The following is a 57,265-nucleotide window of genomic DNA, read 5'->3' as shown; positions in this document are numbered from 1 at the left end:
TGCAATCATTCAACAATCGGCAATTCGACGATGATCGTCGTCCCTTGTTCTGATTTAGAACGGACTGAAATCGTTCCGCCGTGTGATTCGATGATCTCTTTACAGATGGCGAGCCCAAGGCCGGTGCCTCCAATGTTGCGGCTCTGTTCATTCTGTACGCGATAAAACTTTTCGAATAGTCGCTCGGCGTCCTCTGCTGTCACCCCGATGCCCTCGTCTTCGATGGCGACGCGGATGACGTCCCCTTCACGCGATACGTTGACGGCAATATTCCCGCCGTCGGGTGAATACTTGATGGCGTTGTTCAAGATGTTCGAGAACACTTGGCGTAGTTGGGCTGGGTCCCCTGAGACGCGTATCTCCTCGTCACACTCGAAATGGAACGCGTGTAGCTCGGTCGACCCCGCATGAACCTCAAGGACGTCCGAGAGGAGCTCGAACAGACTCTCGACTTTAAAGTCTTGTTCGACTTTTCCCGCTTCCATCTTTTGAACGTCGAGCAGGTCGCTGACGAGCCGTTCAAGCCGTCTCGTCTCGCTGTTGATCATCCCCAGATAACGCTTGCGTTTCAGTTCATCGACGTGACGGTGCTCGAGGAGCTCCGTGAAGCCGAGGATGGATGTCAAAGGCGTCCGCAGTTCGTGAGATACGGTTGCGACCAATTCAGTTTTCAACCGATCGACCTCAATCTCTTTCGTGACGTCGCGCAACACAAAGATCACACCAACACGTTCGTCCTGCAGTTCGATTGGTTCGGCGTACATCCGTATGATACGTGTTCCCCCTTGCATAGAGTACGTAAACGTCTCATCGAATATTCCTTCGTGCTTCGCTCGATTTGTGAACCGGTTGAGACCTTCCTGATCGTCGATTTGATCCATGAACGGTCGGTAAAACTCTTCAATCGGATAGAGACTTTGGCGATCATCAAATGGGATTGGTTGTTCGTACAGATCAAACAACGCCGCATTGGCATACCTTTGCCCTGTGTCCGTCTTAACAAATACAATCGCGTCTCGCATCGTATGAACGATTCGTGCCGTCTTCTCTCGTTCCCGCTCCAATTCATCATGCTGCTTGATGAGCGAACTCGACATCGCGTTGAACGATCTCGAAAGTTGCCCTACCTCATTTTGAAGCGGATCGACCGGGACGAGCAATGCGTGCGGGTCGACTGCCAACCGTTCGCTGTTCGTGATGAGTGCCTGGAGCTGGTTCGTCAACCGGACGATGTACGGTTGCAGACTGATAAAGAGCGTAAACAGGGCTCCGAGCAAGATGATAAGCCAACTCCATTGGGCTTTGGCGAGCTGTTCAGATAACGATGCACGCAGTCCGATTTCTTGGAAGTCAAGTTCGGACCGATAATCGGTGAATATCGATTCCATGTCGACGATGCTCGCGCTCATATCGGCCGCGCTAGTTGACTTGAAGTTGAATCGTGTCTGGTCCGAGCTCGCGATTTGCGTCAGGAGCTGTCCGACGGTCTCCATCTGCAGGAACGGCTCATCGACTTCTCCGTTCGCCTTGGCAATCACGTAACGCTCGAGTCCGGGCATGACCCGGGACGTATAGACTGTAAAGAGGAGACGGGCTTCAGTCGCGAACGTCACTTCTTCTGCGCTCGCGGCGCTTTGTTCGAACCACGTCGTCTGTTCGTCGATCCGGCTTTGTGCCGCTCGTACTTCATCTAGCAGTGACGCCTCACCGAGCAGGACGTGCCCGCGCATCTCATACTGCATCGATTGCCACGTCTCGAACAAGTCGGTCGCGCGTGCGCGTTGTTCACTGATCCGCTCGAGTTCAACCATCGTCTCATCGATCGCCTGTTGCGTATAAAAATAAGTCCCGAGCGAGGGAACGGAAATTAAAACGATGAGAACGTAGAACACCGTTAGGACTTGCCGGCTAATCCGTTGTTCGATCCAGTGTTTCATACATGGCCTTCTTTCCGTATCAGTTATATTTTATTTATTTACGTTCGCTATTCACATAAGCCAGATTCGTGTATTATAATTAGACGTTAGACACTATTAATCTAAAAAATGTAGTTTTTTTCCTGACCTAGTAAGTATAGCAATGACTTCTCACAAGAAACTCACAAATAGCGAAGGGAACATGCTGATGACCCCTAAATATATCGGGCTGACGCTGTTGATTCTCCTCCTGGCATTGACAGGTGGGCTCACGTTCACACGTGGGCAATCGATTGACAGTACAGCTACCGTCATCCAAGGAACTGCCGACTTGAGCGCTTCCGAAGTGACTGACACAATCGTACGTCTTGACGGGACTTGGCGTTTTCAATCGAGCCTGCTCGACCAAGTCGACCGTCAGACGTATCGTAACGTCCCGTACGTGACCCCACATCAAGTGGCGACGTACGAAGTGGACGTCTCTCTCCCGCCTGGCCAGTACGCGTTACGCGTCCCGAGAAACCACCCGCATATCCGTCTCGCAATCGATGGTGAAGCGGTATCTCCCGTCTATTCGTCGACACCCGATTCACGGCATGCCTATCTCGTCTTACTCGATACGCACACGCCCGATTTTCGCTTGACGATGCAAGTGACCAGGTCGGATGAACGCACAACCGGTATCCAAGACAGTCTGCTCATCGGTCCGACGAGCAGTATCATAACCCTCCAAAATAAATTTTTTAGCTACGATTTTATCATTATTTTAATTTCGTTTTTAATTTTTTCATTCTATGCGATCGTCTTTATGTTCCACCGGAAAGAGTCACTCTATCTATATGGTGCCGCCTTCTTCTTCTTGATCGGCTTGTCGCTGTTGACACGTGATCAAATGATCATATTCGAATTCATCCCGGCCATGACCTACGTCGTTGCCCATAAGTTCAGCTTGATCACAGGACTCCTTAGCTTGACCATGCTGATCGGATTCGCACTCCGGCTCGAGCAAGTCCCGTTCAGCCGTTTCCTCTCCATCGCATCTTACCCACTCTACGCGTTCAGCTTGATCGCACTCATCATTCCGTACAGTGTACACGCGACGTTTGATTATGTTGCCTGGGTTTATGTACTCGTAATCGCCTTGTTTTGGACAGGACTCAATATCCATTGGCTATTCGAACGAAAAGACGATGGGTACCCGTTTGAATTTCTAATCTTTACGCTCGCCTTGGTCATCGGCTATATCGGCCAACTCATCTACGTGTTCATCACGCATCCGAACCAAGTGTTGTATTCGAACGTCCTGTCGCTCATCTACTTTTTACTCATGTTCATGTTGCTACCGGTTCATTTATCGACCGACAAAAAACAGAAGCGGGAAGTGCAGACGTTCGCCACACAAAGCGAGATCTCATTCTTCAACTCTCAAATCAAACCGCACTTTTTGTATAACACGTTCGGGAACGTGATCGCACTCTGCTACACGGCACCGAATGAAGCCGCACGCCTCCTTGGTCACTTGAGCACGTATGTCCGCTTCATTTTCGAGAACGGACGCACAGAGACAGATATTTCACTCCGGCAAGAACTCGCGGTGATCGATTCTTATTTGATGATCGAGCAGACGCGGTTCGACGGCGCCTTCACCATCATCAAAGAGATTGACGAGACCGTTCTCGACGCCCTCATTCCTCCACTCTTGATCCAACCGCTCGTTGAGAACGCGGTCCAGCATGGGTTGATGAAACAAGACGGCGTCAAACGTCTCATGCTATCCGTCCAAGACGCCGGTGATATGATCGATATCCGTATCGCGGATAACGGAGTCGGCTTTGACCCGAAGACAGTGCTTCACGAAGTGAGCGGTATCGGTATCCCGAACGTCAAGAGCCGAATCGGTTACCTTCCTGACGCCACGTTTAAATTGAATTCTGAACACGGGGTCGGCACGAACGTGCACATTCGGCTTCCGAAACGAGAGAGGATGACAGTAACACATGCGGACGATCCTGATTGAAGACGAGCCCCATATTTTGAGGATGATGGAACGATTCATCCAAGCAGAACCGAATTTGAAATGGATGGGCTCGTTCCACGACCCCGTCCAAGCACTCGAATTTTTAACGACGCAAGAAGTCGATCTCGTCTTTCTCGACGTCGAAATGCCAAAGATGAACGGAATCGACCTCGCCAAGCGCCTGCCTGAGACGACACAAGTCGTTTTCACGACGGCACACAGCCAATACGCGGTCGAGGCGTTCGGGTTACAGGCGACCCACTATCTCCTCAAACCGATCACCGAAGAAATGATTCACGACCTCGTCCCGCTCGTCTCGAAACGGTATACAGAAACGCTTCAGCCCAAGCATCATCGGACGTGTACGATCCAATGTTTCAACAATTTCTCCGTCAAGACGCACGAAGGCGACCTCGTCAAATGGCCGACCCAAAAGACCGAAGAACTTTTCGCCTACTTGATTTACCATCGCGACAAGGTCGTCAATAAATGGCTCATCGCCGAGATGCTCTATCCCGATATCGATGATCCGCAACGGGCACTCCATAACGTCTATAACCTCATCTATCGCTTAAAGAAGACGCTTGCTGATTTCGACTTGAACATCACGGTCCAAACAATCAACAATGGCTACTCGCTTCATTTAGAGGACGTTTGTTCATGTGACTACCACGACTGGTTGAACGCCGGTCAGACGGAAGCAAACACTCGCCTGTTCGTCGACAAAGATTACAAGTGGCACTAAAAAACTTCTTCCCGCTCGGGGAAGAAGTTTTTTTATCGTCCGATGTTTAGGGGAGCAAAAAACTAGTGTAAGGCTAGTCAACAAAAGGACGAACAAAAAAACTCGGTCCAGGCGTCCCGTCTTCTCTAGGAAGCGTAGACGCCGTGTACCGAGTTTTCCTCTTATTTCAATCGATCTAAGTTCTCAAGCATGATGCCTGTACCGTGCGCGACGCTAAGCGTCGGCTCGTCGGCGATCATGACTGGCAAACCGACTCGTTCAGCAACGAGCTGGTCGATGCCGTGAAGGAGCGATCCACCACCTGTCATGATGATGCCGCGGTCGATGATGTCGGCCGCGAGTTCTGGCGGCGTCTGCTCGAGGACGCGCTTCGTCGCTTCGACGATCTCGTTCGCCGACTCGGCCATCGCTTCACGGAGTTCTTCTGACGTGATCGTTACTGTACGCGGAAGCCCACGCACCATGTCTCGGCCTCGGATATCCATCGTCTCGTTGCGCCCACCCGGGAATACGGTCGCGATCTCTTTTTTGATCTGTTCGGCCGTACGCTCACCGATGATAAGCTTGTGCTTGTCTTTGATGGCACGGAGAATGTCCGTATCGAACCGGTCTCCGGCAATCTTGATCGTTTCACCGCAGACGATGTCGCCCATCGAGAGGATGGCGACGTCGGTCGTCCCGCCCCCGATATCGACGATCATATGTCCAGCTGGCTTCCAGATGTCCATGCCCGAACCGACAGCAGCTGCTTTTGGTTCCACGGCGAGGAAGACTTCTTTGGCGCCAGCTTTCTCAGCGGCCTCACGAATGGCTTTCGCCTCGACCGGTGTCACGTTGGCCGGTGTACAGATCAGCATTCGGATGCCACCGAAGAAGCCACGGACTTGAATCTTCTCGATGAAGTGGCGAAGCATCGCTTCTGTCGTCGCGAAGTCGGCGATGACCCCGTCACGGAGTGGACGGATGGCAACGATGTCGCCAGGCGTACGCCCGACCATCTGATACGCTTCCGAACCAACGGCGAGCACTTTCCCTGTCGAACGCTTGATGGCCACGACTGAAGGCTCGTCGAGGACGATGCCTCGGCCTTTCACGTGGATGACTACGTTTGCTGTTCCTAAATCAATCCCGATATCTTTTGAAAACATGGTGTGTAGGTTCCTCCGTTCGTTACTTCATTGAAAAGAGCGAGAAGAATCTCCTCGCTCCTATGAGTCTATTAATTAGTTGTTGACCAGTTCTTCAGCGATTTCGACAGTTCCTTCAATTCGCTCGATGTCGGCACCGAGTGCTTTAAGTTTCTTGTGGAAATCGACGTATCCGCGGTCGATATGGTATAAGTCACCGACACGAGTCTCCTCGTCGGCGATGAGTCCTGCGAGGACGAGCGCTGCCCCGGCACGAAGGTCTGTCGAAACGACTTCGGCACCTTGGAGGCGAACGCCACCTTTAATGATTGCTGAACGACCTTCAATCTTAATATCCGCGTTCATGCGACGGAATTCTTCGACATGCATGAAGCGGTTTTCAAACACAGTCTCCGTAATAACTGACGTGCCACCCGCTTTTAAAACGAGGGCCATCATTTGCGCTTGCATATCTGTCGGGAAGCCAGGGTGTGGCATCGTCTTCAAGTCGATTGGTTTCAATACTTCTGGTCCAATTACACGCATACCTTCCGTCGTCTCTTCGAACTTGACGCCCATCTCTTCCATCTTCGAGATAAGTGGACGTAGATGTTCGCGCTCAGCTCCGATGACTTCAATATCGCTGGCTGTGATCGCAGCAGCGACGAGGAACGTGCCGGCTTCGATACGGTCCGGGATGATCGAATGCTCAGCACCATGCAACTTGTCTACGCCTTCGATGCGGATCGTTTCCGTTCCAGCACCGCGGACGTGAGCGCCCATACCGTTCAAGAAGTTCGCGAGGTCGACGATTTCCGGTTCTTTCGCAACGTTCTCGATAACAGTCGTTCCTTCAGCGAGAACCGCCGCCATCATGATGTTTTCTGTCGCACCGACCGATGGGAAGTCAAGATAGATCTTCGCACCTTTCAAGCGACCTTCAACTGATGCTTCGACGAAACCGTTGCCGATCACTGTCTTCGCGCCCATTGCTTCAAATCCTTTTAAATGAAGATCGATCGGACGTGATCCAATCGAACATCCGCCTGGCATTGCGACACGCGCATGGCCAAGACGAGCAAGGAGAGGACCCATGACAAGGATCGAGGCACGCATTTTGCGAACGTACTCAAGCGGTGCCTCGTCTTTGATTGTGCCCGAGGCATCGACAGTGACTTCGTTGTTTGCTTCATCGAACGCGACCTCTGCACCGAGATGGCGAAGCACTTTATTAATCGTGTAAACATCAGCAAGACGTGGCACGTTTTGAAGTACCGATTTTCCTTCGCCTGCTAAAAGAGTGGCAACCAATGTTTTCAGTACGGCGTTTTTAGCTCCTTCAACACGCACAATACCTGACAATTTACGTCCTCCACGGACTACAATCAAATCCTTCATATCTCTCTTTGTCCTCCAGCTTCGTTGTTTTTTTATTTTATGCGTCGATATCCGTTTCCGGATGTGGTTATGTCGATTACTATGATGTTTTTTTTAACGTGACGCCTCATCAGAAAAAAATAAAAATAAAATCATAATCTGTCCTGATGATTGGTCGTCATGTCAGACGAGTTTATCCTACATGATATACATATAGGAGTCGTTACAACAGGATTACAGTTTGTTAATGATTTGGAAAATCGACTGTAATGGTACGAGCGCCTGAGCCAATCGGATATACTCCAAAAAGAACTGGGCGATCAGAGAACCGAAGACGACGGCCACGAGGACACGCAAGACAGCGGCTTGCGGACTTCTCACTTGGTTGAGCACGCTCTCCCACTTAACTGGCATGAGTGCCCACCAAGCGACGTAGATCGCTACGACATAGATGACGAGCGATAAGACGGTGTTTAACATCCTCGATTCCCCTTTTTTCAAAATTTTGTACCATTTTTAATCATAGCACGTTGCGACAGAGAAAAAAAGACTTAGCATGATGATGATCAATCGAATCGTCTCATCCTATCAGCTCACTCTCTTTACATAAACCGCATATAAAAGGGACGTCATCGGCGCATAGCCTTTACTACAGTAATTGACGTCCCACCAAATTTTCAAACATTATTCCTTTTTTTCGTCCTGTGCGAGCGCCCAGCGGATCGCTTCGATATAGTAACGAGACCAATCTAGCGCCGTCTCGTCGACTGGCACGGTTAACTGCTCATACGCCTTCACCGATTCGAGCAGTTCATGCAACTTGTTCGGCTTACCGAGAAGTGCCTCTTTGACAACCGGTTCGACTGGGAGCTCGGCGATCAGCGTTTGCATCGTCTCGTCCAAAATGACGTCGAGTGAAGAGAAAATCCCGGTGATGAACGCATCAAACGGAGCTACCCCCGGAATTGTCTCATCGGCAATCAACTCCATCATCTTCCCACGGATAACGCTTTGCTTGATCAATTCTTTCGATTCAGACGTCTGCATCTCCCGAAGCAACATCAAATACGACCAACGCCGCATCTCGTCAAGTCCGATGCGGGCAACGGCTTGTTCGATCGATTGAATCGTCGTACGGCCCTTTTGATAGACCGTGTTCACCGACCGGAGCATCTTGTAGGACAGATCGACACTTCGTTCAATTTGCCCGGCGATGCGGCGGAAGTTCGGTTCTAGTTTATCGAGCTCTTTCAGCACCTCGACGAGCGTATTACGGAGCGGATGGACTTCCGCCCCATGAATGACTGTCGGACGACTGAAGAAATAACCTTGGAACATTTTATAGCCAAGCTCTTTCGCGATATCATATTCAAGCTTCGTCTCTATCTTTTCCGCAAGAAATTCGATCCGGTGTCCGAGCGCATCGATCAAGCGTTTCTGTTGATCGACCGGTGTCGCCTGATAATCGATTTTAATAATATCCGCAAGCCCGATCAACGGGCGGTATTTCTCTTCGAAGACGAAATCGTCTAAGGCGATCGTATAACCTTTCCGCCGAAGTGATCGCAGGGCGGCAAGTACTTTCTCGGTCGGTTCGACGTGTTCAAGCACTTCGATGACGAGAGATTGCCGCGGCAATAATGAAGGCACTTCCCCTTCGATCAAGTTCTGTGGAAAGTTGATGAACGCCCGCGTCCCTTCGGTCAATTCCCGAAAATTAAAGACGAGGTAGGCGTTATGGATCACGTCGGCGGTCGCAAGCGCATCGTCGACGTGTTCGAACATATTTTTCTCGCTGCGGCGATACAACAGTTCGTAGCCGCAGACACGTAGTTTCTGGTCAAAGATCGGTTGACGCGCAACGTAAACTTTCATCCATCTATCTCCTTTTTGATAGTTCCCACCTATACTATCGGACGACCCGTTCCTGCATTCCACTATTTGGACACAAAAAAACATGGTTCTTTCCACCTACATATAATGAAGGAAGCTGGTTCAAACGTCTGATTCAAAATGGAGGAACAAAAAAATCCTCTCCCACTAAAAGTGAGAGAGGATGCTCATCATTCTTTAATATCGCGAATGCTCAAGCGGTTGACCGCTTTCTTGAGCGCTAACTCCGCACGTCGGAATTCAGTATCCGAAATCTTCGAATCTTGAAGGCGACGTTCGGCGCGGAATTTCGCCGCAGAGGCGCGGTCGTAGTCGATCTTATCCGCCATTTCGGCCGTTTCAGCTAAGATCGTCACCATATCGGGACGAACTTCCATGAAACCGCCGCTGAGTGCGATCAGCGTGCGTCCACCATCTTCGTGGCGCAGTTTAAGGACCGAGACGTCGAGTGGCGTCACCATCGGGATGTGTTTCGGCAAGATACCGAGTTCACCTGTCACCGATTTGGCGACGACCATTCGTGCCTCGCCCTCGTAAGCTGCACCATCCGGGGTGACGACGTTGACGTGAAGAGTATTCATCGTCTAGTTTCCCCCTTCCGTGTAGGTCTTAGACCAACGTCTTCGCTTTTTCGATGACGTCTTCGATTGGACCAACGAGACGGAATGCGTCTTCCGGGAGATCATCGTGTTTACCGTCGAGGATCTCTTTAAAGCCACGGACTGTCTCTTTAACTGGTACGTACGAACCTTGTTGGCCAGTGAACTGCTCAGCCACGTGGAAGTTTTGTGACAAGAAGAACTGAATCCGACGGGCACGGTGAACCGTGAGCTTATCGTCTTCAGACAACTCGTCCATACCGAGGATCGCGATGATATCTTGAAGCTCTTTGTAACGCTGAAGCGTCTGCTGGACGTTACGCGCGATTTCATAGTGCTCAGGTCCGACGATGTCAGGCGAGAGGGCACGTGAAGTCGATGCGAGCGGGTCAACGGCTGGGTAGATCCCCATCTCCGAGAGACGACGCTCAAGGTTGGTCGTTGCATCAAGGTGGGCGAACGTTGTCGCTGGAGCCGGGTCAGTATAGTCATCGGCTGGTACGTAAACCGCTTGGATCGATGTGACCGATCCTTTAGCTGTCGACGTGATCCGCTCTTGAAGCATACCCATTTCCGTCGCGAGTGTCGGCTGGTAACCTACGGCAGATGGCATCCGACCGAGAAGGGCCGATACTTCAGAACCTGCCTGTGTGAAACGGAAGATGTTATCGACGAAGAGAAGAACGTCTTGTCCTTGCTCATCGCGGAAGTATTCTGCCATCGTGAGACCCGTCAAGGCAACGCGTAGACGCGCGCCCGGCGGCTCGTTCATCTGACCGAATACCATCGCCGTCTGCTTGATAACGCCTGATTCCGTCATCTCGTGGAACAAGTCATTTCCTTCACGCGTACGCTCGCCGACTCCTGCGAATACAGAAATCCCGCTGTGCTCTTGCGCGATGTTGTTGATGAGTTCCTGGATGAGAACAGTTTTACCTACACCGGCACCACCGAAGAGGCCGATTTTACCACCTTTGATGTACGGTGCAAGAAGGTCGACGACTTTGATCCCTGTTTCCAAGATCTCAACATTTGTCGACAATTCATCAAACGTAGGTGCGAGACGGTGAATCGGTGCCCGACGTACAGTCGGTGAAACTTCTTTATCGTCGATTGGGTTACCGAGTACGTTGAAGACACGACCGAGCGTCTCTTCTCCGACTGGTACTGAAATCGGTGAACCTAAGTCAAGTACTTCCATGCCGCGGCGAACGCCGTCCGTTGAGTCCATCGCAATCGTACGGACCGTGTCATCCCCAAGGTGAATCGCCACCTCGAGCGTCAAGTCGACACTGACATCTTGCGCCGTCTCTGCCACGTACGTGACTTTGAGGGCGTTGTAGATGTTCGGTAAGTGGTTCTCGAACTTAACGTCGATAACTGGGCCCATGACTGCGACTACGCGGCCTTTTATGCCGTATTCGTTCATCGTGTTAGCCTCCTACAATCTAGAGGGCGTGCGCTTATTCAAGCGCAGCCGCACCTCCGACAATCTCTGTGATTTCTTGTGTGATCGCCGCTTGGCGCGCGCGGTTGAACTTGAGCTTGAGTCCGCGGATGAGATCATCCGCATTGTCTGTCGCGTTCGCCATCGCCGTCATCCGAGCCGCGTGCTCCGATACTTTCGCATCGAGAAGCGCGCCGTAGATGAGCCCTTCCGCGTAACGCGGGAGGAGCGCTGCTAAGATCGTTTCTTCTTCTGGTTCGTATTCATACATCACATTAGATGCGGTCTGTTCGATATCCCCAAGCGGAAGCAATCGATCCATCTTCACTTCTTGGCTGATGACAGAGATGAACGAGTTGAAGCAGAGCTTCAATTCATCGATCTCGCCTTCACTGAACGCGCCGACCGTCTGTTTGACGATCTCCGCGACTTCAATGAATGTTGGCTGGTCGTTAAGTCCTGTCATCGCACTGTACACCGGAATGTTACGTGTCTTGAAGAACTGAACGCCGACCTTCCCGATCACGTACAGACGGTACTCGTCTGTCGAATCGTGTTTGGCTTTCAACTCGCGGTACACGTCGCGAAGGACGCTGGCGTTGTATCCACCAGCAAGTCCGCGGTCCGACGTGATGACGATGTAGCCGGTCCGTTTGACGGGACGGACTTGAAGCATCGGGTGCGTTGCGCCTGAAGTACCGCCGGCAATCGACGAGATGACTTCTTGCAACTTGGTCATGTACGGCTTGAAGTTGGCGTTGCTCCCTTGAGCGCGGTTCAACTTCGAGGCCGACACCATGTTCATCGCTTTCGTGATTTGCTTCGTGCTTTGGGTCGAGGTGATCCGCATCTGGATCTCACGTAATGATGCCATTTCGATTCACCACCTTAATAGACGCTCGTCACCGGATTAAACCGATGGCGAGAATGTCTTTTTGAATTCCGCAATTGCATCGACCATCGCCTCGTCAGCAGGAAGGTTTCCTGTTTGACGGATTTCACGGCAGAGGTCCGCACGGTTTTGGTCGAGCCATGCGTTCATGTCTTTTTCGAAACGACGGATGTCTTCGACTGGGACGTCATCGAGATGACCTTTCGTGAGAGCGTAGATGATGAACACTTGCTTGTCGACCGAGAGCGGTGCGTTCAATTCTTGCTTCAAGACTTCAACCGTCCGTTGTCCACGGTTCAACTTCGCTTGTGTCGCTTTGTCGAGGTCTGACCCGAACTGGGCGAACGCCTCGAGCTCACGGTATGACGCGAGGTCAAGACGGAGCGTACCGGCAACTTTCTTCATCGCTTTCACTTGAGCCGCACCACCTACACGCGATACCGAGAGACCGGCGTTGATCGCGGGACGTACCCCTGAGAAGAAGAGGTCTGACTGAAGGAAGATTTGACCGTCTGTGATCGAGATAACGTTCGTCGGGATGTAAGCCGAGATATCCGACGCTTGTGTCTCGATGAACGGAAGAGCTGTCAGCGAGCCGCCACCGAGTTCGTCGTTCAACTTCGCCGCACGCTCAAGAAGGCGTGAGTGGAGGTAGAAGACGTCACCTGGGTAGGCTTCGCGGCCTGGAGGACGACGGAGAAGAAGCGAGAGCTCACGATAAGCTGCCGCTTGTTTCGAGAGATCATCATACACGACGAGGACGTGTCGTCCGCGGTCCATGAAGTACTCACCCATCGATACCCCTGCAAACGGCGCGAGGTAAAGAAGTGGGGCTGGCTGTGAAGCCGAAGCCGAAACGACGATTGTGTAATCGAGGGCACCATTTTTACGGAGCGTCTCAACTACGCCACGGACAGTTGATTCTTTCTGACCGATTGCGACGTAGATACAAACCATGTTTTCTTCTTTTTGGTTGATGATCGCATCGATTGCGACCGATGTCTTACCAGTTTGACGGTCACCGATGATGAGCTCACGCTGACCGCGACCGATTGGTACGAGGGCGTCAATCGCCTTGATCCCAGTTTGGAGCGGTTCGTGAACTGACTTACGGGCCATAACGCCGTAAGCTTTACGTTCGATCGGGTTGTATGTGTCCGTCACGATCGGTCCAAGACCGTCGATTGGTTGTCCGAGCGGGTTGACGACGCGTCCGAGGAGCGCATCACCGACTGGTACTTCCATGATGCGGCCCGTACGTTTAACTGAGTCGCCTTCTTTGATACCTTTGTAGTCGCCGAGGATGATAATCCCGACGTTGCCTTCTTCTAAGTTTTGCGCCAAGCCCATTATGCCGTTTGAGAACTCTACGAGTTCTCCTGCCATAACGTTATCGAGTCCGAATGCACGAGCGATACCGTCACCTACTTGAATGACTGTACCTGTCTCACTAACTTCGATTTCAGAACCGTACGAAGCGATTCGCTCTTTTAGCAGGGCGCTGATTTCTTCAGCTTTGATCGTCATTGAATTCACCCCTATTTCTTACGCATTCAACAATTCACGCTCAAGGCGTGTTAGTTTAGTTTCGATTGTGTCATCATACGTCGTGTAACCGATCTGGACACGAAGTCCACCGATAACCTGTTCATCGACGACGTTCTTCAATTGAAGCGTCTTGTTCATCTTCTGACCGAAGACGAGTTCGACTTCTTTCAACTCTGCTGCCGACAACGGGTAAGCACTTGTGACGAACCCTTCAGCGATGCCGCGGAAGTCGTTGATGTAATCTAAGACGTAACGCGGCAGCCCGCGAACTTCGCTCGCACGGTCGTTCTCGACCATGACGAGAAGTGTGTTAAGCACGATTTCTGTCATATCACCAAAGCTGTGTGTTAAAAGCTGTGCAAGCTCGCTGTCGCTGACTGCAGGATTCGTTAAGAGATCCGTCAGTTCAGGCGTCGCGTGGAGCACTTCATCGAGCAGACGCACTTCCGCTTCGACTTGGTCGAGCGTGCCTTGCTCCCGCGCTAAGTCGAAGAGCGCTTTGGCATAGCGTTTTGCTAACGATATGTTCATCAGTTAGCGCCTTTCGCTTTAGACAGGAAGTCTGTGACGAGGGCACGTTGTTTCACTTCGTCGCCCTTAAGGTCTGACTGAAGGACGTGGCGTGCTGCCGAGAGCGCCTGTGTGACGACTTCGGTTTGAAGCGACTGTTTCGCGAGCTCGCGCTCACGCTCGATCGCTTTTCCAGCCTCGATCTTGATTTTTTCGGCTTCCAAACGCGCCTGCTCCACCAAGCGTGCTTGTTCGGCTTCAGCTTGACGACGGCTTGAGTCAAGCATCTCTTTTGATTCTGTACGTGCGGCGCTTAAAGCGTCACGTTGTTCGACGACATATGTCTCCGCGTCTTTGCGGCTCTTTTCAGCAAGCTCGATTTCGTTCGCTACATACTCTTCACGCTGTCTCATCATTCCAAGGAGTGGTCCCCAAGCAAATTTCTTCAACAGGGCCAAGAGTACGAGGAATGTGAAAAGTGTAAAGATCATATCCAGGATGCGGAGGCCTTCGCCACCAGCACCAGCTGCAATCATCATCGTATCCATGCATACCCTCCTCTTGACTAAATAAGTGAGGGAGACTTGCTCCCTCGTTTGTTGTTCTCGTTAACTCGTAATCAAGAGTTGAGGAGAAGGAAACCGACAGCCACACCGATGATCGGGAGGGCCTCAACCAAACCGATACCGATGAACATCGTTTGACGAAGTTCGTTTTTAAGTTCTGGCTGACGTGCTTGTCCTTGTACTGTTCCGTATACGATGAGACCGTTACCGATACCAGCCGCGAGTGCTCCGAGACCGATAACGATTGCTGTTGCGAGAAGATTCATTTGTTCCATTGTGTATGTTCCTCCTAAAAGTAAGTAAATAGTTTTTTTGTTCAACGCTTTGGCGAGGCCAGCTTATCCGAATCAATGCTCGGCTGAAGCTTTATGCCCGATGTACACCATTGCAAGCGTCAGGAAAATGTAGGATTGGATAACCCCGATAAAGATTGAAAAACCTTGCCATAAAATCATCGGCAGGATTGCGAACACAGCACCGAGCGGGTTAAGTGCTCCTTGTGCGGTAATTGCGAGTCCCAAGATGATGGTAATCATGATTTCACCGGCAAAGATGTTACCGTAAAGACGCAGACCGAGCGTCAAGGTGTTCGCGAACTCCTCGATAAGCTTGATCGGCAATAAGAACCAGACCGGCTTCACGAATTCCGCCGAATAGTGCTTGAAACCGTGTAGCTTCACGCCGTAATAGTGTGACATTGCAACGACGAGTGTCGACAACGCCAATGTGACGTAAGGATCGGCCGTCGGTGAGTTGAACCATAGATAGTGACCGGAAATGACGTTGAACGGCAGACCCATCAAGTTCGAAATCAGAATGAACAAAATCAACGTCATTCCAAACCCGATAAAGCGGCCTCCTGTCTTCCAATCCATCGCACTCGAGATGATCCCGCGTACGAATTCCGCGAAGAATTCCATCAAGTTCTGCTTACCTGTCGGCTTCATGGCCAAGCGTCGTGTTCCCCAAACGGCGAACGCAAAGACGAGCAGTGATGCGATTAGCACCGTAATGACGTTCGTCCAGCTCCCATATAACGTATAGTCTCCAAGTTGTAGAGAATATGTGGGAAACTCATGACCCATTAGTATTCACCTCTTTTCCTGCTGAGCTGGGCAAGTGTGAACTCGCCAAATTGTATGATGTGGCCGGCGATTAGACCAGTTACCACCGCAATCAGCGATACTCGATCCTCATAGAAGAGACCGACTATCACGGCTAACGCACCGACTGCCATTCTTGAAACAGTCCCGTGCGATTTCGGGCGTCGTCCATGTTCGATCACGTCAAACATCCGAATGACGCTGCGATTCTGCATATGTAGAATGATCAGACTGGCGACCCCACCCAGGAACAAGCCGAGAAATACCGGTTTGTACACAGGGACGATGAGCGCTCCGACGAGGAGAATGGCGAACCATCCGACAAACCACTTCGTATAGCGTTTCATCAATTCTTGTTGTGCTTTTCTGTCTGCTTGCACTTGTTGTAGTTCCGTTTGCTCTAGCTTCATTCGTCCTCTCCTGTCATTAAACTTCGAAGGGTGAGTACGAGCGCGGTGATCCCGATAAACATTCCAAGAAACACCGACACATTCCAACCAAACGTGCCCCAAAATTCACGTCTCGCCCCATATTGGCCGACGAGATAACCGATGACGATTGGTCCGGCGAGCGCGGTCGAGATTTGTGAGGCGAGCGAGGCGTAGGATAGGTAACGATTGTCTTTTTTCGTCATCCTAGTTCCCCTTTCTAACCGGCAGCCAGCACTTCATCTTCTTCGATTTACACTCGCGTGACCATCAAAAGTCACACAAGTTCAGAGTAATAGAAATAGCATAATAAGTCAAACGATTTCACAATTATAAAAGCGCTTTAAACCGAGTCGTATCAAGGCTTTCACGCACTTCAGAAACTAAATTAAAATCGCTAAATTTTAAAGAAGTGTGAAGAAATGATGAAATAAAAATGTTGACTTTATAATATTTCACAAACCGAATCAGATGAGGAATAGTTCAGTTATACATCCGCGTATTGGAAAATACAACGTAAACCACCTCACGTTCACAAAAGGTTTTAAAACGGACGCTGATTTCGTATTGAAATCGTTTTCATTATCCTGTATCAGTATACCGATTATCTTTTTGCCGTGTCGAGCGATTCCTACAAATTTGTAGTGACGAATCTCACATCGTCATTTCTAAGCATGAATCGGCTGAAAACCCAACGCTATCAAGCCGGAATCGATGCCAACCTTTGTGGGGAGTCTGCGATTACGATGTAAGCGCCATCTATATTTGTGTCTATTTTGTGACTTTAAAACTGATAATCGCGTCTCTCTTGCCATGAGCAGCTCTTCGCACTGTTTAAACAGCAAGTAATATTCCCCCCTTTTGCAACCTGTTAAACACTTTTTCCAAAAATAATGTTTACAATCCTTCGACAACGGGCAAATAAGTTTATGTGAAAATAATTTTTGAAAAGAGTTGAGTCAATGATTGAGTTTAAAAATGTAGAGAAGACTTTCAAAAGTACGACTGTACTGAAGGAAATGAACTTGACGATTAACAAAGGCGAACTCGTCGTCTTTATCGGCCCGTCCGGCTGCGGTAAGACGACGTCGCTTAAAATGATCAACCGTTTGATCGAACCGACATCCGGGACGATCATCGTCAACGGTCAAGACACACGCAAGATGGACCCGATCGAACTGAGACGCCAAATGGGTTACGTCATTCAACAGACCGGCCTCTTTCCTCATATGACGATCCGCGAGAATATCCAATTGATCGCCGGACTCGAAGGACACGCCGAACAGGATATGGACGCCCGGACCGAGCACTTGCTCCGCATGGTCGGCCTCGACCCGGATCAATTCATCGATCGCTATCCGAGTGAACTGAGCGGCGGTCAACAGCAGCGCATCGGCTTCGCCCGCGCCCTCATGAACGACCCGGAAGTCATCTTGATGGACGAGCCGTTCAGCGCCCTCGACCCTGTGACACGGAATGACCTTCAAGAAGAACTGTTCAACCTGCAAGAGGAAGTCAAGAAAACGATTGTATTCGTCACCCACGATATGGATGAGGCGATCAAGCTGGCTGATCGTATTTGTATCATGCGTGACGGGGAAATCGTTCAGTTCGATACGCCGGAACAGATTCTCCGTAACCCGAAAGACGAGTATGTCGAAGCGTTCATCGGTAAAAATCGAATTTGGAACAGCCCTGAATATATTAAAGCGAAAGATATCATGATCACGGACCCTGTCTCGATCAGCGGCAAACGCACGGTGTTGCAAGCGATTGAAATCATGCGTTCACGCAAAGTCGACAGTCTCCTGATCACGGACCGCGATCGCGTCCTTCAAGGACTCATCAAATTGAAAGACGTCCACGGGATTCAAGATAAGACGAGACGACTCGAGGAAGTCATGAATGTGAACTACGCTTTCGTCTCGAGCGAGGACTCGCTCCTCGATATTTTAGACGTCATGAACACGAGCGACCAAGGCTATCTGCCGGTCGTGACCGGACCTATCCTTAACGGACTCATCACACGCAGCAGTTTGCTTTCCGTCCTCAGTGAGCAATTCATGCAAGAGGAGGAAACAATATGAATACGATTCAATCTTTTTTCAATTACGTCGCGGGCAACACCGACCAAATCGGTACGCTCTTGCTTGAACACTTGCAACTGACCGTCTTCGCCGTCTCGCTCGCAGTGCTGATCGGTGTCCCGCTCGGTATTTTGATTCTCCGGATGCCACGCCTCGCCAAACCGATCCTCGGTCTGACGAGCGTCGTTCAGGCTGTGCCAAGTCTTGCCTTGCTCGGTTTCCTCATCCCGTTCATCGGAATCGGTTCGACACCGGCCATCATCATGGTCGTCCTGTATTCACTGCTTCCGATCGTGAAGAACACGTACACGGGTCTGTCGAGCATTCCAGGTGACACGCTCGAATCTGCTAAAGGGATCGGCCTCACCGATCGCCAAATTTTAAGCAAGATCCAATTGCCGCTCGCCTTGCCGATCATCATGGCCGGGATTCGCATATCAGCCGTCACAGCTGTCGGTCTCATGACGATTTCAGCGTTCGTCGGAGCAGGTGGCCTCGGTTACCTCGTCTTCGCCGGTATCCAGACAGTCGACAACAACCAGATTTTAGCAGGTGCGATTCCGGCCGGTCTACTCGCACTCTTGATCGACTTCATCGTCAGCCGTATCGAGTATAAAGTCGCTCCGAACGGGATCGTCCTCGCTGACGGACGGATGAAGAAGAAAAAACACCGTCCCGCTAGAAAAGTGGCGAAACCGCTCATCGTGATCGCGACAGCGTTCGCCTTGCTCCTCGCCGGTTCGATTTACGCCTTCACCCGTGAAGACGATACGATTGTCATCGGCTCGAAAAACTATACGGAGCAAGCGATCCTCGGGAACATGGTTGCCGATTTGATCGAAGACAAGACCGATCTCGAGGTGAAGCGTCAACTTAACCTCGGCGGTACGCAAGTCGCATTCAGCGCACTCCGGACCGGTGAAATCGATGCCTATGTCGAGTACACCGGAACACTCTTCGTCGACGTCTTGAAGCAAGAAGTCGATAACGACCCGGACGCTGTCTACGAACAAGTCCGGTCGCAAATGCAAGAGCGGTTTGATATCCGGACACTCGACCCGATTGGATTTAACAATACGTTCGCTATCGCCGTCAAACAAGAAGACGCCGACAAGTATAACTTGAAGACCGTCTCTGACCTTGCCGCGGTGAGTGACGAGCTCGTCTTCGGCCCGACAATCGAATTCTCGAACCGGGAAGACGGCTATCTCGGGTTGAAAGAAGTGTATCCGTTCAACTTCGCAGACGTGAAACCGGTCGATGGCGGCCTTCGTTACACGGCGCTCATGAACGGCGAGAGCCAGGCAATCGATGGTTTCTCAACCGATGGCCTATTGAAGCGGTTCGAACTCGTCGTCCTCGAAGACGATCAACAGTTCTTCCCGCCTTACTACGCCGTCCCGATCGTCAATGAAGAGACGCTCACCGAGCATCCCGAGCTCGCAGACGTGTTGAACTTGCTCAACGGCAAAATCACGGACGAAATCATGCAAGAGTTGAACTACCTCGCCGACGTCGAAAAACAACGTCCCGAGAAAGTGGCTCACGACTTCCTCGTCTCTGAAGGTTTAATCGAAGAATAAAGACAGAAATCCCGCCCCTTGAAAAGGGCGGGATTTTGTCTGTCCGTTTGTTGACCACGTTGGTCGTTTTCGGCGCCTCGAATCGAACGACCTACATCGCTTTCCCCATCGAGACGCGGTTGCGTCCGCTTTGCTTCGCCTGATAGAGCGCTCGGTCAGCCGCTTCGATCAAATCAGACTTCTCGACGTCTAGTCCGGGGATGTGTGCTGCGACACCGATGCTGACACTCACTTTGCGGAGCGGCTGATACGCTTCATGCAAAATGTTCAGCTTAAGAACCGCTTGGCGAATCCGTTCAGCGACTTCTTTTGATTGACGGGCATGGTGCGGCCGAAGTAACACCGCGAACTCCTCGCCGCCGTAGCGGGCGACCATGCCATCTTCCCCGACTGCTTTATCCACGGCTTTTGCGACCCGTTCGAGACAGGCGTCCCCCGCCAAATGACCGTACGTATCGTTATACAGTTTGAACGCATCGATGTCGAGCAGGAGGAGCGCGACATCCGTACTTGATTCTTCCGTCTCATCCCAAAGTCGCTCGAGCTTTTCATCGAAGGCACGACGATTCCAAACGCCGGTCAAAGCGTCATGAAGCGACCGATGGATTAGCGCCTGCTTGCTGCGCTCGAGCCGGAACGTGTGCACGAATGCTAGCAACAAGAGGATGGCGATCGCGACGACGATGACGATCACCCACGTCGCCGAATTCGAGGCACTGACACTTCGCTGTGACGCCTCTTGAATGATTTTGTCGATGTCCTCCCGGATGTCGGCGTCAACGTCTCGAAATTGATTGATGTAATCAATCCCGCTATAGCGCCGCGCATTCGCTTCCACAATTTTGCCCGCATCGACGAGGGCAAGCTGTGACTCATAAAACAGCTCCATCTCATTGATGAGCGGAAGCGCCTCTCCTTGAATGATTTCCTGCATAATCGGATGGCGATGGTCAAGCTCGTGGATGACTTGGATCGTCTCAGCAAGAGCATACTTCGTCTCATTATATTGTCGGAGCGACAACATATCTTGATTATATGTATAGCCACGGACCGATAACTCTTGATCGAGCAGGAGCGCGAACAGTTCAGACGCCGCGTTCGCGATCGGGATCGCCTCTTCGACGATACGCTCGTTCTGCCGTTCGATGTTTTGGAAGGCGCTGTAGCTCCATAGACTCGTTAAAAACAGCGCTAATAACGCAATCAACAGATAGGCTTGCAAAAGTGACAGTTTTGGCCTCATGGTCGTTCTCTTCCTCATTTCAACAGATGACATTCGCTTCTGTCTTCACTATCGGTTGTTGCTTCGGTTTTCTCAACTATTATGGATTGGTTTTGACAGATTGAGTGCACAAAAAAGGAGGATCCGACTGGAGCCTCCTTCCGTTTTGCTTATTTTGTTCCGAACAAACGGTCACCTGCGTCACCGAGTCCTGGCACGATGTAGCCATGTTCGTTCAACTTCTCGTCGAGTGCGGCGAGATAGATTTCAACGTCTGGGTGCTCGGCTTGAACGCGTTCGACGCCTTCTGGCGCTGCGCAGAGACAAGCAAGCTTGATCGACTTCGCGCCGTGTTTTTTGAGGGCTGCGATCGCATCAGCTGCAGATCCGCCGGTCGCAAGCATCGGGTCGACGACGATGAAGTCACGCTCGGTAATATCTGTCGGCAACTTGAGATAGTATTCGTGTGGCTCGAGCGTCTCCGGGTCACGGTAAAGACCGATGTGACCGACTTTGACGTTCGGCATCATTTTGAGGAAGCCATCCACCATGCCGAGGCCTGCCCGTAAAATTGGGACGATTCCCAATTTCTTGCCGGCAATCATCTTTTGTGTCGATACCGAGACCGGTGTCTCAATCTCCACATCAGTAAGCGGAAGGTCGCGTGTAATTTCATATGCCATGAGTGAAGAAACCTCTTCTACGAGTTCGCGGAACTGCTTCGTCCCCGTCTCTACTTTGCGCATAATCGTCATCTTGTGCTGAATCAATGGGTGATCATAAACGTGTACTTTTCCCATTTTGCTTCACTCCTCTCTAAATCTCTCTCGAGCATTGTACCCCAACTTCTCTTAGAAAGGTAGGGTCAACTTCCGTTTTTGAAGAGGTCAGACGAAACCCCAAGGGCCAGTTTGACACCTTGGGGTTGATCTACCTTCTAGATTAGAATTTGAAGAAGTTCAAAAAGCCGGCTGTCTTGTGCTTTGCTTTTGCACACATGTTACCTTTGGCTTTTTCGTGCTTCACGAACTTGGCATGCTTAGCAGCATGTTTTTTCGCGTGCTTCTTCGCTTTCTTTTTGTCTTTTTTCAGTTCTTTTTCTGTTTTCTGCTTCGGCTCAGCTTGCTTCGAGTCTTTTGGCTCGACTGGCTTCGTTGTCGTGCTCGTCGATGCAGCAGGCTTCGTCGGCGCTGTTGTCGGTTTTGACGCAGTCGACGTCTCTGTCGCCGGTTTTGTTGCTTCCGGTTTTGGCGCAGTCGATGTTTCCGTCGCTGGTTTCGTTGCTACCGGTTTTGGTGCAGTCGATGTTTCCGTCGCTGGTTTCGTTGCTACCGGTTTTGGTGCAGTCGATGTTTCCGTCGCTGGCTTCGTCGCTTCCGGTTTTGTTGCACTCGATGTTTCCGTCGCCGGCTTCGTTGCTTCCGGTTTTGGCGCAGTCGATGTTTCCGTCGCTGGTTTCGTTGCTACCGGTTTTGTTGCTGTTGACGTCTCTGTCGTTGGTGCTACCACGACAGGTGCCGGAGTCGGTGCCGTGTCTTTCGTCCGTGTCACAAGACCTGCGTTCCAGTTCACATAAGCGTCTGCTTCGTGGAAGTGGATAAACTTCGAGTCAGCGGCAAGTTTGTGGCTCTCCGCACTTTGACGCGTCGAGATTGTGAGCGTTTTGACCGAATGTTTCGTGTCGACTGCTTGAAGTTTTTTGATCATGTTTTGCGACCAGGCGTCGCTTTTGATCGTGTCGGCGTTGAAGCTCTCCCACATGATGCCATCGACGTAAGGTGCTGTCGACGTTTCGAGTGTGTCAAAGCCCCAGTTTTGGACCATAGCGATGTTGCCGTAACGGGCACGCGCTTCTTTCAAGAAGTTGACGAGACCGTCACGTTGCTGCTTGAGCACGGTCGGGTTGTTCAAATGTTCGTTGTCGATATCGCCGACCGTATCCATGAACACGCCATCGATCCCTTTAGCGATGACTTGGTTTTGGATTTCCGTGAGCAAGAGCCCTTGGAAGTGCGGTGAAGCGATGTTCGTCAAGTAAGAATCCCATTCCGAGTAGTGGACACGTTGTCCGTTACGCGTGAAGAAATCACCTGACTGAAGTTTTGACATGAGACCGGTGTTCCACGTCGCGACTTCCATGACACTAATATAACCGAGTACTTTCGTACCGCGTGACTTGATCTGTTCAACTTGAGCTTTTGTATAATGAAGCGGCTCGATGATGACGAGATCATAGTTTTGCATATCTTTGATGATCGTTTCGGTCGGATGACCATAATACACTTGATAGTTCTTCACACCGTCGAGTGGGTTCATCGTTTGCGCCCCCGTTTTTGACATGTTCAGACTAACAATTAACAACACTACCGTTAGAGACATAATAATCTTTTTCAATTTCAATACCTATTCCTCTCCTGATGACTGACAAAACTTGGTGACGGACAATGATGGTTGAATTGAGATGTGTCTCTCCGTTCCCCCTTTTCTTCATAAATTGATGACGAGAAGGTTAGTGCTGTGTGTTTTATAGATGTATCGGATTCATGTATGTAATGTTGAACCTTCGCAAAAAAAATTATAGGATAGTTTTCCAGCAAAATATAGTGTCAATTTGACGACAAAAAAACCGCTTCATGACATAGTCTTGTCATAAAGCGGGTAATATATTTAGTTCAGCTATTATATCGAATCGATCGATTCAACAATTCCTCGAGCCGCATCAGGTCGATTGCGTACGTTTGTTTCGTCGTCAGGTCGATGAGGTGGACCCGTTGATCCCCAGGTTCGACCCAAACCTCGAAATGTTGCTCTTGTAAGTGTTCGTACAAGGAGAGTATCCCGTGTTGGACGGCTGCTTCTGACTTGTCTCCGCCTGTCACATGCGTCAGGAGTTCGAACAGCTCTTGCGTATTCGGTCCATCCAGATATGACGTCTTCCCCTTCGTCTCGTACGTGGCGAGCTTCGTCTTCACCGAACGAGCGGACGAACTCATCAGCTTCGTGGTCATCGGCCGTCTGACACTGCCCCACACTTCGATGACCGCATCATATCGTTTAGACAATGTGAGCGAGGTGGCGTCGCTTACGTCTCCAATCGGCTGTTCAGCAAGCACAACTCGTTTCAACAGTTGGCGTTTTGAATGATCGAGCGTGAACACATCAGTTGTCGAATCGGTATATACATACTTTCCGGTGAAGGCGCTTGAAAGAACGGTGCGTTCCCATGACGATTCCGTACCCATCTGTAGCGCGACCCTGCCATCCGCTAACTTCGTGAGGAAAGCGTATCCGTCATTCTTTCCGCTCTTGAATACGAACAGCCCCGGTTCAATCGTCCGGTCGAGCGTCCGGCCGTTCCGCATCACCTCATACGTCACGTACAACGAACCGCTGTCCGGTGTCTGGTAGCGGAATGTCGATCCCGGGACGATTGTTTCATGCGCTTGATTCAACCGGAACAAGTTGACGATTTTTGCGACATCGGGTTCCGGATAAAACGAGACCGCCTCTCCGACGTCGGTCTCGACTAGTTCACTCGAGACGAGCGATTCGAATTCGTTGACGGGGTCAATCCGGAACGTCCGCTCGATTTGTTCGTGGCTGTTCGCACAAGACAAATAACGGTCGTCACCGCTCACCCAATACTTAATCGTCTGACTGCCGAGCTCTGCATAAAGCGGATGGCGAAACGTCACTTCAGCCACCTCGCCCCGGCGTGACGGGAGCCGTTCCGTCGTTTGTTGTCGACAATAGGCCAGCAGTCGCTTCTCTGTTTCCGGTAAAATGTGTTCCTGCTCATCCTGATTCGTCACGTACGCTTCGAGCGGACGTAACGCGAGGGCGTTAATCTCTTCTTTCGAACCACAACCGCTGAGGCAACAGAGGGCGAGCAGGGCAGTCCAACTCAGTCTCATCACTCGTCTCCCCTCTCCCTACATCGTCGTTATATGTATTATGTTATGTTGGCATAAATTCCCTCTCCATCATATCATAAGATGCGAATCGATTATGTTTGCAGAAATATTACGAATCAAAAAAAACGGGTACCTCCAGCGGGCACCCGTTCGTTCATCAATTGTCGTCATCTTGATCGTCATCTCGACCGTCGTCACTATCATCGCTATCGTCTGCGCTGTCACGGTCATCATCACGTTCGATCTCTTTGACTTGCTCTTGCATGTTCAATTCAAGTTTGACGCGATCACCGGCTGTTGGCATCTCATCATCGATTTCATAGCGAGCGGCGAGTGGGTACGTCACTTGCTTCCCGTCACGCTCAATGACGACGTCTCGATCCGAGAGGCTGACGAAACTACCGTAAATGTCGAAGTCGTCGCTCTCCCGGTCGACTTCTTTCACTTCATTGTTTTGATTGAACTCGAGTTTGACACGGTCACCGGCTTTCGGGGTGTCATCATCGATCTCATGGCGTGCCGCAAGTGGGTACGTCGATTCTTTTCCGCTGAAGCTGATCGTCACGTCCTGATCTGACAAGCTGACGAGCGTCCCGTATAGTTCATAGCCGTCATCGTCGACCGAACGGACGGGCACGTCACTTGAAGATGAGTACGATTTGGAAGTAGCAGCTTCCTTCGCAGCGTCATCTTTCGCGTCGGCGGTTCCACTAGTGGCACTATCGATGGCGCGTGGGATGATGACCGTATCCGTCTTGTCGTTCGCGACATACAATCCGATCCCTGCGACAGCGAGTACGGCCAGGCCGACCCCTAAAATCCACCCAAGTAATTTCATGATGTTTCCTCCTCGTTCCATGTGCTGTTCCTTCTCTACACCTTCATCATAGAACGTTGACGTTAGAGCACCACGAGGATTTCATTAGAAAATGATGAGTGCCTGAGAAACTTTCCTCATTTGGTGACGAAGAATATGCTCCCGTCCGGCGCGTTCGCGTAACTCCCAACCTTCCAACCGTTCAAGTCGGCGACTTCTTTGGCGATGGCAAGCCCGAGACCGCTGCCGCTCCGGTCGCGCGCTTCATCAAGCCGATAGAACCGGTCGAACAACCGCGCACGCGCCTCCTCGGTCAGAGTTGTCCCATGGTCACGCACCTCAATCCGATTTGATGTCATCGTTACGCTCGTGTCGGTCGCGTACTTCAAGCTGTTATCGATGAAGATGACAATCAATCGCTGCAACGAGTCACGATGTCCAGCCCAACTCCCTGCCGCGTCGATCGGGACGTGTTTTCCGTGCGACCGTTCGAACCGTTCTTCAAGTTGGAGCGCGAGATCGCTCAAATCGATCTGTTCGACTTCGATGTCCTCTAAAGCGGCGAAGCGACTCAGTTCAAGCATCGGTTCAATCAAGTCCTCCCGCATCTGTCTCGACTCGGTCAAAATATGATCAATCGCCTCGTCGCGTACGACGGGGTCATGTTGACCCCAACGTCTGAGCAACTTGGCGTACCCTTCAATAACGGTGAGCGGGGTTTTGAGTTCATGTGAAACATCCGCGACGAAACGGCGTTGTTGCTCCATCGACCCTTCGACACGGGCAATCATCTGATTGAACCCTGTCGCGAGCGTCGACACCTCATCTTGATTCGGCCCGACGTCAATCGTCTCGAGCGTCCCTGATTCTGTGATCCGGCCCATCGTCGACTCGAGCCGCCGGAGCGGATCGAGTCCTTGGCGCACAATCCATAAACTTCCGACGAACGTCATCGCCACCGCAATCAAGAAAATGACGAGGAAAATCGTCGCGAGCGTCTGTAGCGTCTCACTTACCGCCGCGTCTTGAAAGGCGAAACCGAGACCGTTCGACGTGGCGATGACGAACCAGTCATCAATCAGTGCCGGCTCCCCAAAATTGATGGGAAAACTCAAACCTTCTGCTGCCTGCCCGCCGGTGATGCCCCAATCGCCATTGCTCTGTCGCTCGAGAACGACACTGTCCTCATGCAGCGACAGCACGGCCTGACGGTTCCGCTCATCCTCTTCGAGCAGACTGAGCGCTTGACGGAGCACGTCATAGCGGGCGTCGACGATTTGCTGACGCGAGACGACCCAGGCGACCCCGAACGACGTGATGAGTAAAAACAGCATGAACCCGGCCATCCCGAGGGCGATTTTCGTCCGTAATTTCATACTCACTCACCACGCTTCAGCATGTAGCCGACGCCTCGTACCGTCTGAATCCAAGAACCTCCGAGTTTCTTCCGTAAGTAACGCACGTATACGTCGACGACGTTCGTGTCCCCATAATAGTCGAAACCCCAGACGTGCTCGACGAGTTGGTCGCGCGTGAGCACGCGTTCCGGATGCTCGAGCAAATAGACGATCAAATCGAATTCACGACGAGTCAACTCGACTTTCTGTCCCTCGCACGTCACCTCATGCCGGTTAACGTCGACCGTGAGTCCCTCATAGGACAAAACACGTTCAGTCGCATCGACATGGACGTGCTGGCGCATCCGCAAAAATGCACGGATCCGGGCAAGCAGTTCCTCCATTTCGAACGGCTTTGTGATGTAATCATCCGCCCCAAGGTCGAGCCCGCTCACTTTATCGTACCGGTCGCCCCGCGCCGTCACCATCAAGACCGGGAGCAACGGTTGTTCTTCCTTCACCCGACGGACGACCTCGAGCCCGCTCATTTGCGGAAGCATCACGTCTAAAAGCATCAAGTCGATCCCCCCGGCGAGCGCTCGTTCAAGCCCGCTGCGTCCGTCGTGGGTGACCTCGACTTGATAGCCGGCGTGCATCAGTTCAAGTTCAAGCAGTCTGGCAATTTTAGCATCGTCTTCTACGACGAGGATTGTCGGCATATAGTTCATCCTTTCTTGAAAAAAAGCGCCGAGCAGTCCGCCCGACGCATCCTTATTCTGTTCCCGGATTCATCAGTCGAAAAACGGACGAACCGCTTCTGGAATCGCTTGTTCGACGCGAAGCTCGATCGAGTCGCTGAAGCGTTCAAACGAGGATTCGATTCCCTCCGCTTGGAACGACACGTCAGTCCCGAATTGAACGATTTGATCGAGCCAGGCGTTCCCGGTCAGCGTGAAAATTAAAAATCCTGCCACTCCTGCTGCCATCAATGTGAGCGCGAGCGCCCCGATGATTGCGCCTTTCATGAATCGGGCGACTTTACCTGTTGTACTGCGTTGCATGTGCCTCTCCCCCTACTTCTTTTTCTTTACTGTACGGGAGCGGGTTGAGAAACGTTGGTGAACCAGATTAGAATTTGATGAGAAAAAGGTTGCGGCATGGCCGCAACCTCATTCGTCTTCTAGTACCGATTTCGCAATCGGTGCCCAATATGTGCCTTCCATCGCGGCGACTTCGGCGAGCGTCGTCCGGTACGCTTCGTCCCCGGCCTTCTTCTCAGCGATGCCCTTCATCCACAGGACGTCTGTCTTGTAGCCCGATTCCGGGTACGTTTCGACGTACGCCGCATAGTCTGACACTTCTGCTTCTCCGAGCTTGTTGTCGACGAGGAGGCGATAGAAGCCGACGGCCTGTTCTTGCCCGGCTTTCGGCGTGCCTTCGAGGAGGGCGTCCGCCTCTTTATAACGTTTGTCTTGGACGAGCGTCTCGACATCCGCAAGCGGAATGACTTGTTGTGCCGGTGTCGCCGGCGCTTCCTCTTCGACCGGCGCTTCTTCCGTCTGCAACGCCTCGTTCGCTTCCTCGAGACGGGCGACTTCTTGCTCGAGCTCTTCTAGCCGTTTGGCGAGCGCCTCGTCCTCGGTCACCGTCTCGACCCGTGGCGCGTCTTCAGTCACCGGTACGGCGGGTGGAGTCGCTTCAGGCCAAAATGCGAGGGCGACAAGCGCCAACGCGACGACAGCCGGTAGTCCGAGCCACTTCTTGTCCCATTTAAAGGCGGTACGCCATGGCGAGAGGTCCGCATGCTGCATGACGGCTGGCGACAACGAACGAAAGCGGCGCTTGGCCGCCTTCTTGCCGTTCGCTTTCATTTCAAGCGCGAGTCCGAGCCGATGGAACGCCGCCGGCACTTTCATCCCGAGAAGCGGCACAATCCGTTCGCTCGCCTCGACGTAATAGCCGTGGTCAAGGAGCGTCATCACGACGCCAAACTCGTTCGCAACGAGACGGAACGTCGGGTCATGCTCTCCTTTTCGGATGAGCCATTCCGTCATATCGATGAGCGGCAGTTCTGCAAGTTCCCGTTCTGCTAGTGTCCGTGCGTCCATTCATCAGCCTCGTTCAGGATAGAGCGAGAATTTCGCCGTCAAGGCACGTACGTCTTCGTGCGCCTCGGCGAGCACTGCTTCATCTTCATGGTTTGTCAGGACACGACCGATCAGACGAGCGACTTCACGCATGTCGTCTTCTTTCAAACCGCGTGTCGTCATCGCTGCCGTCCCGAGACGGATCCCGCTCGTGACGAACGGTGACGCCGGGTCGAACGGGATCGTGTTCTTGTTGACCGTGATACCGGCTGCATCGAGCGCATGCTCGGCCGCTTTACCGGTAATATCGATGCCACGGAGGTCGACGAGGAGGAGATGGTTGTCCGTACCGCCCGATACGATGCGGAGCCCTTCTTCTTCTAAACCTTGCGCGAGCACTTGCGCGTTTTTGATGACTTGCGCCTGATAGTCTTTAAACTCCGGTTGGAGCGCCTCTCCGAACGCCACCGCTTTCGCGGCGATGACGTGCATGAGCGGGCCGCCTTGAATACCAGGGAAAATCGACTTATCGATCGCTTTGGCGAACTCTTCTTTACAAAGGATCATCCCGCCGCGCGGGCCGCGAAGCGTCTTGTGCGTCGTCGTCGTCACGAAGTGCGCGTGCTCGACCGGGTTCGGATGGAGTCCGGCCGCGACGAGTCCGGCGATGTGGGCCATATCGACCATGAGATAGGCGTCGACGCTGTCGGCGATTTCACGGAACTTGGCGAAATCGATCGTCCGCGGGTATGCTGACGCTCCGGCGACGATCAGTTTTGGTTTATGTTCTTTCGCGAGGGCTGCGACGACGTCATAGTCGATGTGTTCTGTGTCTTTGTCCACACCGTACTCGACGAAGTTGTACTGGACGCCCGAGAAGTTGACCGGACTTCCGTGCGTCAAATGGCCACCGTGCGACAAGTTCATGCCGAGCACCGTGTCGCCCGCTTCAAGCACCGTGAAGTAGACGGCCATGTTCGCTTGCGCACCCGAATGCGGCTGGACGTTGGCGTGTTCTGCACCGAACAGTTCCTTCGCCCGGTCGCGTGCCAAGTTTTCGGCCACGTCGACGAACTCACAACCACCGTAGTAACGGCGACCTGGGTAACCTTCGGCGTATTTGTTCGTGAGAACCCCGCCTTGCGCTTCCATGACCGCTTCTGAGACAAAGTTCTCCGAGGCGATTAGTTCGATGTTCTCCCGTTGACGGGCGAGCTCGTGTTGCATCGCTTCAAACAATTCCGCATCCTGCACTTTCAACTTCGTCGTGTTTACCATGTTGAAACCCCCTCTGAATGTCTAAAAATCAACAACCCCATCGTACCATATGCTCGTTTTTTTGGGTATCGTCATAATCGGGCTCAAAGTTGGGTATGGTATTGAAGAAGAACATTAGAGGAGGACAATTATGATTGAGACGAGACAAGTGACGATTACCCCGTTCGAGCGCGAGCGGACGGTCCGGATTTATACGCCTAACGACTACGAACTGACGGACAAGCGCTACCCGGTGCTCTACATGCACGACGGACAGAACGCGTTCGACGACGCGGACGCGAGCTACAATATGAGCTGGCGCGTCGGAGAGTATTTGGACGCCTCAAAGCGCGACTTGATCGTCGTCGCCATCGATAGCGCACCGGGTGAGATGAGACTCGACGAATACGGCCCTTGGGAAAATCCGTTCGTCGGGGAAGCACTCTATGGTCGAGAATTGACATTAGGCGGCCAAGGCTCGGCCTACATCGAATATATCGCCCAAGAGCTGAAGCCGATGATTGACGACGCGTATCGGACGAAACCAGACGAGACCGGGATGATCGGCAGCTCGATGGGTGGACTCATCTCGGTGTATGCCGCCTCCGTCTATCCGGACATCTTCAAACGTGTCGCTTCCTTGTCGTCAGCGTTCTGGTTCAACCAGACCGAACTCGAGCAGTTGATCGAGTCGAGTGATTTGAAAGGTATCGAGCGTCTATATATGGACGTCGGCCGTAAAGAAGTCGAGCAGCCGTCAGAGGATGGGCCGACGAACGAGATGTATCTCGAGTCGAGCGAGCGCGTCTACGCCTTACTACGCGACAAAGTCGACCACTTGCGCTTCGAAGTCATCGAAGAAGGTGTGCACAACGAACTCGCCTGGCGCGAACGTTTCCCGATGGTCGTATCGTATCTGTTCAGTGAAGACGTATAACGCAAAAGACAGCCGGTCGCTATGACCGGCTGTCTTTGTTATTTCGCTGGATAATGTGCCCGAGGGCCACCGATTAGTTTCGGTCTTGTGACGGCGAACGTGACGTACGCCTCGCCGAGCTGTTTCGCCGATAACCGGACCGGGATCGCGACCGGCTTCAAGTGCATGCCGATCAACGTCGATCCGATGTCGATCCCAGCGTCCGCTTGAATCGATTCGACGACGCACGGCGCGTTGAGGCGCTCATACGCTTTCTCCGCCATCGCCCCACCCGCTGAGCGGACCGGGACGACGGTCACTTCGGTCAGACCGAACTGCTTCTGCGTCCGACGCTCGACGGTGAGGGCACGGTTAATGTGCTCGCACCCTTGAAACGCCAGATGGACGCCCGTCTTGTCACGAAACGCGAGAAACGCTTCGATGAATTCCGACGCCACATCGATCGATCCGGCTTTCCCAATCGTCTTGCCGATGACTTCGCTCGTCGAACAGCCGATGATGAGGATCTTGTCCTCATCGAGCGGAAAGCGTTCGTGCAGCTCCAACAGCAGGTTCGAAAGTTCAGCTTTCATCACGGTCACTTCGTTTCGTAAGCGCTCATTTTGTCGACACGGTTCGAGTGACGTCCGCCCTCGAAATCTGTATCGAGCCACGTCGCCACCAAGTCAATCGCGAGCCCCGGTCCGACGACACGCTCGCCCATCGTCATGATGTTCGAGTCGTTGTGTTGACGTGTCGCCTTGGCGCTGAACGAGTCGTGAACGAGTGCTGCGCGGATCCCTTTAACTTTGTTCGCCGCAATGCCGATACCGATCCCTGTGCCGCAAATCAAGATGCCGCGGTCGAACTCGCCGGCAGCGACAGCCTCAGCGACCGGGATGGCTACGTCTGGATAATCGATCGACTCGGCCGAGTGTGTCCCGAAATCTTTATACTCGTGGCCAAGCTCTTCTAGTAATCCAATGATGTCTTTTTTTAAGTTGAATCCGCCGTGGTCGGCGCCGATTGCAATTTTCATGTGTTCATTCCCCCGTCTTCTTTGGTAGGCGTCTCGGTGGTTTCGTCACCTTTGACCCGTCATTCGTCAATTTTAACACAAGTCGATTGACGAGTGGTTCGAGTTCGTTTCGGACTTGGCGATAGACGTTCATCGAGCCTCCGAACGGGTCGTTAATGTCACGTTCGAGCCCGGTCACGAACTCATATAATGTGAACGTACGATCGGCCAAATCCGGATACGTATCCCGAATCTGTTCGCGGTGTGCCCGCGTCATCGTCAAAATGATGTCTGCCCAACGTCCGAGTACGTCGTCGAACGTCTGCGTCACGTGTTCGAGTTCAATCCCTCGTTCACGTAATACTTGAAGAGCGTTTTCTGAGGCATCAAACCCTTGCATCGTCCGAACTCCAGCCGAACGAATATCAAATTCGTCGCCTGTCACTTTCGAGCGGAGCAGGGCCATCGCCATCGGGCTTCGGCATGTGTTCCCACTACATATGAATAATACGCGTTTCATTGACATCGCGTGATCCTCCTCATGTCCTTAAGCCTCTTCCTCTAGACGGATGATCTTCCCGCCTGCCGCTTTATACAAGCGATTATATACGGCAAGAGCGACTCCCGTCGGTTCAATCCGATTCACGTAAATCTCTTCTACATCTGTCTCATCGAATTTGCGCAACGCCTCGTAAAGTCGCTGGGCCGCCATCTCCATCGTGTCACCGAGAGAAAGCGTGACGTCAGCCGGGGTCGTTGCTTCATCAAATACGAGCGCGCCGATCCGTTTGCCCGCCGCCTGCCGCATCGTGATGGCACGGACGAGATCATCGCGTCCGCCATCGACTAAATACAAAGGTGCAGTCGGGGCATAGTGGGTGTACTTCATTCCTGGTGATCTGGGCGCGGCCGCTTCATCGCTCAAATTCGCATCGAGCGCGACTGGCCCGATGACGGCCTCGATCGCTTCTTTCGTCACGCCACCGGGACGCAAAATCGTCACCGGTTCCGTCGTGCAGTCGATCACAGTCGACTCGACGCCGATGCCTGTCGGTCCCCCATCCATAATACCCGCGATCCGACCGGTCAAATCATCGGCCACGTGCTGTGCCGATGTCGGTGACGGTCGTCCTGAACGGTTCGCACTCGGCGCCGCGAGACCGAGACCGGACGTGCGGATGAGTTCGAGTGCGGCCGGATGGTCCGGCATGCGGAGGCCGATCGAGTCGAGCCCGGCCGTCACGAGTGACGACGCTCGACCGTTCGACGGTAAGATGATCGTCAAGGCACCGGGCCAAAACGCTTCCATCAAGCGTTTGGCTACCGGCGGGATGGCTTGCGCGAAATGTTCGGCCTGTTCGACCGTAGCCACGTGGACGATGAGCGGGTTGTCCGATGGTCTTCCTTTCGCCTCGAAAATCTTACGGATGGCGATATCGTTCGTCGCATCCCCGGCGAGGCCGTACACCGTCTCTGTCGGAATCGCGATCACCTCGCCCATCTTCAAGAGACGAACCCCTTCCTCAACTTCTGTTGGCTTGATCCATTTCGTTTCCATGCGCAATCCCTTCCCTCACGGCGTAGACAATTCGGTCTTTACCGTTTATATCTTTTAAAATACCCGTTTCTGCTTCAGGATAACGTTCGGACAGGTACGATTTCACAACTTGTCCTTGACTATACCCGATTTCAAACGCAATCAATTGCCAATCGGCACGTAGCACGCGTGTTGAGTCCGCGATGATTTTCCGGTAGAACTCGAGACCGTCCGCCCCCCCGAATAATGCGAGGTGCGGTTCGTATCCTGCGACCGTCTCATCGAGCAGTTCATCAGCTTCGATGTAAGGCGGATTTGAGACGAGCACCCGAATCGAATCGTCCGCGACCGGACCGAGACAATCCCCTTCATGAAACGTCACATCGGCACGAAGCACTTCCGCGTTACGTTTTGCCACTGCAATCGCTTCCCGGGAAATATCGACCGTTTGGACGCGGACACCGAGCTCGAGACTGAGCGTGATGGCGATGGCGCCACTGCCCGTGCCGACGTCGACGATCGCGTCGTCTTCAATCGGTCCGACGTGCTCAACGACCCATTCGATCAACTCTTCGGTCTCCGGTCGCGGGATAAGTACATCCCGATTCACAGCGAATGAACGACCGTAGAACGGGGCCTGGCCAATCAAATGTTGGACCGGCTCACCGACAAGCAGTCGTTCGAGCCCGGACTCGAACGCAGTTGTTTCGTCGTCCGAGAGTTCTTCGGATAACCGAACGATCAGACCCGTCCGGTCGACGCCGAGCACGTGCATGAGCCACCATTCGGCGGTCGACGGGTCACGCCCCGCGTCAATGAGCATGCGTTCCGCTTGTTTCAACCTTGCGGCAATCCGCATCACTCCATACCCTCCATCAAGCCGGCCTGATCTTCCATGACGAGCGCATCAATGATGTCTTCAAGCTCCCCGGCGAGCACCCGGTCAAGTTTTTGAAGCGTGAGGCCGATGCGGTGGTCGGTCACACGGCTTTGCGGGAAGTTATACGTCCGGATCCGCTCCGAACGGTCGCCCGTCCCGACGGCCGACTTCCGCTGCGCCGACAGTTCTTCGAGATGTTCGCGCTGCATCTTGTCGTACAGACGGGCCCGCAAGACTTTCATCGCCCGATCTTTGTTTTTATGCTGTGATTTCTCGTCTTGGCATGACACGACGAGTCCTGACGGGATGTGTGTCAACCGCACGGCCGACTGGGTCGTGTTGACCGATTGACCACCCGGCCCTGACGACGTGAACGTGTCGACGCGGACGTCTTTCATGTCGATGTGCACTTCGACGTCTTCCGCTTCCGGCAAGACCGCGACGGTTGCTGTCGACGTGTGGATCCGTCCGCCCGACTCCGTCGACGGGACGCGTTGCACACGGTGTGCCCCATTCTCGAATTTCAGTTTCGAGTAGGCACCGGCACCGTTGATCAAAAACGTCACTTCTTTAAAGCCGCCGAGTTCCGTATAGTTGGCGTCGATCAGCTCGGCTTTCCAGTTTTGACGCTCGGCGAATCGGGTGTACATCTTATACAAGTCGACCGCAAACAGTGCCGCCTCGTCACCACCGGCCGCCCCGCGAATCTCGACGATGACGTTCTTGTCGTCGTTCGGGTCTTTCGGGATGAGCAGGACGCGCAGCTTCGCTTCGAGCGCTTTCACAACTGGTTCGAGCAGCGCCATCTCTTCTTTCGCGAGTTCGCGCATATCGGACTCGAGCGTTCGGTCTTCTAACATCGCTTTCGCTTCTTTGTAGGCCGTACTCGTCTCTTTATAGCGTCGATACGCTTGTACCGTCTCCTCGAGTTGAGACTGTTCTTTTGAATATTGACGCAGTTTATTCGAGTCGCTGAGCACTTCCGGGTCAGCGAGTATCTCATTCAATTGCATATATCGTTCTTCTAAAACGCTTAAACGGTCAAACATCATGATCCGTCCTTTCTGTTCACCAAATCGTTCTCTTCATTATACCAAAAAACGAACCGAGCTAGCTCGGTTCGTCGACAAATTGAATACTTAGAGCGAACCAGCCAAATCCTCAATCCGCTACTGTATGACGGATCGGGCGTGGTTTGTTCGGGACGTCATGACAATGGCGGCAACGCGGTTCGTACGACTCAGCGGCACCGACTAAGATGACCGGGTCCTCAAAGCGAGCCGGTTCGCCGTTGATCAAGCGCTGCGTCCGAGACGCCGGGGCGCCGCACGACAGGCAGATCGCCTGCAGCTTCGTGACGAACTCGGCACGCGACAAGAGCTCCGGCATCATCGTGAACGGTTCGCCACGGAAGTCCATATCGAGTCCGGCGCAGATGACACGTTTGTCTTCTGACGCCAACTGCTCGATGACGTCGACGATCCCCTCGTCAAAGAACTGCACCTCGTCGATGGCGATGACTTGCGTCTCTTCGCGCACCGCATCGTACACATCTTGACTCGTTCGAGTCGGGACGGCCACGACCGAGTTGCCGCTATGGGAGACGACGTTCTCTTCGTGGTAGCGGTCATCGATGGCCGGCTTGAACACTTGGACCGGGATCTTCCCGTAGTGCGCCCGACGGACACGGCGGATCAATTCCTCCGACTTCCCAGAAAACATACTGCCACAAATCACTTCTATCCAACCGTAACGGTTCGTCACATGCATCATTCTACTTCGCCCTCTCCATCGTTAATCGCTTTCCGATTATAACCATCTTTCAGTCATAGGAAAAGGGTTGACTTCTAACAAAAATCGGAACGGCATCATCCCGTCCCGATTTCTCTTCACTCTTCCGCTTCTTCTTCTTTTTTATAATCGATCAAGTTCAATTTGCGCGCGAGCGGTCGAATCGTCAGCCCGTGCAACGTCACCGAGGTAAAGACGAGTCCGATCGTGAGCGGTAGCATCTGTGACGCATCCTCAATCCCGAGACCAGCCACTTCCTCCGCGAAAAAACCTGCGACCGTCATCGCGACGATGCCGCGTGGCGCGATCCAGCCGATGAACCCACGCTCCTTGAGCGGAAGCCCCACACCAAGCGTCGATACATAGATTGCCAGTGGTCGAACGAGAAACAAGATGCCGGCAATCGTCAACAGCAATGGCCACTGGAAGATATTCAATAGTTCTTCACGCGACAGCGACGCCGTCAGCAAGATGAATACGGATGAGATCAGCAAAATCGAGATGTCTTCCTTGAACGACTGCAGTTCCTCGATGATCTGTTCATCGCGAAGTTTCGTGTTCGCCATCGTCATCCCCATCGCCGTCACGGCAAGGAGACCGACTTCATGCATCATAAACTCGCTCAAAGAGAATAAGATCAAGACGGCCGTAAGCGTCACCGAAGCGCGTAAGTACCGCGGAATCTTCTCACCTACGAACCAGCCCATCAAGACGTGACCGAACACGTAACCGAGACCGATACCGACGAGACAAGCTCCCGCAAAGAGCAATTGTACCCACAAGTCCATGCCTTCATAGACGATGTAGCCGATTCGAATCACGAACAGGCCGAGCAACGCACCGACCGGGTCGACAATGATCCCTTCCCACTTTAAGATGGCACCGACCCGATCTTTCAGATGGGCTTGCCTGAGCAACGGGATGACGACCGTCGGGCCGGTGACGACGAATAGCGCTCCCATCGTCCAAGCGACGACCCAATGGAGACCGCCGACGTATTGAATCAACAGCGAAGCCCCAACGAACGACAACGTCACACCCGCTGTCACGATGCGGACGATCGAACGCCGGAATTGGTTGATCTCGCTGAAATGAAGCCCTAAACTACCTTCAAATAATATGATCGCGACCGCAAACGAGATGATCGGGCTGTACAAATTACCGAGCAACTCTCGCGGTTCAAACAAACCAAAGATCGGACCGGCCAACACGCCGGCAACCGTCATGATGATAATCGCCGGAATTTGGTAGCGCCACGCCAACCATTGCGAGACGATCCCGACGCCAACCAACAAGCTGATGCTAATCAATATATACTCCATGGAAGCCCCCTCATGTCAGTCTTCCGTCTCTTTACCCTCGCTTGGACAACAAAAAACCGCCAAGGGCAATCCCTAGGCGGTGTGCATACAACTTGACGATTAACGTTGGTACTTCTTGTTGAAGCGCTCGATACGACCGTCCGCAGATGCGAATTTCTGGCGACCTGTGTAGAACGGGTGCGAATCAGAAGATACATCGACACGGATGAGTGGGTATTCGTTACCATCTTCCATCGTGATCGTTTCGTTAGAGTAACGAGTCGAACCACTGATGAATTTAAACTCAGTCGTTGAGTCCATGAATACGACTTTACGGTATTCTGGGTGGATTCCTTGTTTCATTGCTTTTCAACTCCTTCTGCCCTAAGTATTCTTTCAACCTAGAGAAAGTTCACTAGAATATAATAGCACCCGGTTCACGGATTTACAAGTCCGTTTTCGTTTTTTTCACCGGGCGGCGACTCTTTTTCTTATCGGCCTCGAGCGCCGCAAAAAAGTCGAGATTTGTTTGCGTCTCACGCACACGACGCAAGAACTGATCGACGAAGTCCGGCGACTCGTTCATCGTGCGACGAATCGTCCAAAGTGAGTCGAGCTCGTCCTTGCCGAGGAGGAGTTCTTCTTTTCGCGTACCCGAACGACGGATATCGATGGCCGGGAAGATACGGCGTTCCGCGAGCTTCCGGTCGAGATGGAGCTCCATGTTGCCGGTCCCTTTGAACTCTTCATAGATGACGTCATCCATCCGCGAACCGGTATCGATGAGCGCCGTCCCGAGAATCGTCAAACTGCCGCCGTCCTCGATGTTCCGGGCCGCCCCGAAGAATTTCTTCGGTTTGTGGAACGCTGCCGGATCGATCCCGCCCGAGAGCGTACGCCCGCTCGGCGGGACGGACAGGTTATAGGCACGCGTCAACCGAGTGATCGAGTCGAGCAAGATGACGACGTCTTTCTTATGTTCGACGAGGCGCATCGCCCGCTCTAGCACGAGCTCCGAGATGCGAGTGTGATTCTCCGGTGTCTCGTCAAACGTCGAATAGGCGACGTCTGCACCCGGCACCGAACGTTGGATGTCCGTCACTTCTTCCGGACGTTCGTCGATCAATAGGATGATCAGTTCAACGTTCGGATGGTTCGTCGTGATGGAATTGGCGACTTCTTTCAATAGAGATGTCTTCCCGGCTTTCGGTGGGGCGACGATCAAACCACGTTGCCCGAAGCCGACCGGTGCGATCATATCCATGACACGGACCGATAGATGGTTCGGCTCCGTCTCGAGCACCATTTGCTTTTCCGGATAGATCGGCGTGAGCGCAGGGAAATAGTCGCGGTTCCGGGTCGAATCGGTCGTTTCCCCGTTGACCGCCTCGACGCTCAAGAGCCCTTGGAAACGTTCATTTTCTTTCGGTTTCCGGACTTTCCCGGTGACGAGATCCCCGTTCCGCAAACTAAAGCGGCGGATCTGTGAAGCGGCGATATAGATGTCTTCGGACGATTGGGAGTAGTTGATCGGTCGGAGGAAACCGAAGCCACCTTCATTTTGTGACTGCGGGTTCGGAGGGATGATCTCAAGGACACCTTCGAGGAAATAAAGGTCCTTCGATTCGGCTTGCGATTTTAAGATTCGGAACATGAGTTCACGTTTCCGTGCTTCCCGATATTGAGGCACATTCACTTCTTTTGCGATTTCATACAATTCTTTCAACGTCTTCGTCTCGAGTTCACGAAGCGTATAGTTTTTAGCTGGTTCTGTACTTTGCGTCATAAACGTCACCTGTCTTTCTTGTGATTCTATATTTGAAAAGTAATTGTAAAGTTCTTATTCATCTAATCACAATTCAATCATGCCGTCACTTTATATAAACGGCTACATATCAGTCTATTCCCTTGATTTTTAAAAGTTAACGTCCGGTACTCTTCCTTATGTAACAAAAAGGTCTCTATGCCTCCATATTGTTTCAAATATGTTACAAGAAAACTATTTTTGACTTGTGATTGAAAAATGCCATCGGTCTTACGCATGATATAGTTTATTTGCAGAGGAAACCGGGTAACAAACTCGACTTTTGCTCAACTATCGTAAACACACATCGATCATATACACTCACAGGGTTTTATTTTAAAAAACGGAGGGAATTATACTATGTTAAAGCGTTTCGCATCTATCATCGTCGCCGCCACTATCGCTTTCTCGGGTCTTGCATTCACAACAGGTGAACAAGCAGAAGCAGCTACTGGAACATTCGCTTACTCGAAAGTCAACGGCTTGAACATTCGGACATCAGCATCACTCAGCTCGTCAGTCGTTACGAAGATGAATAAAGGTCAACGCTATACATACCTCGGTAAAGTTGGCTCGTTCTACAAGATCAACTACAAAGGGACTCACCGTTACATCTCAGCGTCATCGACTTACACGTACTTGAAAGCAAACACAGCAACGGCTACTAAAGTGACAACGACTTCTTCTTCAAGCGCTCGTACGAAACTTGTCGCCGAGTCGAAGAAATACCTTGGCACACCGTACCGTTACGGCGGAACGACAACAGCTGGATTTGACTGCTCTGGTTACACAGGACATGTTTACAAGAAAGCGATCAACAAGTCAATCCCACGTGATTCACGCTCACAATACTCAAGCTCGAAAAAATTGTCGAAGTCAGCGATTCAAGCAGGCGACCTCGTGTTCTTCTCACATAACGGCGGCACGATCCAACACGTCGGTATGGCAATCAGCAAGACACAAATGATCAACTCAGAAACAGGCGGCGTTAAATACGCGAGCTTCACATCAGGTTACTGGGCACCACGTTACGTCGGTGCTGGAACGTACCTCTAATTCAATAAAACCTCAAACGACTCGGTTCAGCGGAACCGAGTCGTTTTTTATTTACGAACATTTTGCAAAACGGCTTCCGTGCTCGTCAACACCGAGAACGTCCCGTCTGTCTCAAGGACGACCGCCTCGACTTTATCGTGAGCGGTCCCGCTCGAGCGGATGGCTTGGAGCACTTCGATCTCGAGCACGCGTTCTTTACGCATCTCCGCTTCTAAGTAACTCCCCCGATAATATAGCATCGTCGGTGTCGATTTGATCAGCTCGTTCACTCGTTTTGACCGATTGGCCAGCTTCGCCATGACGTATTGCAACGCGACGAGCGTGGCAAAAGCGACGAGCCCATTCAGTAGCGGTGTCTGTCGGCTCGTGAGCGTCGTCGCTAAGATCGAACCGAGCGCAACGGTCACGATAAAATCGAATGCGTTCATTTTCGAGAGCGTCCGTTTTCCTGATACACGTAATATGAAAATGATCGAGAAGTAAGCCCCGATCCCTGTCAAGATGATTTGCACCATCGTTTTGAGTTGATCCATCGTCTCCCCCCTTTTCTGTTTTTGAACAATCACTTCGAAAGCGTACTCGTCGTTCATCATTTTTGTTTCAAGGCACCCCGCGCGTTCGTCGCCGCGAAGACGACCATGATGACACTCATCCCTCCAGCCACGGCAAGGCCGGCCGACAAAGCGCCCCAGTCAATCGTCGGTTGGGTCAACACGGCCCGCATGCCTTCGAAGATGTACGTCGTCGGATTGAACGTCGCCGCCACTTTGAGCCATTCCGCCTCGATCAACTCTTTCGGGACGAACGTCGTCGACAAGAAGATGAGCGGGAAGAAGAGAAGTGTCCCGGCCTGTGCGGCTTGGGCGTTCCGTGTCTTCAAGGCGACCCCGACCGAATACCCGGCAAAGGCGAGTCCGAATCCGAGCGCGAGCAGGACCGTGAACAAGAAGCCGACCACACCGACCGGAATCGATAACCCGAGTAAGAACGCGACGGCAAAGATAAGCAACGTTTGAACGAACAGTTGCAACATCCCGGCAATCATCGGTCCGAGCACGATGGCAGTCCGCGTCGAAGGTGTGAGCAGCAACCGGGCGAAATAGCCGCTCTCGATGTCACGCACTAACGCTTGGCCGGCACCCCCAGCCCCGCCGACAGCACCTGAGACGATCGATACCGGCAAGATGAAATTCAAGTAGTCGCCGCCGCCGAACTGCGGCAATGCGGCCACACTCGACAGCCCGCTCGTATAGACGAGCAAGAAAAAGACAGAAATCATCAAGTTCGGGATAAATGAAAATGGGTTGCGGATCGTCGTCATTAGACTCCGCTTTGTAAACAACCACGTTTCAGTCCACACTCGGCACACCTCCTTCGTACGATTCGCCCGTCACTTTCAAGAACACGTCGTCAAGTGACGGCTGTTTCACCGTGAGCCGCTCCGGCTGTAACGCCTGCTCATCGAGTTTCCGGACGACGTCGGTCAACGTGTAGTCGCGAAGTTCGAAGACGAGGCTCGGTCCGGTCGCGGCTTGTCCGAACAGTTCAGCGGCGGCTCGTGCTTCTGAATCGGTATGAAACACCAGAGAAATCGACTCGCCTCCGACGGTCTGCTTCAATTCTTCTGCTGTCCCTTCGACGACAATCTTACCGTGATGGATGATGGCGATGCGATCGGCCAGCTCGTCCGCCTCCTCTAAATATTGGGTCGTCAAAAAGATGGTCGTCCCGAACTCTTGATTGAGACGCCGTACCTCTTTCCAAATCTCGATTCGACTCGCCGGGTCAAGCCCGGTCGTCGGTTCATCTAAAAACAGTACGATCGGACGATGAACGAGCGTGAGCGCCAAATCAAGCCGACGCCGCATCCCGCCGGAATACGTGCCACTCTTTCGGTCAGCCGCATCCGCGAGTGAGACGACCGACAGCAGTTCCTCGGCCCGTGCTTCTGCTTCACGTTTCGTCATTTTGAACAGCCGTCCTTGAAGGACGAGCAATTCCCGGCCGGTCAACACTTTATCGATGCCCGTCTCCTGGAGGGCGACACCGATGGATAACCGGACGTCCTTCTCCCGCTTGACGACATCAAACCCGTTCACGCGCGCCGACCCGCTCGTCGGTCGAATGAGTGTCGTCAACATCTGTATAGCCGTCGATTTCCCGGCCCCGTTCGGACCAAGGAACGCAAAGATTTCTCCTTGTTTTACTGAAAACGATATTCCGTCGACGGCCGGAACATCCCCGAACGTCTTGACGAGTGACTCTACTTCGATCATCGACCCCACCTCCTGCCTTACTCATTCCCGTTCTATTCATATTTTAAATATGAAAGAACGCATCAAAAAAGCTGCAGAGAGAATCTGCAGCTCGAGAGAATTAAGGTTTCATGACCATTTTCGGTTTTTTCTTCAATGAATGAATCCCTTCGACGAAACGGACCGTACCCGATTTGGCGCGCATGACGACCGAGTGTGTCTGACCGCCCTGACCCGTGAATTGGACACCACGGAGCAGTTCACCGTCTGTCACACCCGTCGCCGCGAAGATACAATCCTCGCCTTTGACGAGATCGTCAAGAAGCAGGATGCGTCCCGTGTCAGCGATGCCCATATCTTGGCATCGTTTTTCCTGGGCCGCGTCTTCCGGCAACAACCGTCCCTGGAAGTCACCACCGAGGCACTTCATGGCGACGGCTGCGATGACGCCTTCCGGCGCCCCGCCCGAGCCTAGCAAGAGATCGACACCGGTTTTCGGGAACGCCGTGTTGATGGCCGCCGCGACATCGCCGTCCGGAATCAACTTGATACGAGCTCCCGTTGCCCGGACTCGTTGAATCATCTCTTCATGACGGTCACGGTGCAAAATCGTGACGACGACGTCTTCGACGTTCTTGCCCTTCGCCTTGGCGACGATCGCGATGTTTTCTTCGATCGAGTTGTCGAGGCTGATCAGTCCCGCCGCTTCTGGACCGACCGCAATCTTATCCATATACATGTCTGGCGCGTGAAGGAGATCACCTGCGTCCGCGACCGCGAGCACCGCGAGTGCGCCCCATGTTCCCGTCGCGACGATGCTCGTCCCTTCGAGCGGATCGACGGCAACGTCGAGGCGTGAGCCGTAACCGTTCCCGACTTTCTCGCCGATGTAGAGCATCGGTGCCTCGTCCATCTCACCTTCCCCGATGACGACGATCCCTTTCATCGGAATCGTATCGAACACTTCGCGCATCGCTGTTGTGGCTGCGTCGTCCGCTTGTTCTTTCAAGCCTTTCCCCATCCAGCGGGCCGAAGACAGCGCTGCCGCTTCTGTGACCCGGACCAATTCCATTGATAAACTACGTTCCACCCGAATTCTCCCCTTTGTTACTCGGACATCTCATCGACCCAGACGAGGGCGCCGAGTTGTTTTAGTTTGCCGACGAAGTCGACGTACGAGTCGTTCAGACGTTCCGCATAGAGAACCGTCGACTCTCCCGTTGCCTGCAAACCGGCCAAGACGAGTGCCGCGGCGCTCCGCGCATCGGCAGACTCCATCTCAGCGTTCGCAAGCGTCGTCCCGCCACGAATGACGGCCGACGAATCTTCAAGCGTGATTTGCGCGTTCATCCGCCGCATTTCGGCGATATGACGGAAACGTTGGACGTATAGCTTATCCGTCACGACGCTCGTCCCGTTCGCTTTCAACAAAGCGGCTGACATGATCGGTTGCAAATCGGTCGGATAACCCGAGTAGTGGAAGACGCGAATATCAATCGGCTCAAAAGCTTTCGCCCGAACCGTGATCGCTTCTTCCCCGACCTCGACTTCAGCACCGTAATCAACTAATTTTTGGATGACCCCTTCTAAATGGGTCGGAATAACGTTTCGAACCGTCACTTCCCCTGCAACCGCACCGTAAATCATAAACGTTCCGGCTTCAAGGCGGTCTGGGATCAGCGTATGTGTACAGCCGTGCAAGCGTTCGACCCCTTTAATTCGAATCTCATCGGTCCCGGCACCGATGACGTATGCACCCATCGATGTCAGCATCGTCGCGACGTCGACGACTTCCGGATCAGTCGCGGCATTTTCAATGACGGTCGTCCCTTCGGCAAGGACCGCGGCGAGCATCGCGCTCACCGTCGCCCCGAATGAGCGAAGGTCGAGGTAGATCCGATTGCCGGCCAACTTGTCGGCGTTGACGTGATAGAGACCCGACTCGTTCTCGACTTTGATGCCGAGACGTTCTAGCGCTTTTAAATGTAAATCGATCGGTCGTGGACCAATCGCATATCCCCCTGGTAATCCAACGGCCCCTTTCCCAAAACGAGCTGCGAACACACCAAGTAAGTAGACAGCGGCCCGGACTTTCCGAGTTTCTGAGCCGAGCAGCGGCATGGCGACGGCATCTTTTGCATGAAGCGTCATCCGCTCCCCGTCCCGCTCGATTATCACCCCGAGTTCTTGTAATAGGCTGAGCATCACTTCGACATCTTCGATGACGGGGACGTTCTCGATTGTCACCGGTTCTTCGGTAAGAAGTGCTGCGACGAGACAAGGCAAGGCACTCTGTTTGGCGCCACTAATGTCAACTGTTCCTTCAAGCTTCTGCTGTCCAACGATATGGAGAATTTCCACGATGATCAAACCTTTCTACGACGAACTTATTTGGATTGAGCGTTATTCCAATCCGCTAAGAACTGCTCAATCCCTTTGTCAGTGAGCGGATGATTCATCATCTGTTCGATGACTTTGTACGGTACCGTGGCGATATTAGCACCAAGCAGGGCTGCTTTCGTCACGTGGACCGGATGGCGAACGGACGCGGCGATGATTTCCGCATCGATGCCATGGATGGCAAAGATATTCGCAATCGTCTCGACGAGGTCGAGACCGTCGTGGCCGATATCATCAAGGCGACCGATGAACGGCGAGACGTATGACGCACCCGCCCGAGCTGCTAAGAGCGCTTGGTTGGCGTTAAAGATGAGCGTCACGTTCGTCTTGATACCGAGCTTCGAAAGCTCATTGACAGCGATCATACCGGCTGCTGTCATTGGCACCTTAACTGTAATATTCGGCGCGATCGCCGCGAGTTCCTTTCCTTCTTTGACCATACCCTCTGCGTCGAGTGCAATAACTTCCGCACTGACTGAAAGGTCCCCGACGACCTCACAAATCTCACGGAGCCGCGTATGGAAATCGACGCCTTCTTTCGCGACGAGCGACGGATTCGTCGTCACGCCCCCGATGACGCCCATTTGGTGGGCTTTCTTGATGTCTTCCACATTTGCCGTGTCAATGAAAAAACGCATGTACATGTCCTCCTCGAATCGGATTGTAATCGCTTACTCTCTTATTATGAGGAAATCGACACGGAATTGCTATACCCTTTACGTCAGCGCGGCGATGCCGAGCATCGAAGCGGCAAGCAAAATCATCCCGGCGAGTGTCCCGACGGCCCATGACTTCCTATAATTTTTTTCAACAAAAAAGCCAGTTCTCACGAGGAGAACCGACTGATGTGACAAGATTACGCTTGGTTGCTTGAACCAAACTCACGCATTTTACCAGAAACGACGTTGTAGATTGCTTCGATTCCAGGTCCGATGACTTTACGTGGGTCATATACTTTCGAGTCAGTGTTAAGCTTCTCACGTACCGCACGAGTCCATTCTTGTTGGCACTCTGTGTTGACGTTGATTTTGCTGTGACCGAGCTCGATTGCTTTTTTGATTTGGTGCTCAGGGATTCCTGAACCGCCGTGAAGAACGAGTGGCGTTTTAGTCGCTTCCGCGATTTCTTCCATCTCTTTGAAGCCGAGGTTTGGCTCGCCTGCGTATTCTCCGTGTACAGAACCGAGTGCCGCTGCAAGAGCGTCAACTTTCGCTTCTTTAACAACACGGACACACTCGTTAAGGTCAGCGTATTGTACGCCGCCGATGACGCCGTCTTCTTCGCCGCCGACTGTGCCGACTTCCGCTTCAACTGAAGCGCCTTTAGCGTGTGCATATTCAACGACTTGTTTCGTCATTTCGATGTTTTCTTCGATCGGGTGGTGTGAACCGTCGATCATAACAGACGTGAAACCAGCGTCGATCGCTGCTTTACACTTGTCGAATGAAGAACCGTGGTCGAGGTGGATTGCAACTGGAACAGTGATGTTGTAGTCGTGCATGAGACCTTCAGTCATTTTAACAACTGTTGTGAAGCCACCCATGTATTTTGCTGCACCTTCTGATACACCTAGGATAACTGGTGATTTCTCGTCTTCCGCAGCGCGAAGAATCGCTTGCGTCCACTCGAGGTTGTTGATGTTGAATTGGCCGACTGCATACTTGCCTTCGAATGCTTTGTTAAGCATTTCTGTCATTGATACTAATGGCATAATGATGTCCTCCTCTGTTCGCTGTTGTGCACTGTGGGAAAAGTGCCCCTGTGCAATTCGTTCCCATTATAACACACGTCAAAACTTGTGCCTATGCTATTCGCATATAGAAATGGCTCCGCGCAAGCGTTTACATATGTCATCTTCGTGACGATTCACTGAATGTCGAGCACTTCTTTCACTTTCTCGATCATGCCATAAATATCGAACGGCTTCTCGAACTGAGCCGTGATCCCAAGGCGGCGCACTTCTTCGATTGTCGATTTTTCCCCAAATGCGGTCATGATCATGACCGGTGTGCCGATGTCGTTGTTCCGCATGTTCCGTAACACTTCATGCCCGAACATGCGCGGCATGTTCATATCGAGCAGCACCAAATCGTAAGTACTTTGTTCTAGCTGTTCCCAAGCGCTCAAGCCGTCCTGGGCCGTGTCGACCTCGATACCGAGGTTTTTAAACACTTGGGCGAGCATCAAGCGAATTCCATCTTGATCGTCTGCGATTAACATGCGTGACATCCAGTTACCTTCTTTCCGTAGCTTCTATAGCTTTGTGCGATAATATAACCATACCAAAATCGTTTTCGTTTGGCGACGCGTCATTTTCTAAAAGATGGAAACGAGGCTCACGTCCCCGCCTCCCCCGCTTGCTCCATTTTCAATTCGAAGGGAACGTCTCGTTCGTCGGCGATTTCATACGACGTCACCGTCCCTTCATCTTTCACGTACAATTTCAAAAATTCACCTTCTGCGAGACGTGAGTCAGACGTGAATGTGAGCGAACGCTTTTTTCGTTCCTCATCATAGCCGATTGTCGTATACACATAGTCCGTCCCATCTCGCTCCGCCGTCTCCGCCTTCGGGATTTTCACATAATATGTATCCGCGAACAGACGGTCCAAATCGATGACCAACCATCCGGCAAAGACCGCGAGACAGACTGTGACGATGAGTACTCGGTTCCGTTGCATGTGCATCCCTCACTTCTATTGATCGCTATCTTCCAATACCATATATGAACGATTCCTAAACGCAACGCTTCTTGTTATACTCGACGTACAAGACATGATGGGAGACACGACATGAAGCATTTATTCGGATTTTTACTTTTTTTAGTGACGCTTGCCGGAGGTGTCGCCATCACGGCTGGGACGTTCGGAGAAGAGCCGTCCGCAGACGCGTATGAAGATGTTTATGAAGACGATATACCGCTCGCTACTTCAATAGATGCGGAATTAGAAGACGTGCCCGAGACGTTCAAACTCATCTCCGAGGTTTTCGACGAACCGATTTCAGCAGAAGACGTCGAGCGCATGCATCTACTCGTCTCCAATCCAGATTTAGACGAGGCGACCGTGCATCCGCTCGGTGAACTTGAAGTCACGTATGACGGACAGCCGACAACGCTCATCGTCGAAGCGGAAGTGTATCGCGAGGACGGAACGTATATTGTCTTCTATTTTTCGGGCGACGAGGAGATGGTCTTCGCAATCGATGATCGGATCACAGCGTACTATGAAGAATTAGGCATATGAAAAGGAACTTCGCTCGCTTGAGCGAAGTTCCTTTTGGTTTACGTTTAGTCGATCGTGACCGGGACGACGGCGAGGTCGATCTCTTTCTCGACTTCTTCCCGCTCCTCGGCAAGACGTGCATCCGACCATTTGAAGACATCGGCCATACAGCGCAAGACGCCGTCTTTATAGTCTCTGACGAAGTCGATGTCGAAGAACATCGCCCCTGTCCGACGGACGAGGAAGTCGATGGCACGGACGACAGACTCTTCTTCGATGCCGTACATCAACTGCGCGTAGACGATCTCAGGCAGGTCGTAAGCGTTCGTATCCATCCGCTCGACGACGCGATCGATGTTCGATCCGTAGAGACGGACTAACTGCTCCGCTTTCACGTCATCGAAACCAAGGTTTTTCAGCTCGTCTTTCTTCTTCGTCAAGAAGTCGTCAAAGCCGTTCGAACCGCCCACATGTCCACCCGACATCGGCATATGTTTCGTCCGTGAAGCGAGGAAGACGATGCCCTCTTCTTGTTTGAGTAGCTTCGCGACGAGATCGACGACCGTCTCAGACATCTTCCGGTAGCCTGTCAACTTACCACCGGCGATTGTGATCAGGCCGCTTTCCGATTGCCAAATCTCATCTTTCCGTGAAATCTCGGACGGGTCTTTGCCTTCCTCATAGATGAGCGGACGGATGCCGGCCCAGCTTGACTCGACGTCATCTTCCGTCAACGACACATCCGGGAACATATAATGGATTGCGCCCAAGATATAGTCGCGGTCTTCTGTCGTCATGCGCGGATGCGCCTTATCCTTATCGAAGAACGTGTCGGTCGTCCCGACGTACGCTTTGCCGTCACGCGGGATGGCGAACACCATTCGGCCATCTGGTGTATCGAAGTAAGTCGCTTGCTTGAGCGGGAACTTCGATTGATCGATGACGAGATGAATACCTTTCGTCAGACGAAGCATCTTGCCTTTATTCGAGCCGTCCTGCTCACGGAGCACGTCGACCCATGGACCGGTCGCGTTGATGACTTTTTTCGCATAAATTTCATACGTCTTCCCGTCGATTTGATCTTCGACGTTCACGCCGACGACTTTGCCTTGCTCATAAATGAGACCGGTCACTTTCGAGTAGTTTAAGAGGAGTGCGCCATGGTTCGCTGCTTCTTTCGCGACTTCGATCGTCATGCGCGCGTCGTCCGTCCGATACTCGACGTAATAACCACCACCGACGAGCCCATCTTTTTTGACGAGCGGTGACTTCTCGATCACCTCTTCCGGCGTCAACATCAACCGACGTTCCACGCGCTTGACGCCGGCCAAGAAGTCATACACCATCAACCCGAGTGCGGTCGAGAGCGGTCCGAACGTGCCGCCTTTATGCATCGGTAGAAGCATGCGCTCCGGCGTCGTGACGTGCGGTCCGTTCTCATAGACGATGGCGCGTTCTTTCCCGACCTCGGCGACGAGTGCGACTTCGAACTGTTTCAAATAGCGCAAGCCACCGTGGACAAGTTTCGTCGAGCGGCTCGATGTTCCAGCCGCGAAGTCTTGCATTTCAAGAACCGCCGTCTTCATTCCCCTTGAAGCGGCGTCGAGGGCGATTCCGGCACCGGTGATGCCCCCACCGACGACGAGGATGTCATGACGCTCACTCGTCAATTGTTCGTATCGCTTGGCACGTTCTTTTGCTGAGAAGTTTCTGATTTCCATCTTATTCCCTCCTATAATGAATCCGGTTCGTATAAACAAAGAGACCACAACAAAACAAGGCTTCGCCCTCTATGTCGTGGTCTCTCTGTAATCTCCAACCGGTTATCAACTTTTCTCCTGTATTATACCCTATTCTCTATTGTTCAACCATCGACCGGCTCACTAGACACGCAACCTGCCCGACCGAAAGCGTCACGCTCGCAATTTGAAATTCAGAAGACTAGACTTCAAAGTATCACTACGAAGGAGGAGTTTTCATGAAACGCATGTTACAATCTTTTCAATTTAAAAACGGCGTCGAGCTTCATAACCGGCTCGTCCTTGCGCCGATGACCCATTATTCGTCCGAGCCGACAGGTGAGGTTTCGGAGCACGAACTCGCCTACTATCGGAAGCGAGCGAAAAATGTCGGTCTCGCCATCACGGCGTGTGCCTATGTGACAGAAGACGGTAAAGGATTCCCGAACGCGTTTGGCGCGAGCGACGATCACTTCATCACCGGTCTCCGTCAACTCGCTGAAAGTTTGAAGGCGGAAGGTGCCAAAGCCATTCTGCAAATCTTCCACGCTGGGCGCATGTCTCCTCCAGAGCTCGTCCCGAACGAACAACCCGTGAGCGCAAGTGCGGTCGCACCCGTCCGTGAAGGTGCCGCCACACCGCGTGCCCTCGAGACAGAAGAAGTCGAGGCAATCATCGAAGCATTCGGTGAAGCGACACGCCGTGCCATCGAAGCCGGATTTGACGGCGTCGAGATTCACGGAGCGAACACGTACTTGATCCAGCAGTTCTTCTCACCGCACTCAAACCGCCGAGACGACCGCTTCGGAGGCGACGTACAGGCGCGTCTCACGTTCCCGCGTGAAGTCATCCGTTCTGTGAAAGCCGCGGCGAAAGACGCTGACGATTTCTTGATCGGCTATCGCTTCTCACCAGAAGAAGTCGAAGAGCCAGGTATCACGCTCGACGACACGGACGTATTGATCGACATGTTGCTCGAGGAAGGACTCGACTACCTCCACGCCTCGCTTTGGAACTTCAATATCGGTTCGATGCGCAACGAGAACGTGATGGAGCGCTCGATTGACCGGATCGCGAAACGCATCAACGGTGCCGTCCCGCTCATCGGAGTCGGACAACTTCAGCGCCCTGGTCAAGTCGAAGACGCTTTGAACGTCATCGACCTGGCCGCGCTCGGCCGTGAACTCATCATCGACCCTGACTGGCTTGAAAAAGTGCAAACGGATCGTGAAGATGAAATCGAAACGGCGCTCGACTTGAACAAGCAAGCCGAACTCGCTGTCCCGGCCCCACTTTGGAACGCTATCACGACACGTGCCGGCTGGTTCCCAATCAAAGACGAAGCAGTCAAATAAGCAAGCTGTCCGCAGACATAAGTCTGCGGATTTTTTATTGCGTTCGGAGACGAGACCGGACTGTGACACAAATAAGTCTCTTCAGACACAATTCCGTCACATTTATCATCTTTTTCACCACTCCTTTCGTGTTGACCTAACTTTCCAAGCATTCGCCCCATTCGTAAGCTAAGGACAGGAAGCGTTTCCTCATTGAGACCGCGGCTCGAGACCAATCATTCGTTCCGTCTGTCTGTTTGACCTTGTTTTGAAAGGGGCATATATATGACAAAAAAGCCGTTTGATCTCGATGTACACAACAAACAGCTTAATCAACATCACCAGCGCACAAAACAAGCGGCTGAAACGTATCGCAACAAAAGCAAAGAACTCGAACACCACCTCGAATCATCCACACGTTCCCGAGAAGAAGCACTCGCCAAAGAAATCGCCGAGCTGAAGCAGGCGACGATGCGAAACGCTCAACGAGACAAATGAACGATTCCCGATGGTACGATGAAAGAAGTGACTTGACCGGTGGAAAACAAAATCGAACGCCAATTTATGAACCACTTGCAGCGCGACAAAAACTTATTTGCTGACTTTCAGCTGCTCGATAACTTTTATGCGCTCGACCAACAGATTGTGAGTGCGCTCCGGAGCGCCCATCCGGTCCGGGCCGAGCAATTGCTTGAAACGTTGACGTTCGACCTTTTGAAACTTCCGGTCACGGATGAATATAGGAGTGTCCGCTTCTACTATCGCGGACTCGTCTATCACGTCATCCGCATGATTCCGGTCGACAACCCGAACGTCCAGACCGCGCTCACTTATACGAGTGCGCTCCTCATCTTGATCGACGAACTGACGACGACGCTCGACTTCATCTATGCCGTCCCGGTCATCGTCGATTCCTTGACGAAGATGATGGCTTTCTTGTCTCCACCCGTATCGACCAATCCGAACGTGACGACGATCATCCACTTGATCGAGGACCATCTGCAAGAACCGGCGTTATCGCTCCCTTGGATCGCCCAACGAATCGGTATGTCGAACAACTATCTGTCAGCCCTGTTCAAACAAGAAGTCGGGGAAAGTGTGCCAGAACGGATTCGCAGGCGACGGATCGATGCGTCGATCGCCGACCTGCTCGGTACGAATCTGCCGATTTGTGCCATCGGCGAAAAATACTGTTTTACCTCTTGCACGGCGTATATTACCACGTTCAAGACGTACAAGCAGATGACCCCGCTCCAATACCGCCAATTGTTTCTCACGTCTAAAAAGCGCGACGCCTCAACTTGAGACGTCGCGCTTTTGTTCGTCTTCCCATTCTTCCCGAAGCATGCCCATCCGAATCGAATCGTAACGCTCACCACGGACGACGCGGACGCGCCGCATCCGACCTTCGAGCTGCATGCCGATCTTTTCAGCGACGCGCACCATGCGCTCGTTCCCTGACCACGTCGTCAATCCGACCCGGACCGTCGAGAGCGTGTTAAACAGATGGTCGATCCAAAGTTTGAGCGCCCTCGTACCGACACCTTGATTCCAGCGGTCTGACTGATGAAGGATGATCCCGACTTCGAGCCATTCCTTCCCGGCGTCCTCATAATAGTAGGACACCGTACCGAATACCGTCCCATCGACTTCGACGACCCACATGTCGTCACGTCCGACGTGGCGGTCCGCCTCCTCCTGATACGCATCATAACTTTGCGCGCGATGTTCAAAATACGGTGCGTCCCACCGTTTCCATTCGGGCGCCGCTTCTTTGTAAATCAATTCCCATAACCGTCCCAAGTCGCGCGCCTCGATCGGTCGAATAACCAGTTTCTCATCTCGATACATAATCTCTCCCTCTCTGTATATGCTCTTCACTCATTCGAGACGTCAGTTCGAATTCCCTTTTCTACGTTTGCGCCAGACGAGCGCCAAGATGACGAGGATCAAGCTCGCCGTCACCGAGACGACCGCGAACGGGCTCGTACCGGTCACGAACAATTCACCGAGCGTGACCGAATAAGCTAATCCGAACGACGTGACGAGCTTCGCTCCGGCTGCGATCATCACGAAACGTCCGAACGGTACGCGGCTGAATCCGGCCGCCAAACAAATGACTTCGTCCGGTAAGATCGGGATGATGAACAAGACGAGCAAGACACCGAGACCGTACTTGCCGACATAACGGTCATACGTCGCGAGCTTATCCGCATCAATCAAGTGCATGACCCGCTCCCGTCCGAACCGCGCGAGCCCGTACATGACGAGGATGCCGAGCGTCGTCGCGACACTGCCGATCATGGCCGCGCGCAACGGACCGAGGGCGACACTGCCGATCGGGACGCTGATCGCTTCCGGGACCGGCAACGCGATCGGCTGCAGGAAACTGAAGGCGGCGAACACCCAGACCGCATGAGCCTCATAACGTTCGAGCAGACGATCGAGCCCATACGTATCGTATAAGATGAGACCGAATGAGACGTAATAGATCAAGACAAATAATAAAAACAACGTGAATGTCACTTTCAACATCTGCTTCAAATAGACGCTCGACCCTTCACGGATCGACCGCAACAGACCGATCGATAGAGCCAACAGGACAACCCCGGTCCATCCGAGTTGATACGGCAATAAGAGTGTCGGCAAGACGACGAACGGCAATATGCTCAACGCGACTAATGCGACCCCATACCCCCAGTAAATCATGTTTCGTTCCCCCATGTGACATCGCCCTCTCCCCGTTCTACTCTTAGTTTACCCGGATTTAGGTGAACATGTATCCATCCTAAGCTGTTGAAGCGGTCAGTCTTTTGCCCGAGAAAAAAGGCCACGACCGAAAACGGTCGTGACCTCTCCCTCACTCTGCGAGTGTTGCTTGGATGAAATCATGGAACAAGCGCTGCGGGCGCTCAGGACGCGAAATCAATTCTGGGTGGAACTGTGACGCGACGAACCACTTGTGTTCTGGAATCTCGATGATCTCGACGAGACGGCCGTCCGGGCTCGTCCCCGAGAACTTGAATCCTTCCGCTTCGAACGCTTCACGGTACTCGTTGTTGAACTCGTAGCGATGGCGATGACGCTCATAGACGAGCTCTTGGTTGTAAGCGGCGTGCGCTTTCGTGCCCGGCTCAAGTTTACAAGGGTAAAGGCCGAGGCGGAGCGTACCGCCGAGGTCCTCGATATCTTTTTGCTCAGGAAGAAGGTCGATAATCGGGTAGTTCGTCGTCGGATCGATCTCCGCCGAGTGGGCGCCGTCTAACTTCAAGACGTTACGGGCAAACTCAACCGTCGCGAGTTGCATCCCGAGACAGATCCCGAAGAACGGGACGTTGTTCTCACGCGCATAACGCGTCGCTTCAATCTTCCCTTCAATCCCACGCTCGCCGAAGCCGCCCGGGACGAGAATACCGTCGGCGTCGCCGAGAAGCGCATCGACGTTTTCAGCCGTCACCTCTTCTGCGTTGACCCAGTCGATGTCGATGTCGGCGTTGAACGCGTAACCGGCATGTTTGAGCGATTCGGCGACCGAGATATAGGCGTCGCGGAGTTCGACGTATTTTCCGACGAGCGCGATCTTCACTTTCTTCTCGAGGTGCGTGACCGTATGGACAAGGTTTTTCCAAGCCGTCATGTCAGCCGGTGGCGTGTTGAAGCCGAAGTAGTCGTTGACGAGCTGGTCCATGCCTTGTTTTTGAAGGTTGAGCGGCACTTCATACAACGTCGACGCGTCTTGTGCCTCGATGACCGCTTCTTTGCGCGTGTCACAGAAGAGGGCAATCTTTTCACGCATGTCTTCCGGGATATCATACTCGGTACGGAGCACGATGATATCCGGCTGGATTCCGTAACTGCGGAGCTCTTTGACGCTGTGTTGTGTCGGTTTCGTCTTCATCTCGCCAGCTGCGCGAAGGTATGGGACGAGCGTACAGTGAACATACATGACGTTCTCTTTGCCGATGTCGTTCTTCACTTGTCGAATGGCCTCAATGAACGGAAGCGACTCGATGTCCCCGACTGTTCCACCAATCTCTGTGATGACGACGTCCGCGTTCGTCTCGCGGCCGGCACGGAAGACGCGGTCTTTAATCTCGTTCGTGATATGCGGGATGACTTGGACCGTCCCCCCGTTATAGTCACCGCGACGTTCTTTTTTCAATACCGTCGAGTAGATGCGCCCCGACGTCACGTTCGCGTTTTGCGACAAGTTGATGTCGATGAAACGCTCGTAATGTCCGAGGTCAAGATCGGTCTCGGCGCCGTCGTCCGTGACGAACACCTCACCGTGCTGGTATGGGCTCATCGTCCCTGGGTCGATATTGATATATGGGTCAAACTTTTGAATCGTTACGTTCAAACCTCGGTTTTTAAGCAGACGTGCGAGTGAAGCGGCTGTGATCCCTTTACCGAGTGAAGATACTACCCCACCTGTTACGAAAATATACTTTGTCATCATCATTCTCCTCTCTTGAATGCCCACATCGGGAAACGAAAAACAAAAAAAGCAAAAGTGCCCCCACTGACATGGGGGACACTTTTGCTGCATCGTACGTGCTAAACTAGCCCATGACTAATTTACGTCAGAGACGATGCAGTCGTCAAGTTATTATTTTTTTCTTGGTCACGTGTGCCAAAAAAGAAAAAGAGACACGCCTAGCCGGGACAAATGCCCGGCTTTTTGCGGTCTCTTATAAGTCGTCCTCGTCTTCAAGGTCGAGGTCGTCGTCTAAGTCGTCGTCCTTGAACTCGTCAAGGTCTGGTACTTTTTCAGTTTCATCATCCGCATCAAATTCAGATGCATCGAAATCTTCACCTTTAGCAAAGACGTCAAGGTCGTCTTCGATGTCGACGATGCCTTCGTCCGTCTCATCGAGATCTTCCTCAAACTCGTCGAGCTCGCCGCGTTGGCGTGCCTCGATGACGAGATCTTCGTCTGACTTATCGAACGGATACCAAACACGAAGCGCCCAACGGTTAGCTCCCAAGTTGACGAATAGTCCGTCGATGTTCATGTCCGTGTAGAGTTGCGCGATTTTCTCGAGCTCTTCCTCTTCACTTGTGAACGTATAGTTTTGTCTGATCTGCTCGCGGATTTCATCAAATGAAACTGGTTGCTCCCCAGTCTTTTGAAGAATTTCGTAAACAAAATCGATCAACGATTTATTCATTAAAGGACACTCCTTTTCCGTCACTAGTTAAACATCACTCCTCATTATAAACAAAACCGATATAAAAAAGCTAGAGGAAATTATTTCGGTTCCGCTTGATTTTTATTGACGCGTTGCCAATAGATTGTAATCAATCCAACGTTAAACAACCAAGTCAGACCGAGTACCCCCATCATCCAGCCGCGAGGAATTTGAAACGACAGCTCGGCATTGACTGTCTGTCCAACGTAGAGACCATAGCTTAATATTCCGACCATCAAAGCGGAATAGGCGACGACCATGCCAAATCGTTTCCATAGTTGAAGCAGTAACGAAGCAAACTCTTTGTTGTCTCCATAGTATTCATATAAGTAGACGTGCCCGGCAC

The 57,265-nt window shown here is 52.4% G+C and carries 60 protein-coding genes (1 of these 60 cut by a window edge); 10 read left to right on the top strand and 50 right to left on the bottom strand.

What is annotated here, in order from left to right; all coding sequences use genetic code 11:
• Positions 1 to 5: 5 nt before the first annotated feature.
• Complete coding sequence (locus KNP77_RS04920; protein ID WP_214888971.1) at positions 6 to 1,937, bottom strand: sensor histidine kinase; 1,932 nt, start codon at positions 1,935 to 1,937, stop codon at positions 6 to 8.
• A 187-nt stretch (positions 1,938 to 2,124) separates the two neighbouring features.
• Between KNP77_RS04920 and KNP77_RS04915 the strand changes: the two genes are divergently transcribed.
• Complete coding sequence (locus tag KNP77_RS04915) at positions 2,125 to 3,933, top strand: sensor histidine kinase (protein WP_214888970.1); 1,809 nt, start codon at positions 2,125 to 2,127, stop codon at positions 3,931 to 3,933.
• On the top strand, positions 3,914 to 4,678 hold the full coding sequence (locus tag KNP77_RS04910) for a response regulator (protein ID WP_214888951.1): 765 nt from the start codon (positions 3,914 to 3,916) through the stop codon (positions 4,676 to 4,678). The genes KNP77_RS04915 and KNP77_RS04910 overlap by 20 nt, the downstream gene beginning before the upstream one ends.
• 161 nt (positions 4,679 to 4,839) lie before the next feature.
• On the opposite strand, the gene mreB is transcribed toward KNP77_RS04910, so the two are convergent.
• The 14 genes from mreB to KNP77_RS04840 form a co-directional block, all read right to left on the bottom strand.
• Entirely contained in the window at positions 4,840 to 5,826 is a 987-nt protein-coding gene (gene mreB / locus KNP77_RS04905) for a rod shape-determining protein MreB (protein WP_214888948.1), read from the bottom strand.
• Between the two features lie 75 nt (positions 5,827 to 5,901).
• On the bottom strand, positions 5,902 to 7,203 hold the full coding sequence (murA, locus tag KNP77_RS04900; protein ID WP_131464584.1) for a UDP-N-acetylglucosamine 1-carboxyvinyltransferase: 1,302 nt from the start codon (positions 7,201 to 7,203) through the stop codon (positions 5,902 to 5,904).
• 213 nt (positions 7,204 to 7,416) lie between these two features.
• Positions 7,417 to 7,662, bottom strand: coding sequence for a DUF1146 family protein (locus KNP77_RS04895; protein ID WP_131459001.1), 246 nt, complete (start codon positions 7,660 to 7,662; stop codon positions 7,417 to 7,419).
• A 204-nt stretch (positions 7,663 to 7,866) separates the two neighbouring features.
• On the bottom strand, positions 7,867 to 9,057 hold the full coding sequence (locus KNP77_RS04890) for an EAL and HDOD domain-containing protein (RefSeq protein WP_251138921.1): 1,191 nt from the start codon (positions 9,055 to 9,057) through the stop codon (positions 7,867 to 7,869).
• Between the two features lie 188 nt (positions 9,058 to 9,245).
• Positions 9,246 to 9,656: a F0F1 ATP synthase subunit epsilon gene (locus KNP77_RS04885; RefSeq protein ID WP_016510237.1), complete on the bottom strand. Its 411-nt coding sequence runs from the start codon at positions 9,654 to 9,656 to the stop codon at positions 9,246 to 9,248.
• 28 nt (positions 9,657 to 9,684) lie between these two features.
• Complete coding sequence (gene atpD, locus KNP77_RS04880; protein WP_131464586.1) at positions 9,685 to 11,103, bottom strand: F0F1 ATP synthase subunit beta; 1,419 nt, start codon at positions 11,101 to 11,103, stop codon at positions 9,685 to 9,687.
• A gap of 34 nt (positions 11,104 to 11,137) precedes the next feature.
• On the bottom strand, positions 11,138 to 11,995 hold the full coding sequence (gene atpG, locus KNP77_RS04875) for an ATP synthase F1 subunit gamma (RefSeq protein ID WP_070328176.1): 858 nt from the start codon (positions 11,993 to 11,995) through the stop codon (positions 11,138 to 11,140).
• A gap of 36 nt (positions 11,996 to 12,031) precedes the next feature.
• Positions 12,032 to 13,540 (bottom strand): F0F1 ATP synthase subunit alpha, encoded by a 1,509-nt coding sequence (gene atpA / locus KNP77_RS04870; RefSeq protein WP_070328177.1) that lies wholly within the window; start codon positions 13,538 to 13,540, stop codon positions 12,032 to 12,034.
• An 18-nt stretch (positions 13,541 to 13,558) separates the two neighbouring features.
• Complete coding sequence (locus KNP77_RS04865; protein ID WP_070328178.1) at positions 13,559 to 14,092, bottom strand: F0F1 ATP synthase subunit delta; 534 nt, start codon at positions 14,090 to 14,092, stop codon at positions 13,559 to 13,561.
• Positions 14,092 to 14,619, bottom strand: coding sequence for a F0F1 ATP synthase subunit B (gene atpF / locus KNP77_RS04860; RefSeq protein ID WP_016510248.1), 528 nt, complete (start codon positions 14,617 to 14,619; stop codon positions 14,092 to 14,094). Before atpF ends, KNP77_RS04865 begins: the two co-directional genes overlap by 1 nt.
• Positions 14,620 to 14,690: 71 nt before the next feature.
• Entirely contained in the window at positions 14,691 to 14,903 is a 213-nt protein-coding gene (gene atpE / locus KNP77_RS04855; RefSeq protein ID WP_035386543.1) for a F0F1 ATP synthase subunit C, read from the bottom strand.
• Between the two features lie 81 nt (positions 14,904 to 14,984).
• Positions 14,985 to 15,722, bottom strand: a complete 738-nt coding sequence (atpB, locus tag KNP77_RS04850) for a F0F1 ATP synthase subunit A (protein WP_016510243.1) — start codon at positions 15,720 to 15,722, stop codon at positions 14,985 to 14,987.
• Entirely contained in the window at positions 15,722 to 16,150 is a 429-nt protein-coding gene (locus tag KNP77_RS04845; protein WP_070328179.1) for an ATP synthase subunit I, read from the bottom strand. Before KNP77_RS04845 ends, atpB begins: the two co-directional genes overlap by 1 nt.
• Positions 16,147 to 16,374, bottom strand: coding sequence for a hypothetical protein (locus KNP77_RS04840; protein WP_071398354.1), 228 nt, complete (start codon positions 16,372 to 16,374; stop codon positions 16,147 to 16,149). The genes KNP77_RS04845 and KNP77_RS04840 overlap by 4 nt, the downstream gene beginning before the upstream one ends.
• A gap of 756 nt (positions 16,375 to 17,130) precedes the next feature.
• On the opposite strand from KNP77_RS04840, the gene KNP77_RS04835 reads away from it, so the two are divergent.
• Together KNP77_RS04835 and KNP77_RS04830 are read left to right on the top strand one after the other, a co-directional pair.
• A complete protein-coding gene (locus KNP77_RS04835; RefSeq protein WP_131464588.1) occupies positions 17,131 to 18,255 on the top strand; it encodes an ABC transporter ATP-binding protein in 1,125 nt (374 codons plus the stop codon).
• On the top strand, positions 18,252 to 19,838 hold the full coding sequence (locus KNP77_RS04830; RefSeq protein ID WP_131464590.1) for an ABC transporter permease/substrate-binding protein: 1,587 nt from the start codon (positions 18,252 to 18,254) through the stop codon (positions 19,836 to 19,838). Before KNP77_RS04835 ends, KNP77_RS04830 begins: the two co-directional genes overlap by 4 nt.
• 91 nt (positions 19,839 to 19,929) lie before the next feature.
• Here KNP77_RS04830 and KNP77_RS04825 read toward each other — a convergent pair whose 3' ends face one another.
• The 10 genes from KNP77_RS04825 to glyA all read right to left on the bottom strand — a co-directional run bounded on the left by KNP77_RS04825 (position 19,930) and on the right by glyA (position 30,493).
• Positions 19,930 to 21,081 carry a GGDEF domain-containing protein gene (locus KNP77_RS04825; RefSeq protein WP_251138920.1) on the bottom strand — a complete coding sequence of 384 codons (1,152 nt, stop codon included), beginning with the start codon at positions 21,079 to 21,081 and terminating at the stop codon, positions 19,930 to 19,932.
• A gap of 149 nt (positions 21,082 to 21,230) precedes the next feature.
• Positions 21,231 to 21,860, bottom strand: coding sequence for a uracil phosphoribosyltransferase (gene upp, locus KNP77_RS04820; RefSeq protein ID WP_035386536.1), 630 nt, complete (start codon positions 21,858 to 21,860; stop codon positions 21,231 to 21,233).
• 142 nt (positions 21,861 to 22,002) lie between these two features.
• Complete coding sequence (locus KNP77_RS04815) at positions 22,003 to 23,400, bottom strand: glycoside hydrolase family 191 protein (RefSeq protein ID WP_214888945.1); 1,398 nt, start codon at positions 23,398 to 23,400, stop codon at positions 22,003 to 22,005.
• A 332-nt stretch (positions 23,401 to 23,732) separates the two neighbouring features.
• Positions 23,733 to 24,974: a hypothetical protein gene (locus KNP77_RS04810; protein ID WP_214888935.1), complete on the bottom strand. Its 1,242-nt coding sequence runs from the start codon at positions 24,972 to 24,974 to the stop codon at positions 23,733 to 23,735.
• A gap of 157 nt (positions 24,975 to 25,131) precedes the next feature.
• Positions 25,132 to 25,812 carry a hypothetical protein gene (locus KNP77_RS04805; protein ID WP_251138919.1) on the bottom strand — a complete coding sequence of 227 codons (681 nt, stop codon included), beginning with the start codon at positions 25,810 to 25,812 and terminating at the stop codon, positions 25,132 to 25,134.
• A 116-nt stretch (positions 25,813 to 25,928) separates the two neighbouring features.
• A complete protein-coding gene (locus KNP77_RS04800; protein WP_214889011.1) occupies positions 25,929 to 27,167 on the bottom strand; it encodes a sensor histidine kinase in 1,239 nt (412 codons plus the stop codon).
• A 2-nt stretch (positions 27,168 to 27,169) separates the two neighbouring features.
• Positions 27,170 to 27,847, bottom strand: coding sequence for a response regulator transcription factor (locus KNP77_RS04795; RefSeq protein ID WP_070328189.1), 678 nt, complete (start codon positions 27,845 to 27,847; stop codon positions 27,170 to 27,172).
• A gap of 72 nt (positions 27,848 to 27,919) precedes the next feature.
• A complete protein-coding gene (locus tag KNP77_RS04790) occupies positions 27,920 to 28,189 on the bottom strand; it encodes a hypothetical protein (RefSeq protein ID WP_131464600.1) in 270 nt (89 codons plus the stop codon).
• Positions 28,190 to 28,297: 108 nt separating this feature from the next.
• Positions 28,298 to 29,236, bottom strand: a complete 939-nt coding sequence (locus KNP77_RS04785; protein WP_131464602.1) for a hypothetical protein — start codon at positions 29,234 to 29,236, stop codon at positions 28,298 to 28,300.
• 3 nt (positions 29,237 to 29,239) lie between these two features.
• Positions 29,240 to 30,493 carry a serine hydroxymethyltransferase gene (glyA, locus tag KNP77_RS04780; protein WP_070328192.1) on the bottom strand — a complete coding sequence of 418 codons (1,254 nt, stop codon included), beginning with the start codon at positions 30,491 to 30,493 and terminating at the stop codon, positions 29,240 to 29,242.
• A 130-nt stretch (positions 30,494 to 30,623) separates the two neighbouring features.
• Between glyA and KNP77_RS04775 the strand changes: the two genes are divergently transcribed.
• Positions 30,624 to 31,409, top strand: a complete 786-nt coding sequence (locus KNP77_RS04775) for an alpha/beta hydrolase (RefSeq protein ID WP_131464604.1) — start codon at positions 30,624 to 30,626, stop codon at positions 31,407 to 31,409.
• Between the two features lie 38 nt (positions 31,410 to 31,447).
• Here KNP77_RS04775 and KNP77_RS04770 read toward each other — a convergent pair whose 3' ends face one another.
• The 10 genes from KNP77_RS04770 to rho form a co-directional block, all read right to left on the bottom strand.
• Complete coding sequence (locus KNP77_RS04770; protein ID WP_370252014.1) at positions 31,448 to 31,990, bottom strand: TIGR01440 family protein; 543 nt, start codon at positions 31,988 to 31,990, stop codon at positions 31,448 to 31,450.
• Positions 31,987 to 32,427, bottom strand: a complete 441-nt coding sequence (gene rpiB, locus KNP77_RS04765) for a ribose 5-phosphate isomerase B (RefSeq protein ID WP_070328195.1) — start codon at positions 32,425 to 32,427, stop codon at positions 31,987 to 31,989. The genes KNP77_RS04770 and rpiB overlap by 4 nt, the downstream gene beginning before the upstream one ends.
• Before the next feature lie 4 nt (positions 32,428 to 32,431).
• Entirely contained in the window at positions 32,432 to 32,932 is a 501-nt protein-coding gene (locus KNP77_RS04760) for a low molecular weight protein arginine phosphatase (protein WP_083274052.1), read from the bottom strand.
• Positions 32,933 to 32,953: 21 nt separating this feature from the next.
• Positions 32,954 to 33,964, bottom strand: a complete 1,011-nt coding sequence (locus tag KNP77_RS04755) for an L-threonylcarbamoyladenylate synthase (RefSeq protein WP_131443800.1) — start codon at positions 33,962 to 33,964, stop codon at positions 32,954 to 32,956.
• Positions 33,930 to 34,802, bottom strand: coding sequence for a peptide chain release factor N(5)-glutamine methyltransferase (prmC, locus tag KNP77_RS04750; protein WP_214889009.1), 873 nt, complete (start codon positions 34,800 to 34,802; stop codon positions 33,930 to 33,932). The genes KNP77_RS04755 and prmC overlap by 35 nt, the downstream gene beginning before the upstream one ends.
• On the bottom strand, positions 34,802 to 35,872 hold the full coding sequence (prfA, locus tag KNP77_RS04745) for a peptide chain release factor 1 (RefSeq protein ID WP_214888929.1): 1,071 nt from the start codon (positions 35,870 to 35,872) through the stop codon (positions 34,802 to 34,804). The genes prmC and prfA overlap by 1 nt, the downstream gene beginning before the upstream one ends.
• Positions 35,873 to 35,984: 112 nt before the next feature.
• Complete coding sequence (locus KNP77_RS04740) at positions 35,985 to 36,596, bottom strand: thymidine kinase (protein WP_070328199.1); 612 nt, start codon at positions 36,594 to 36,596, stop codon at positions 35,985 to 35,987.
• A gap of 116 nt (positions 36,597 to 36,712) precedes the next feature.
• Positions 36,713 to 37,936 (bottom strand): cation:proton antiporter, encoded by a 1,224-nt coding sequence (locus KNP77_RS04735; protein WP_070328200.1) that lies wholly within the window; start codon positions 37,934 to 37,936, stop codon positions 36,713 to 36,715.
• 99 nt (positions 37,937 to 38,035) lie between these two features.
• A complete protein-coding gene (locus tag KNP77_RS04730) occupies positions 38,036 to 38,278 on the bottom strand; it encodes a type B 50S ribosomal protein L31 (protein WP_021066109.1) in 243 nt (80 codons plus the stop codon).
• 82 nt (positions 38,279 to 38,360) lie between these two features.
• Positions 38,361 to 39,701, bottom strand: a complete 1,341-nt coding sequence (gene rho, locus KNP77_RS04725; RefSeq protein WP_070328201.1) for a transcription termination factor Rho — start codon at positions 39,699 to 39,701, stop codon at positions 38,361 to 38,363.
• Between the two features lie 378 nt (positions 39,702 to 40,079).
• Here rho and KNP77_RS04720 point away from each other — a divergent pair, with 378 nt between their 5' ends.
• Complete coding sequence (locus tag KNP77_RS04720; protein WP_070328202.1) at positions 40,080 to 40,775, top strand: C40 family peptidase; 696 nt, start codon at positions 40,080 to 40,082, stop codon at positions 40,773 to 40,775.
• Between the two features lie 47 nt (positions 40,776 to 40,822).
• Here the strand turns inward: KNP77_RS04720 and KNP77_RS04715 are convergent, their stop codons facing one another.
• The 9 genes from KNP77_RS04715 to KNP77_RS04675 form a co-directional block, all read right to left on the bottom strand.
• Complete coding sequence (locus tag KNP77_RS04715; protein ID WP_070328203.1) at positions 40,823 to 41,308, bottom strand: DUF421 domain-containing protein; 486 nt, start codon at positions 41,306 to 41,308, stop codon at positions 40,823 to 40,825.
• 56 nt (positions 41,309 to 41,364) lie between these two features.
• Positions 41,365 to 42,135: an ABC transporter permease gene (locus KNP77_RS04710; RefSeq protein ID WP_070328204.1), complete on the bottom strand. Its 771-nt coding sequence runs from the start codon at positions 42,133 to 42,135 to the stop codon at positions 41,365 to 41,367.
• A complete protein-coding gene (locus KNP77_RS04705; RefSeq protein ID WP_131490243.1) occupies positions 42,125 to 43,051 on the bottom strand; it encodes an ATP-binding cassette domain-containing protein in 927 nt (308 codons plus the stop codon). Before KNP77_RS04705 ends, KNP77_RS04710 begins: the two co-directional genes overlap by 11 nt.
• Positions 43,052 to 43,151: 100 nt before the next feature.
• Complete coding sequence (gene glpX, locus KNP77_RS04700; protein ID WP_070328206.1) at positions 43,152 to 44,120, bottom strand: class II fructose-bisphosphatase; 969 nt, start codon at positions 44,118 to 44,120, stop codon at positions 43,152 to 43,154.
• Positions 44,121 to 44,137: 17 nt separating this feature from the next.
• Positions 44,138 to 45,391 carry a UDP-N-acetylglucosamine 1-carboxyvinyltransferase gene (gene murA / locus KNP77_RS04695; protein ID WP_214888926.1) on the bottom strand — a complete coding sequence of 418 codons (1,254 nt, stop codon included), beginning with the start codon at positions 45,389 to 45,391 and terminating at the stop codon, positions 44,138 to 44,140.
• A 26-nt stretch (positions 45,392 to 45,417) separates the two neighbouring features.
• Positions 45,418 to 46,068, bottom strand: coding sequence for a fructose-6-phosphate aldolase (gene fsa, locus KNP77_RS04690; protein ID WP_214888923.1), 651 nt, complete (start codon positions 46,066 to 46,068; stop codon positions 45,418 to 45,420).
• Between the two features lie 218 nt (positions 46,069 to 46,286).
• Positions 46,287 to 47,141, bottom strand: a complete 855-nt coding sequence (gene fba / locus KNP77_RS04685; RefSeq protein ID WP_071398380.1) for a class II fructose-1,6-bisphosphate aldolase — start codon at positions 47,139 to 47,141, stop codon at positions 46,287 to 46,289.
• A 155-nt stretch (positions 47,142 to 47,296) separates the two neighbouring features.
• The gene (locus KNP77_RS04680) at positions 47,297 to 47,659 is read right to left on the bottom strand and encodes a response regulator (RefSeq protein ID WP_251138917.1); all 363 of its coding nucleotides are present in this window, start codon (positions 47,657 to 47,659) and stop codon (positions 47,297 to 47,299) included.
• Positions 47,660 to 47,766: 107 nt separating this feature from the next.
• Positions 47,767 to 48,111, bottom strand: a complete 345-nt coding sequence (locus KNP77_RS04675; protein ID WP_214888920.1) for a YxeA family protein — start codon at positions 48,109 to 48,111, stop codon at positions 47,767 to 47,769.
• 111 nt (positions 48,112 to 48,222) lie between these two features.
• Between KNP77_RS04675 and KNP77_RS04670 the strand changes: the two genes are divergently transcribed.
• Positions 48,223 to 48,675 (top strand): hypothetical protein, encoded by a 453-nt coding sequence (locus KNP77_RS04670; protein WP_131468501.1) that lies wholly within the window; start codon positions 48,223 to 48,225, stop codon positions 48,673 to 48,675.
• Positions 48,676 to 48,719: 44 nt separating this feature from the next.
• Here the strand turns inward: KNP77_RS04670 and KNP77_RS04665 are convergent, their stop codons facing one another.
• Positions 48,720 to 50,375, bottom strand: a complete 1,656-nt coding sequence (locus tag KNP77_RS04665) for a glycerol-3-phosphate dehydrogenase/oxidase (RefSeq protein ID WP_214888917.1) — start codon at positions 50,373 to 50,375, stop codon at positions 48,720 to 48,722.
• 257 nt (positions 50,376 to 50,632) lie between these two features.
• Between KNP77_RS04665 and KNP77_RS04660 the strand changes: the two genes are divergently transcribed.
• The 3 genes from KNP77_RS04660 to KNP77_RS16125 all read left to right on the top strand — a co-directional run bounded on the left by KNP77_RS04660 (position 50,633) and on the right by KNP77_RS16125 (position 53,032).
• Complete coding sequence (locus KNP77_RS04660; protein WP_070328214.1) at positions 50,633 to 51,748, top strand: NADH-dependent flavin oxidoreductase; 1,116 nt, start codon at positions 50,633 to 50,635, stop codon at positions 51,746 to 51,748.
• Between the two features lie 264 nt (positions 51,749 to 52,012).
• The gene (locus tag KNP77_RS04655; protein WP_070328215.1) at positions 52,013 to 52,225 is read left to right on the top strand and encodes a hypothetical protein; all 213 of its coding nucleotides are present in this window, start codon (positions 52,013 to 52,015) and stop codon (positions 52,223 to 52,225) included.
• Between the two features lie 39 nt (positions 52,226 to 52,264).
• The gene (locus tag KNP77_RS16125) at positions 52,265 to 53,032 is read left to right on the top strand and encodes a helix-turn-helix transcriptional regulator (RefSeq protein ID WP_070328216.1); all 768 of its coding nucleotides are present in this window, start codon (positions 52,265 to 52,267) and stop codon (positions 53,030 to 53,032) included.
• On the opposite strand, the gene KNP77_RS04645 is transcribed toward KNP77_RS16125, so the two are convergent.
• The 5 genes from KNP77_RS04645 to KNP77_RS04625 all read right to left on the bottom strand — a co-directional run.
• A complete protein-coding gene (locus tag KNP77_RS04645) occupies positions 53,024 to 53,578 on the bottom strand; it encodes a GNAT family N-acetyltransferase (protein WP_131490244.1) in 555 nt (184 codons plus the stop codon). The genes KNP77_RS16125 and KNP77_RS04645 overlap by 9 nt on opposite strands.
• Positions 53,579 to 53,620: 42 nt before the next feature.
• Positions 53,621 to 54,436 (bottom strand): TVP38/TMEM64 family protein, encoded by an 816-nt coding sequence (locus KNP77_RS04640; RefSeq protein ID WP_236633442.1) that lies wholly within the window; start codon positions 54,434 to 54,436, stop codon positions 53,621 to 53,623.
• Positions 54,437 to 54,587: 151 nt separating this feature from the next.
• On the bottom strand, positions 54,588 to 56,183 hold the full coding sequence (locus tag KNP77_RS04635) for a CTP synthase (protein WP_214888914.1): 1,596 nt from the start codon (positions 56,181 to 56,183) through the stop codon (positions 54,588 to 54,590).
• Between the two features lie 235 nt (positions 56,184 to 56,418).
• A complete protein-coding gene (gene rpoE, locus KNP77_RS04630; protein ID WP_070328219.1) occupies positions 56,419 to 56,898 on the bottom strand; it encodes a DNA-directed RNA polymerase subunit delta in 480 nt (159 codons plus the stop codon).
• Positions 56,899 to 56,978: 80 nt separating this feature from the next.
• Positions 56,979 to 57,265: the final stretch of a hypothetical protein gene (locus KNP77_RS04625; RefSeq protein ID WP_070328220.1), read on the bottom strand. It continues 1,033 nt past the right edge of the window; 287 of the gene's 1,320 nt are visible here — the last part of the coding sequence; the start codon falls outside the window, past its right edge; it ends in the stop codon at positions 56,979 to 56,981.

It is taken from the genome of Exiguobacterium sp. s142 (genome assembly GCF_018618455.1).
Taxonomy (GTDB): Bacteria; Bacillota; Bacilli; order Exiguobacteriales; family Exiguobacteriaceae; genus Exiguobacterium; species Exiguobacterium aurantiacum_A.
The sequence above is the reverse complement of the archived record's forward strand: the minus strand, read 5'-3'. Positions and strand labels throughout refer to the sequence as shown.

Coding starts and splice junctions, on each gene's coding strand:
- KNP77_RS04920 (WP_214888971.1), bottom strand. CDS start 1,937: ATGAAACACTGGATCGAACAACGGATTAGCCGGCAAGTCCTAACGGTG.
- KNP77_RS04915 (WP_214888970.1), top strand. CDS start 2,125: ATGACCCCTAAATATATCGGGCTGACGCTGTTGATTCTCCTCCTGGCA.
- KNP77_RS04910 (WP_214888951.1), top strand. CDS start 3,914: ATGCGGACGATCCTGATTGAAGACGAGCCCCATATTTTGAGGATGATG.
- mreB (WP_214888948.1), bottom strand. CDS start 5,826: ATGTTTTCAAAAGATATCGGGATTGATTTAGGAACAGCAAACGTAGTC.
- murA (WP_131464584.1), bottom strand. CDS start 7,203: ATGAAGGATTTGATTGTAGTCCGTGGAGGACGTAAATTGTCAGGTATT.
- KNP77_RS04895 (WP_131459001.1), bottom strand. CDS start 7,662: ATGTTAAACACCGTCTTATCGCTCGTCATCTATGTCGTAGCGATCTAC.
- KNP77_RS04890 (WP_251138921.1), bottom strand. CDS start 9,057: ATGAAAGTTTACGTTGCGCGTCAACCGATCTTTGACCAGAAACTACGT.
- KNP77_RS04885 (WP_016510237.1), bottom strand. CDS start 9,656: ATGAATACTCTTCACGTCAACGTCGTCACCCCGGATGGTGCAGCTTAC.
- atpD (WP_131464586.1), bottom strand. CDS start 11,103: ATGAACGAATACGGCATAAAAGGCCGCGTAGTCGCAGTCATGGGCCCA.
- atpG (WP_070328176.1), bottom strand. CDS start 11,995: ATGGCATCATTACGTGAGATCCAGATGCGGATCACCTCGACCCAAAGC.
- atpA (WP_070328177.1), bottom strand. CDS start 13,540: ATGACGATCAAAGCTGAAGAAATCAGCGCCCTGCTAAAAGAGCGAATC.
- KNP77_RS04865 (WP_070328178.1), bottom strand. CDS start 14,092: ATGAACATATCGTTAGCAAAACGCTATGCCAAAGCGCTCTTCGACTTA.
- atpF (WP_016510248.1), bottom strand. CDS start 14,619: ATGGATACGATGATGATTGCAGCTGGTGCTGGTGGCGAAGGCCTCCGC.
- atpE (WP_035386543.1), bottom strand. CDS start 14,903: ATGAATCTTCTCGCAACAGCAATCGTTATCGGTCTCGGAGCACTCGCG.
- atpB (WP_016510243.1), bottom strand. CDS start 15,722: ATGGGTCATGAGTTTCCCACATATTCTCTACAACTTGGAGACTATACG.
- KNP77_RS04845 (WP_070328179.1), bottom strand. CDS start 16,150: ATGAAGCTAGAGCAAACGGAACTACAACAAGTGCAAGCAGACAGAAAA.
- KNP77_RS04840 (WP_071398354.1), bottom strand. CDS start 16,374: ATGACGAAAAAAGACAATCGTTACCTATCCTACGCCTCGCTCGCCTCA.
- KNP77_RS04835 (WP_131464588.1), top strand. CDS start 17,131: ATGATTGAGTTTAAAAATGTAGAGAAGACTTTCAAAAGTACGACTGTA.
- KNP77_RS04830 (WP_131464590.1), top strand. CDS start 18,252: ATGAATACGATTCAATCTTTTTTCAATTACGTCGCGGGCAACACCGAC.
- KNP77_RS04825 (WP_251138920.1), bottom strand. CDS start 21,081: ATGAGGCCAAAACTGTCACTTTTGCAAGCCTATCTGTTGATTGCGTTA.
- upp (WP_035386536.1), bottom strand. CDS start 21,860: ATGGGAAAAGTACACGTTTATGATCACCCATTGATTCAGCACAAGATG.
- KNP77_RS04815 (WP_214888945.1), bottom strand. CDS start 23,400: ATGTCAAAAACGGGGGCGCAAACGATGAACCCACTCGACGGTGTGAAG.
- KNP77_RS04810 (WP_214888935.1), bottom strand. CDS start 24,974: ATGAGACTGAGTTGGACTGCCCTGCTCGCCCTCTGTTGCCTCAGCGGT.
- KNP77_RS04805 (WP_251138919.1), bottom strand. CDS start 25,812: ATGAAATTACTTGGGTGGATTTTAGGGGTCGGCCTGGCCGTACTCGCT.
- KNP77_RS04800 (WP_214889011.1), bottom strand. CDS start 27,167: ATGAAATTACGGACGAAAATCGCCCTCGGGATGGCCGGGTTCATGCTG.
- KNP77_RS04795 (WP_070328189.1), bottom strand. CDS start 27,847: ATGCCGACAATCCTCGTCGTAGAAGACGATGCTAAAATTGCCAGACTG.
- KNP77_RS04790 (WP_131464600.1), bottom strand. CDS start 28,189: ATGCAACGCAGTACAACAGGTAAAGTCGCCCGATTCATGAAAGGCGCA.
- KNP77_RS04785 (WP_131464602.1), bottom strand. CDS start 29,236: ATGGACGCACGGACACTAGCAGAACGGGAACTTGCAGAACTGCCGCTC.
- glyA (WP_070328192.1), bottom strand. CDS start 30,493: ATGGTAAACACGACGAAGTTGAAAGTGCAGGATGCGGAATTGTTTGAA.
- KNP77_RS04775 (WP_131464604.1), top strand. CDS start 30,624: ATGATTGAGACGAGACAAGTGACGATTACCCCGTTCGAGCGCGAGCGG.
- rpiB (WP_070328195.1), bottom strand. CDS start 32,427: ATGAAAATTGCAATCGGCGCCGACCACGGCGGATTCAACTTAAAAAAA.
- KNP77_RS04760 (WP_083274052.1), bottom strand. CDS start 32,932: ATGTCAATGAAACGCGTATTATTCATATGTAGTGGGAACACATGCCGA.
- KNP77_RS04755 (WP_131443800.1), bottom strand. CDS start 33,964: ATGGAAACGAAATGGATCAAGCCAACAGAAGTTGAGGAAGGGGTTCGT.
- prmC (WP_214889009.1), bottom strand. CDS start 34,802: ATGCGGATTGCCGCAAGGTTGAAACAAGCGGAACGCATGCTCATTGAC.
- prfA (WP_214888929.1), bottom strand. CDS start 35,872: ATGTTTGACCGTTTAAGCGTTTTAGAAGAACGATATATGCAATTGAAT.
- KNP77_RS04740 (WP_070328199.1), bottom strand. CDS start 36,596: ATGATGCATGTGACGAACCGTTACGGTTGGATAGAAGTGATTTGTGGC.
- KNP77_RS04735 (WP_070328200.1), bottom strand. CDS start 37,936: ATGGAGTATATATTGATTAGCATCAGCTTGTTGGTTGGCGTCGGGATC.
- KNP77_RS04730 (WP_021066109.1), bottom strand. CDS start 38,278: ATGAAACAAGGAATCCACCCAGAATACCGTAAAGTCGTATTCATGGAC.
- rho (WP_070328201.1), bottom strand. CDS start 39,701: ATGACGCAAAGTACAGAACCAGCTAAAAACTATACGCTTCGTGAACTC.
- KNP77_RS04720 (WP_070328202.1), top strand. CDS start 40,080: ATGTTAAAGCGTTTCGCATCTATCATCGTCGCCGCCACTATCGCTTTC.
- KNP77_RS04715 (WP_070328203.1), bottom strand. CDS start 41,308: ATGGATCAACTCAAAACGATGGTGCAAATCATCTTGACAGGGATCGGG.
- KNP77_RS04705 (WP_131490243.1), bottom strand. CDS start 43,051: ATGATCGAAGTAGAGTCACTCGTCAAGACGTTCGGGGATGTTCCGGCC.
- fsa (WP_214888923.1), bottom strand. CDS start 46,068: ATGCGTTTTTTCATTGACACGGCAAATGTGGAAGACATCAAGAAAGCC.
- fba (WP_071398380.1), bottom strand. CDS start 47,141: ATGCCATTAGTATCAATGACAGAAATGCTTAACAAAGCATTCGAAGGC.
- KNP77_RS04680 (WP_251138917.1), bottom strand. CDS start 47,659: ATGTCACGCATGTTAATCGCAGACGATCAAGATGGAATTCGCTTGATG.
- KNP77_RS04675 (WP_214888920.1), bottom strand. CDS start 48,111: ATGCAACGGAACCGAGTACTCATCGTCACAGTCTGTCTCGCGGTCTTT.
- KNP77_RS04670 (WP_131468501.1), top strand. CDS start 48,223: ATGAAGCATTTATTCGGATTTTTACTTTTTTTAGTGACGCTTGCCGGA.
- KNP77_RS04665 (WP_214888917.1), bottom strand. CDS start 50,375: ATGGAAATCAGAAACTTCTCAGCAAAAGAACGTGCCAAGCGATACGAA.
- KNP77_RS04660 (WP_070328214.1), top strand. CDS start 50,633: ATGAAACGCATGTTACAATCTTTTCAATTTAAAAACGGCGTCGAGCTT.
- KNP77_RS04655 (WP_070328215.1), top strand. CDS start 52,013: ATGACAAAAAAGCCGTTTGATCTCGATGTACACAACAAACAGCTTAAT.
- KNP77_RS04645 (WP_131490244.1), bottom strand. CDS start 53,578: ATGTATCGAGATGAGAAACTGGTTATTCGACCGATCGAGGCGCGCGAC.
- KNP77_RS04640 (WP_236633442.1), bottom strand. CDS start 54,436: ATGATTTACTGGGGGTATGGGGTCGCATTAGTCGCGTTGAGCATATTG.
- KNP77_RS04635 (WP_214888914.1), bottom strand. CDS start 56,183: ATGACAAAGTATATTTTCGTAACAGGTGGGGTAGTATCTTCACTCGGT.
- rpoE (WP_070328219.1), bottom strand. CDS start 56,898: ATGAATAAATCGTTGATCGATTTTGTTTACGAAATTCTTCAAAAGACT.